Origin of the sequence: Flavobacterium sp. 1355, from assembly GCF_017833415.1 — a bacterium.
Taxonomy (GTDB): domain Bacteria; phylum Bacteroidota; class Bacteroidia; order Flavobacteriales; family Flavobacteriaceae; genus Flavobacterium.
This window is the reverse complement of the sequence record NZ_JAFICC010000009.1, coordinates 115,344-173,014: the sequence shown is the minus strand read 5'-3', so window position 1 is coordinate 173,014 and position 57,671 is coordinate 115,344. Positions and strand designations below refer to the sequence as shown.

Annotated in this window: 48 protein-coding genes and 1 pseudogene (1 of these 49 only partly in view); 21 read left to right on the top strand and 28 right to left on the bottom strand. The window is 34.1% G+C overall.

What is annotated here, in order from left to right:
* From JOD96_RS13325 to gcvP, 5 genes are all read right to left on the bottom strand, one after another.
* Positions 1–623 carry the 5' portion of an MlaE family ABC transporter permease gene (locus JOD96_RS13325; protein ID WP_209564730.1) on the bottom strand. It extends 124 nt beyond the left edge of the window, so only the first 623 of its 747 coding nucleotides appear in the window; it begins with the start codon at positions 621–623; its stop codon lies off the left edge, out of view.
* A gap of 82 nt (positions 624–705) precedes the next feature.
* Positions 706–1,554 carry a glycosyltransferase gene (locus tag JOD96_RS13320; RefSeq protein WP_209564729.1) on the bottom strand — a complete coding sequence of 283 codons (849 nt, stop codon included), beginning with the start codon at positions 1,552–1,554 and terminating at the stop codon, positions 706–708.
* 109 nt (positions 1,555–1,663) lie between these two features.
* Positions 1,664–2,185, bottom strand: a complete 522-nt coding sequence (locus JOD96_RS13315) for a methyltransferase domain-containing protein (RefSeq protein ID WP_209564728.1) — start codon at positions 2,183–2,185, stop codon at positions 1,664–1,666.
* Between the two features lie 333 nt (positions 2,186–2,518).
* Positions 2,519–3,577, bottom strand: coding sequence for a 3-oxoacyl-ACP synthase III family protein (locus JOD96_RS13310; protein ID WP_209564727.1), 1,059 nt, complete (start codon positions 3,575–3,577; stop codon positions 2,519–2,521).
* Positions 3,578–3,882: 305 nt separating this feature from the next.
* Positions 3,883–6,732 (bottom strand): aminomethyl-transferring glycine dehydrogenase, encoded by a 2,850-nt coding sequence (gcvP, locus tag JOD96_RS13305; protein ID WP_209564726.1) that lies wholly within the window; start codon positions 6,730–6,732, stop codon positions 3,883–3,885.
* Between the two features lie 219 nt (positions 6,733–6,951).
* Between gcvP and JOD96_RS13300 the strand changes: the two genes are divergently transcribed.
* Positions 6,952–7,758 carry a hypothetical protein gene (locus JOD96_RS13300; protein WP_209564725.1) on the top strand — a complete coding sequence of 269 codons (807 nt, stop codon included), beginning with the start codon at positions 6,952–6,954 and terminating at the stop codon, positions 7,756–7,758.
* On the opposite strand, the gene JOD96_RS13295 is transcribed toward JOD96_RS13300, so the two are convergent.
* From JOD96_RS13295 to JOD96_RS13270, 6 genes are all read right to left on the bottom strand, one after another.
* Complete coding sequence (locus JOD96_RS13295; RefSeq protein ID WP_209564724.1) at positions 7,750–8,016, bottom strand: DUF3781 domain-containing protein; 267 nt, start codon at positions 8,014–8,016, stop codon at positions 7,750–7,752. The two genes, JOD96_RS13300 and JOD96_RS13295, sit on opposite strands and share 9 nt — an antisense overlap.
* 289 nt (positions 8,017–8,305) lie before the next feature.
* The gene (locus JOD96_RS13290) at positions 8,306–8,755 is read right to left on the bottom strand and encodes an SRPBCC family protein (RefSeq protein ID WP_209564723.1); all 450 of its coding nucleotides are present in this window, start codon (positions 8,753–8,755) and stop codon (positions 8,306–8,308) included.
* 335 nt (positions 8,756–9,090) lie between these two features.
* Positions 9,091–9,477: a hypothetical protein gene (locus JOD96_RS13285; RefSeq protein ID WP_209564722.1), complete on the bottom strand. Its 387-nt coding sequence runs from the start codon at positions 9,475–9,477 to the stop codon at positions 9,091–9,093.
* A gap of 17 nt (positions 9,478–9,494) precedes the next feature.
* Positions 9,495–9,842: a hypothetical protein gene (locus tag JOD96_RS13280; protein WP_209564721.1), complete on the bottom strand. Its 348-nt coding sequence runs from the start codon at positions 9,840–9,842 to the stop codon at positions 9,495–9,497.
* A 2-nt stretch (positions 9,843–9,844) separates the two neighbouring features.
* Positions 9,845–10,177, bottom strand: coding sequence for a hypothetical protein (locus tag JOD96_RS13275; RefSeq protein WP_209564720.1), 333 nt, complete (start codon positions 10,175–10,177; stop codon positions 9,845–9,847).
* Between the two features lie 55 nt (positions 10,178–10,232).
* On the bottom strand, positions 10,233–10,736 hold the full coding sequence (locus JOD96_RS13270; protein ID WP_209564719.1) for a GbsR/MarR family transcriptional regulator: 504 nt from the start codon (positions 10,734–10,736) through the stop codon (positions 10,233–10,235).
* Between the two features lie 349 nt (positions 10,737–11,085).
* Between JOD96_RS13270 and JOD96_RS13265 the strand changes: the two genes are divergently transcribed.
* The 7 genes from JOD96_RS13265 to JOD96_RS13235 all read left to right on the top strand — a co-directional run bounded on the left by JOD96_RS13265 (position 11,086) and on the right by JOD96_RS13235 (position 17,316).
* A complete protein-coding gene (locus JOD96_RS13265; RefSeq protein ID WP_209564718.1) occupies positions 11,086–11,502 on the top strand; it encodes a hypothetical protein in 417 nt (138 codons plus the stop codon).
* Between the two features lie 23 nt (positions 11,503–11,525).
* Positions 11,526–11,999 carry a hypothetical protein gene (locus JOD96_RS13260; protein WP_209564717.1) on the top strand — a complete coding sequence of 158 codons (474 nt, stop codon included), beginning with the start codon at positions 11,526–11,528 and terminating at the stop codon, positions 11,997–11,999.
* A 171-nt stretch (positions 12,000–12,170) separates the two neighbouring features.
* The gene (locus JOD96_RS13255) at positions 12,171–12,602 is read left to right on the top strand and encodes a hypothetical protein (protein WP_209564716.1); all 432 of its coding nucleotides are present in this window, start codon (positions 12,171–12,173) and stop codon (positions 12,600–12,602) included.
* 172 nt (positions 12,603–12,774) lie between these two features.
* Positions 12,775–13,170, top strand: coding sequence for a DUF1842 domain-containing protein (locus tag JOD96_RS13250; RefSeq protein WP_209564715.1), 396 nt, complete (start codon positions 12,775–12,777; stop codon positions 13,168–13,170).
* A gap of 163 nt (positions 13,171–13,333) precedes the next feature.
* The gene (locus JOD96_RS13245; RefSeq protein WP_209564714.1) at positions 13,334–13,807 is read left to right on the top strand and encodes a hypothetical protein; all 474 of its coding nucleotides are present in this window, start codon (positions 13,334–13,336) and stop codon (positions 13,805–13,807) included.
* Positions 13,808–13,818: 11 nt separating this feature from the next.
* The gene (locus JOD96_RS13240; RefSeq protein ID WP_209564713.1) at positions 13,819–15,441 is read left to right on the top strand and encodes a tyrosinase family protein; all 1,623 of its coding nucleotides are present in this window, start codon (positions 13,819–13,821) and stop codon (positions 15,439–15,441) included.
* A gap of 66 nt (positions 15,442–15,507) precedes the next feature.
* On the top strand, positions 15,508–17,316 hold the full coding sequence (locus JOD96_RS13235; protein WP_209564712.1) for a hypothetical protein: 1,809 nt from the start codon (positions 15,508–15,510) through the stop codon (positions 17,314–17,316).
* A 74-nt stretch (positions 17,317–17,390) separates the two neighbouring features.
* On the opposite strand, the gene JOD96_RS13230 is transcribed toward JOD96_RS13235, so the two are convergent.
* From JOD96_RS13230 to JOD96_RS13215, 4 genes and pseudogenes are all read right to left on the bottom strand, one after another.
* On the bottom strand, positions 17,391–18,050 hold the full coding sequence (locus tag JOD96_RS13230) for a vancomycin high temperature exclusion protein (RefSeq protein WP_209564711.1): 660 nt from the start codon (positions 18,048–18,050) through the stop codon (positions 17,391–17,393).
* Between the two features lie 15 nt (positions 18,051–18,065).
* Positions 18,066–18,227 (bottom strand): hypothetical protein, encoded by a 162-nt coding sequence (locus tag JOD96_RS13225; RefSeq protein ID WP_209564710.1) that lies wholly within the window; start codon positions 18,225–18,227, stop codon positions 18,066–18,068.
* A pseudogene (locus JOD96_RS13220) lies at positions 18,224–18,801 on the bottom strand (zeta toxin family protein). The gene JOD96_RS13225 and the pseudogene JOD96_RS13220 overlap by 4 nt, the downstream one beginning before the upstream one ends.
* A gap of 31 nt (positions 18,802–18,832) precedes the next feature.
* A complete protein-coding gene (locus JOD96_RS13215) occupies positions 18,833–20,860 on the bottom strand; it encodes a M3 family metallopeptidase (RefSeq protein WP_209564709.1) in 2,028 nt (675 codons plus the stop codon).
* A gap of 218 nt (positions 20,861–21,078) precedes the next feature.
* Here JOD96_RS13215 and JOD96_RS13210 point away from each other — a divergent pair, with 218 nt between their 5' ends.
* Positions 21,079–21,747 (top strand): hypothetical protein, encoded by a 669-nt coding sequence (locus JOD96_RS13210; RefSeq protein WP_209564708.1) that lies wholly within the window; start codon positions 21,079–21,081, stop codon positions 21,745–21,747.
* Positions 21,748–21,886: 139 nt separating this feature from the next.
* Here JOD96_RS13210 and purE read toward each other — a convergent pair whose 3' ends face one another.
* The 5 genes from purE to JOD96_RS13185 form a co-directional block, all read right to left on the bottom strand.
* A complete protein-coding gene (purE, locus tag JOD96_RS13205; protein WP_209564707.1) occupies positions 21,887–22,372 on the bottom strand; it encodes a 5-(carboxyamino)imidazole ribonucleotide mutase in 486 nt (161 codons plus the stop codon).
* Positions 22,373–22,459: 87 nt separating this feature from the next.
* Positions 22,460–23,614, bottom strand: coding sequence for a 5-(carboxyamino)imidazole ribonucleotide synthase (locus tag JOD96_RS13200; RefSeq protein ID WP_209564706.1), 1,155 nt, complete (start codon positions 23,612–23,614; stop codon positions 22,460–22,462).
* Between the two features lie 221 nt (positions 23,615–23,835).
* Positions 23,836–24,417: a hypothetical protein gene (locus JOD96_RS13195; protein ID WP_245188412.1), complete on the bottom strand. Its 582-nt coding sequence runs from the start codon at positions 24,415–24,417 to the stop codon at positions 23,836–23,838.
* Entirely contained in the window at positions 24,418–26,508 is a 2,091-nt protein-coding gene (locus JOD96_RS13190) for a TonB-dependent receptor (RefSeq protein ID WP_209564705.1), read from the bottom strand. It lies immediately after the preceding gene.
* A 171-nt stretch (positions 26,509–26,679) separates the two neighbouring features.
* Positions 26,680–27,951 (bottom strand): PQQ-dependent sugar dehydrogenase, encoded by a 1,272-nt coding sequence (locus JOD96_RS13185; protein WP_209564704.1) that lies wholly within the window; start codon positions 27,949–27,951, stop codon positions 26,680–26,682.
* A gap of 184 nt (positions 27,952–28,135) precedes the next feature.
* Here JOD96_RS13185 and JOD96_RS22480 point away from each other — a divergent pair, with 184 nt between their 5' ends.
* The 5 genes from JOD96_RS22480 (at position 28,136) to JOD96_RS13165 (ending at position 34,233) form a co-directional block, all read left to right on the top strand.
* On the top strand, positions 28,136–28,666 hold the full coding sequence (locus tag JOD96_RS22480; protein ID WP_245188411.1) for a phosphoribosyltransferase: 531 nt from the start codon (positions 28,136–28,138) through the stop codon (positions 28,664–28,666).
* A 75-nt stretch (positions 28,667–28,741) separates the two neighbouring features.
* Positions 28,742–29,314 (top strand): adenylate kinase, encoded by a 573-nt coding sequence (locus JOD96_RS22475; protein ID WP_245188410.1) that lies wholly within the window; start codon positions 28,742–28,744, stop codon positions 29,312–29,314.
* A gap of 212 nt (positions 29,315–29,526) precedes the next feature.
* Positions 29,527–30,801 carry a hemolysin family protein gene (locus tag JOD96_RS13175; RefSeq protein ID WP_209564703.1) on the top strand — a complete coding sequence of 425 codons (1,275 nt, stop codon included), beginning with the start codon at positions 29,527–29,529 and terminating at the stop codon, positions 30,799–30,801.
* A gap of 108 nt (positions 30,802–30,909) precedes the next feature.
* A complete protein-coding gene (gene obgE, locus JOD96_RS13170) occupies positions 30,910–31,911 on the top strand; it encodes a GTPase ObgE (protein ID WP_209564702.1) in 1,002 nt (333 codons plus the stop codon).
* 177 nt (positions 31,912–32,088) lie between these two features.
* Positions 32,089–34,233 carry a S46 family peptidase gene (locus JOD96_RS13165; protein ID WP_209564701.1) on the top strand — a complete coding sequence of 715 codons (2,145 nt, stop codon included), beginning with the start codon at positions 32,089–32,091 and terminating at the stop codon, positions 34,231–34,233.
* A gap of 217 nt (positions 34,234–34,450) precedes the next feature.
* Here the strand turns inward: JOD96_RS13165 and JOD96_RS13160 are convergent, their stop codons facing one another.
* Positions 34,451–40,963 (bottom strand): carboxypeptidase-like regulatory domain-containing protein, encoded by a 6,513-nt coding sequence (locus JOD96_RS13160; RefSeq protein ID WP_209564700.1) that lies wholly within the window; start codon positions 40,961–40,963, stop codon positions 34,451–34,453.
* Positions 40,964–41,092: 129 nt separating this feature from the next.
* On the opposite strand from JOD96_RS13160, the gene JOD96_RS13155 reads away from it, so the two are divergent.
* From JOD96_RS13155 to JOD96_RS13135, 5 genes are all read left to right on the top strand, one after another.
* Positions 41,093–41,782 (top strand): tetratricopeptide repeat protein, encoded by a 690-nt coding sequence (locus JOD96_RS13155; protein WP_209564699.1) that lies wholly within the window; start codon positions 41,093–41,095, stop codon positions 41,780–41,782.
* Between the two features lie 57 nt (positions 41,783–41,839).
* Positions 41,840–43,195 carry a UDP-N-acetylmuramate--L-alanine ligase gene (locus JOD96_RS13150; protein WP_209564698.1) on the top strand — a complete coding sequence of 452 codons (1,356 nt, stop codon included), beginning with the start codon at positions 41,840–41,842 and terminating at the stop codon, positions 43,193–43,195.
* A 178-nt stretch (positions 43,196–43,373) separates the two neighbouring features.
* Positions 43,374–44,063, top strand: coding sequence for a RadC family protein (gene radC / locus JOD96_RS13145; RefSeq protein ID WP_209564697.1), 690 nt, complete (start codon positions 43,374–43,376; stop codon positions 44,061–44,063).
* Between the two features lie 2 nt (positions 44,064–44,065).
* Positions 44,066–44,752 (top strand): YjjG family noncanonical pyrimidine nucleotidase, encoded by a 687-nt coding sequence (locus tag JOD96_RS13140; RefSeq protein ID WP_209564696.1) that lies wholly within the window; start codon positions 44,066–44,068, stop codon positions 44,750–44,752.
* Between the two features lie 2 nt (positions 44,753–44,754).
* Positions 44,755–45,498: a hypothetical protein gene (locus tag JOD96_RS13135; protein ID WP_209564695.1), complete on the top strand. Its 744-nt coding sequence runs from the start codon at positions 44,755–44,757 to the stop codon at positions 45,496–45,498.
* A 15-nt stretch (positions 45,499–45,513) separates the two neighbouring features.
* On the opposite strand, the gene JOD96_RS13130 is transcribed toward JOD96_RS13135, so the two are convergent.
* Positions 45,514–46,791: a replication-associated recombination protein A gene (locus tag JOD96_RS13130; RefSeq protein WP_209564694.1), complete on the bottom strand. Its 1,278-nt coding sequence runs from the start codon at positions 46,789–46,791 to the stop codon at positions 45,514–45,516.
* Positions 46,792–46,945: 154 nt separating this feature from the next.
* Here JOD96_RS13130 and JOD96_RS13125 point away from each other — a divergent pair, with 154 nt between their 5' ends.
* Positions 46,946–47,707, top strand: a complete 762-nt coding sequence (locus tag JOD96_RS13125; protein ID WP_209564693.1) for a rhomboid family intramembrane serine protease — start codon at positions 46,946–46,948, stop codon at positions 47,705–47,707.
* 82 nt (positions 47,708–47,789) lie between these two features.
* A complete protein-coding gene (locus JOD96_RS13120) occupies positions 47,790–48,281 on the top strand; it encodes a hypothetical protein (RefSeq protein WP_209564692.1) in 492 nt (163 codons plus the stop codon).
* Here JOD96_RS13120 and JOD96_RS13115 read toward each other — a convergent pair whose 3' ends face one another.
* From JOD96_RS13115 to JOD96_RS13090, 6 genes are all read right to left on the bottom strand, one after another.
* Positions 48,282–49,085: a DUF2490 domain-containing protein gene (locus tag JOD96_RS13115; protein ID WP_209564691.1), complete on the bottom strand. Its 804-nt coding sequence runs from the start codon at positions 49,083–49,085 to the stop codon at positions 48,282–48,284.
* Between the two features lie 42 nt (positions 49,086–49,127).
* A complete protein-coding gene (rlmB, locus tag JOD96_RS13110) occupies positions 49,128–49,862 on the bottom strand; it encodes a 23S rRNA (guanosine(2251)-2'-O)-methyltransferase RlmB (protein WP_209564690.1) in 735 nt (244 codons plus the stop codon).
* A 98-nt stretch (positions 49,863–49,960) separates the two neighbouring features.
* A complete protein-coding gene (locus JOD96_RS13105) occupies positions 49,961–51,088 on the bottom strand; it encodes a hypothetical protein (RefSeq protein ID WP_209564689.1) in 1,128 nt (375 codons plus the stop codon).
* A gap of 165 nt (positions 51,089–51,253) precedes the next feature.
* Positions 51,254–52,708: a SusD/RagB family nutrient-binding outer membrane lipoprotein gene (locus JOD96_RS13100; protein ID WP_209564688.1), complete on the bottom strand. Its 1,455-nt coding sequence runs from the start codon at positions 52,706–52,708 to the stop codon at positions 51,254–51,256.
* A gap of 3 nt (positions 52,709–52,711) precedes the next feature.
* Entirely contained in the window at positions 52,712–55,969 is a 3,258-nt protein-coding gene (locus JOD96_RS13095) for a SusC/RagA family TonB-linked outer membrane protein (protein WP_209564687.1), read from the bottom strand.
* Positions 55,970–56,053: 84 nt separating this feature from the next.
* Positions 56,054–57,229: a hypothetical protein gene (locus tag JOD96_RS13090; protein ID WP_245188408.1), complete on the bottom strand. Its 1,176-nt coding sequence runs from the start codon at positions 57,227–57,229 to the stop codon at positions 56,054–56,056.
* Positions 57,230–57,671 lie beyond the last annotated feature (442 nt).

Here is a 57,671-nt window from a genome sequence, read left to right as displayed (position 1 = left end):
AAAGATGGTATTGTTGCCAATAACATAGCGAAAATTAAAGTTTTGATAAAAGCATAAGTAATATGGAAAGGAATAAATTCCATTTGAGCACCCTGAATAAAGTCCTGACTAGTCGAAAATCCACCGTAAGCGCACGCCAGCCAGCCTCCAAAAATACCTAAAAACATACTAATTCCTATAACAAAAGGATACATCAATAAGGCTACTATTTTTGGAAAAACAAGGTAGTTTAAGGAATTAACACCCATAACTTCTAATGCATCAATTTGCTCAGTAACACGCATTGTTCCGATACTTGAGGTGATGTAAGAACCCATTTTTCCTGCCATAATAACAGAGATGAAAGTTGGGGCAAACTCCAAAATTACCGATTGACGTGTAGCAAAACCAATTAAATATTTAGGAATTAAAGGATTGGTTAAATTTAAAGCGGTCTGAATTGCTACAACTCCTCCAATAAAGAAAGAGATAAAGCAGACAATTCCAAGAGAGTCAATAATAAGATCGTCGATTTCTTTTAAAATTAGAGTTCGCATAACAGGCCACTTGGTCTGTTTATTGAAAATTTCCTTCAGCATTAAAAAATATCTTCCTACTTGGGATAAATAACGAATTAACATCATAGTTTTTACAAATATTGGCTAAGGTAAAAAGAAGTTACGAGTTTTGGGTTATGAGTTCAGGTTTTTTCGGTTGTTTTACCAATCAAATTAACTTTTGTTTCATTTTTTGCAAACGATAATTTCTAATAAATTTAGCTTGTTCGGCAGTAACTAACAACGGAGTTTTTGCATTTTTGGCTTTCCAGAAACCTCTGATGTAATCAAAAAATAAAAATGGTTTTTTCTTCATCATGGCCAGTTTTGCAGATGCAATAGCGGTAATCCAAAAACCGTAACCAAGTGTATAAAAAGCTTCTCCCTGTTTATAACGGGCCGTTTTGTTGTAGTTTGCACCAGTTGGTTTAAGGTGTTTTACATGCAGGGAAGTATCTGTAACAATTTTCCAGTTGTAAAATTTGCAAAGTAATTCATCGACAGTATCCCAGCCCATCGCAGGTTTTAAACCTCCGATTTCCTGAAAAGTTGCTGCACGATACGCTTTAAGAGCTCCGCGAATATGATCCTTATCGGTAAGATTTTCTAAAACCCAATCTCCATTTTTTTCGATATAACAAAAACCGCCTGCCATTCCGATTCGCGGATCCGATTGAAAATGGTTGATTATAGTTTCAAAATAATTGGGAGGAAAAATTAAATCACCATCTATCTTAACAATAATATCATAATTAGAGTCCAGTATTTCAAAACCTTTCTGAAATGCCTGAATCACTTTGCTTCCCGGCATATGTATAGCATCAGAGCTTTTGTTCACAACAGAAATATATGGATTATCCTTAGCAAAACTCAAAACAACTTCTTCTGTTTTATCTGTAGAATTATCGTTTACTACGACAATTTTTGAAGGTAGAACGGTTTGTGAAACCAAAGATTGTAAAGTCAGGCCAATTAAATCTTGCTCGTTGTGTGCGGGAATGACGATATAGTACCTCATATAAAAATTTTAGTCCCGAAGCCTCGGGATTAGATTTTAGATTTTAGATTGTTTATTTTATCTAAAATCAAAATCAAAAATCGTTAATCTAAAATTTACAATCTGAAATCTAAACTTTTTCAGCGTAAACGATATAATATCTATTGGTAAAGCTGCGAAGAAGTGGTCTCAAACCAAATTTCTTTACAGGATTGGTCCATTTTTGTCTGTCTATAATTTTCCAGCCTGTTTTTTCTAAAAGCCAGTCTAATTGCCAATCTTCAAACTCGTGATAATGTCTGTCCCACATATCTGTTTTACTACGGTAAGCCGGAGAAAACCACAAACGCATCGGAATTGAAATTACAAGTTTATCAGATTTAATTTCCTTTAAAATCGTAAACGGATTCAATAAATGTTCAAATATTTCGAATGCAGTTACAACGTCTGTTTTTTCATTTTTTAGATTGTCCTGATTTAAATCTAAATCTTCGCCAGTAGTATTTTTTACTGAATATCCCGCTTCTTTCATTATTTTTGAAAACGGATTTTCAACTCCTAAATCTAAAATAGTTTCGGATGTTTTGATATGTTTTTGTAAAAATTCTAAAGTAAGTTTGAATCTTTTATTGGGAAACGTTTTTTCGTACATAGTCATTGCGAGGAACGAAGCAAGCTATCGTTCTTGATTTTATATTAGGTCGCAAATATACAAAGATTACTTCTTTTTTGCGTTTTTTAATTCGAATGAAAAAATGAAAAGTCCGCATTTAAAATGTTGTTTTTAAATACGGACTTGTATAATTTTTATGTGCTTTAATTATGCTCTTGGAAGAGCGTAATAATTTATAGCCAATTTGGCACCAATTTTATAGCTTCATCGAGCGATATTTTTTCAGCAAACTAAGTGCCGCACGATGAGGCTTTTCGAAAACTTAATTTTGTATTCTAATAAGTATAACGCCCCAATGGGAGTGATTATTTCTTAATGTCTGTATACAAAAGCATTAACGTTCATTCCGGCTCCAACTGAAGCAAAAATGATCACATCGCCTTTTTTGATTTCGTGATTTTCGATTTCTCCTTTTAGAATCAAATCGTATAAAGTTGGAACTGTCGCCACGCTGCTGTTTCCTAAATCATGAATACTCATTGGCATAATGTCATGAGGAGCTGTTTTATCATATAATTTGTAGAAACGTTCGATAATTGCTTCATCCATTTTTTCGTTTGCCTGATGAATTAGGATTTTCTTTACTTCATCAATACCAATACCGCTTTTGTCTAAACAGCTTTTCATCGCACATGGAACCTGGCTTAAGGCAAATTCGTAAATTTTGCGGCCATACATTTTAATATACTTAATATCCGGGTCCAAATCTGGATTGTATGATTTTCCGAAGTAAAGGAAATTGGCTTCATCATTGGCAAAAGTGGCACTTTCATAAGATAATAAACCAGATTCGTCTTGTGATCCTTCTAAAATGGAAGCTCCGGCTCCATCAGAGTAAATCATAGAATCGCGATCATGATCATCAACAACTCTCGAAAGTGTTTCTGCACCAATAACTAAAACTCTTTTTGCCATTCCTGATTTAATAAAAGCATTAGCCTGCAAAACACCTTCAATCCAGCCCGGACATCCGAAAAGAATGTCGTAAGCCACACATTTTGGGTTTTTGATGGCTAATTTGTTTTTTACACGAGTCGCTAAACTTGGTAAAATATCTGTCTGATGCGTTCCTGTTTTTACATCGCCAAAATTATGGGCAAAAATAATATAGTCCAGAGATTCCTTATCGATGTTGGCATTCTCTATTGCTTTTTCGGCAGCAAAAAAGGCCAAATCAGATGCGGTGTATTGATCTTCGGCATAACGGCGGTTTTCGATTCCCGTTATACCTTTAAATTTTTTTATGACAACTTCATTCGGGTAAGCAAAAGGAGATCCGTCTTCATTCAAAAAAACATGTTTGTCAAAGTCAGTATTGCTTACTTCTTTAGTAGGAATGTAACTTCCTATTCCAATAATTTTTATTTTCATTATTCCTTAATTATCCGATAAATTTAATGCTAAAGTATAAATAATTTGATGATAACTATCATAAAAAATACTATGCATGCATATAATTATGGAATTAAAATTTTTAAATCATGATTATTGATTATTTTTTAAAGAAATTAGGATTTATCTGAGATTTCAAACGTTTGAGGTTGTAGAGCAAGGTAAATTTTTTTTGTTTCAGGTTTTAAGTTTTAACGTAAGGTGAACCTTGAAACCTCAAACAAAAACAAAAAACCCGACAAATTATAGACCTGTCGGGTTTGATATTAAAAAAAACTTATTTCTTAATTTTCCATGTAAGCTTCGATTGGAGCACAGCTGCAGATTAAATTTCTGTCACCGTATGCATCGTCTACACGACGAACAGATGGCCAGAATTTATTTTCAGCAATGTATTCTAATGGGTAAGCTGCTTTTTCTCTGGTATAAGGGAAATCCCAATTATCTGTTGTTAACATGGCCAATGTATGTGGTGCATTTTTCAATACATTGTTTTTATCATCGGCTGTTGCAGCTTCAATCTCTTTTCTAATTGAAATAAGAGCATCACAAAAACGATCTAATTCTGCTAAATCTTCAGATTCAGTTGGTTCAATCATTAAAGTTCCTGCTACCGGGAAAGATACAGTAGGAGCGTGGAAACCATAGTCCATCAAACGCTTCGCGATATCACCAACTTCAATTCCGTTTTCTTTAAACGAACGACAATCTAAAATCATTTCGTGAGCCGCTCTTCCGCATTCGCCGGTATAAAGAATTGGATAGTGTCCTTCGAAACGGGCTTTCATATAGTTGGCATTCAAAATAGCATGTTCCGTAGCACTTTTTAATCCTTCAGCACCCATCATGGTAATGTAACCGTAAGAAATTAAACAAACTAAAGCAGATCCGTAAGGTGCAGATGAAATAGCGGTAATCGCTTGTTCGCCGCCTACTTTTAAGATTGGGTTTGTTGGTAAAAATGGAACTAGTTTTTCGTTCACACAAATTGGTCCTACACCAGGTCCGCCACCACCGTGAGGAATAGCGAATGTTTTGTGTAAGTTTAAGTGACAAACGTCAGCACCAATGGTAGCAGGGTTTGTTAATCCAACTTGCGCGTTCATATTGGCACCATCCATATATACTAATCCACCATTTTCGTGAATTAATTTAGTGATTTCAATAATTGAAGATTCAAAAACGCCGTGAGTAGAAGGATACGTTACCATTAAACAAGATAAATCGTCTTTATGTTCGATAGCTTTTTCTCTTAAATCTTCTACATCAATATTTCCTTCCGGAGTAGTTTTAGTAACGATGATTTTCATTCCGGCCATCGCTGCAGAAGCAGGATTGGTTCCGTGAGCAGATGAAGGAATCAAACATACATTACGGTGACCTTCATTTCTAGACAAATGGTAAGCACGAATAGCCATTAAACCTGCGTATTCTCCCTGAGCTCCTGAGTTAGGCTGTAATGTTGTTCCGGCAAAACCGGTAATTACATTTAATTGCTCTTCTAATTTTTTAAGCATTGTGATATAACCTTCAGCCTGCTCAACTGGTGCAAAAGGGTGAATGCTGTTCCAGTTTGGCATTGATAAAGGCAGCATTTCTGAAGCTGCGTTTAACTTCATCGTACAAGAACCTAATGAAATCATCGAATGATTCAATGATAAGTCTTTACGCTCTAACTTTTTGATGTAACGCATGATCTGGCTTTCAGAATGATGATTGTTGAATACATCATGCGTTAAGAAAGGAGATGTTCTTTCTAATGAAGCAGGTAATTGACTTGTAGTCGCTAATTCAGAAACGGTAAAAGTTTCTTTTCCTAAAGCTTCGGCAAAAATGGCAATAATTTGATTGATATCACCAATTGAAGTTGTTTCGTTGAATGAGATAGAAATGGTATCGGCATCAACGTAAAAGAAGTTTACTTCGTTTTTCTCCGCTACGGCTTTTACTTTTTGAGCATCTGCTTTTACCAAAATAGTATCAAAGTAAGCTGTGTTGGTTTGGTAAACGCCTAATTTATTTAAAGCCTCAGCAGCAGTAACTGCCGATGCGTGAACTTTGTTTGCAATGTATTTTAATCCTTTTGGTCCGTGGTAAACTGCGTACATTCCGGCCATAACCGCTAATAAAACCTGAGCGGTACAAATATTTGAAGTGGCTTTTTCACGTTTAATGTGCTGCTCACGAGTTCCTAAAGCCATACGTAAAGCACGATTTCCGTTTACATCGATAGAAACTCCGATGATACGACCCGGCATAGATCGTTTGTATTCGTCTTTAGTTGCAAAAAAAGCAGCGTGAGGACCACCATAACCCATTGGTACACCAAAACGCTGTGTAGTACCTACAACAACTGCAGCTCCCATTTCTCCCGGAGAAGTTAAGGCAGCCAATGATAAAATATCGGCAGCAAAAGCTACTTTGATTTCATTTTCTTTTGCTTTAGCAACAAAAGCGCTATAATCGTTTACCTGACCATATTTTCCCGGATATTGTAAAATAGCTCCGAAAAACTCATTCGAAAAATCGAAGGTTTCGTGGTTTCCAACAACTAATTCAATTCCAACCGGAGTTGAACGTGTTTGCAGGATCGATAAAGTTTGAGGTAAAATTTCTTCAGAAACGAAGAATTTGTTTGTATTGTTTTTCTTTTGATCACGTGTACGAACGTCAAAAAGTAATGCCATAGCTTCGGCAGCTGCTGTACCTTCATCAAGTAAAGATGCATTGGCAATTTCCATTCCTGATAATTCAATAACAGTAGTCTGGAAATTTAAAATAGCTTCAAGACGACCTTGAGCAATTTCTGCCTGATAAGGTGTATAAGCCGTATACCATCCCGGATTTTCAAAAATATTTCTTTGAATTGGAGCCGGAACGATAGTAGGGTGGTAACCCAAACCAATATACGATTTGAACACTTTATTTTTCTTTCCTAATTCCTGAATATGGTTTGCAAACTCATATTCTGTCATAGCTGGATCTAAGTTTAAAGGTGCTTTTAAACGAATATCATCCGGAAGGGTTTCATAAACAAGTTGTTCAATCGATTCCACTCCAATAGTCTTTAACATGTGTTGAAGATCTGTTTCTCTTGGGCCAATGTGTCTTAAAGCAAAAGCATCTGTTCTCATTTGTAGCTATCTAGTTTTTTTAGCAATGCAATTTACAAGTGTAATTTTTCAGCTAATTGAGTGTTTACACGACGTTTATTACATTTTATAGTAAATGTGTTGTTTTTTTGTGGCGCAAAATTAAGTATTATTAATAATTTAATAGGTATTTTTAACTTCAATTTTTATGAAATTTATAATCAAAGAGTTGATTTGTTAGTAATTGATTAGATTTAAAGGATGAAATTATTGAAGTCTATATTAGATTTTTACCTCAATAGCAGTATACATGTGGCTTTATCGTGTTATGCACTCGTTCGGGTAACATTTCATGTGTTTCATATTCAGTATGATGAACCTATGGCTTTGTTCGTTTTTTTCGGAACAATTGTGGGGTATAATTTTGTTAAATATGATGCGTTAGTTCGCATACAGAAAAAACCGATTGGATTACAGCTCAAAATTATAGCTGTTTTGAGTTTTCTTTCGGTGATTTTAGTGGGTTATTATTTTTTTCAATTGCAGCGCATTACCCAAATAGTTTCTTTCGGAATTTTTGCCATTACAGCTTTGTATACACTTCCGTTTTTCCCCAACAGAAAAAATGCCAGAAACTGGGCAGGCATAAAAATCTATATTGTGGCACTTTGCTGGGTAGGAGCGACTTTGGTTTTGCCAGTAATAAATGCCGAAATTCCATTTACTGCTAATTTCTTTATCAAATGCATTCAGCGTTTTGTATTGGTTTTTGTGCTCATTCTGGTTTTCGAAATTTTGGATCTGGCCAATGACGATCCGCATTTAAAAACCGTACCGCAGACAATTGGCGTCAGGAAAACCAAAATCTTAGGCTTTATACTATTGATTCCGTTTTGGATTGTGGGTATTTTGAGTTTTACTTTTCACGATCTCATGATCAACCTCATCATGGTAATTATGCTCATGCTGTTTATTGCATTTGCAAATCCCAATAGGTCTAAATATTATACTTCTTTTTGGGTCGAGAGCGTTCCTGTTTTTTGGTGGCTGATGATTGCTTTATTTTAATTTTTTGATCCTGTCAACTGTAATGATTCTATAAGTATTTGAATTTATAGTGATTTTAATGTTGTTTTTAGTATTTAAAACATAAAAGTTTTTTCCAATTTTCTGACACCATTTTTCTTCTGTTGTTTTTAAAATATCCAAAAGCATTTCTTCAATTTCAGATTTTTTAAAGTTAATTTTAAGTTTTTTATTTATTCTGCGGTAAACTAGTTCAGTATAACAAATGTTTTCAATAATCTGATCTTTAATTACAGTCATTTTTTAAGTGTATTTTCTTATTTAATTCTTTAAATATAATTATAAGCATAAAAAAACCGATGTTAAAGCATCGGAATTTAATTTGGGCGTGCCACTCCGGGTCGGGCTATCCACTCCAAGTCCTCGCACTTCCTTCGTCAGGCTGTGGGCTATCCGTTTCTATCCCTCACGCAAACCGTAAAAAAGAAAAGTCATTTTCAAACTCACTATTTAAAAAAATCAAAAATCTGACAAATCTGCTGAATCTGCATGAGAACAAAAAAGTTTTTTTATCATATCAGGGCTTTATTCAAATTTCAGAAACTTCTTTTAAGGTTTTATTTCGTTCTAAAAGAAAGTTTGTAAGATGTTTTTCGAGAAATAAAATATCAAATAATTCACCAAAAATCCCAAACGGAGTTTCATATTGAAGTTTGTCTTTCATGATTGTAAACCCATTTATTTCTTCAAAAATATGTTCGTGTCTAAAATATTTGAATTTACCGCGTTCCATTTCATCCACAAAAAAATCATAAAAATTCATTGCTGTGATTCTGCTTTTGTGAGTCAAATAAAGACCAAAATGTTTGCCGCGCCAGGTTACCGTTTCGTTTAAATTGATTAGACCAGAAGTTACCCCTGCAATTGCTTTTTCTTTTGAAGGACTAGCAGATTTCTGATGAATATCGATATTTCTTGAAGCATCAAAAACAATTTGTTTAGGGGCTTTTATTTTTGTTGTGAGATAAATTGTTGTCATTTTTTAACAATTAAGTCCCGGCGGGACGTTATATTTATAGATTTGTATTTGTTACGTGTAAAACCCCAGCGGGGTGAAATGCTTTAGAATAAGAAAGAAAAAATATAACGTCCCGCTGGAGCTAAATTGAACGAGATATTCTTATATTTTCTATAAATATTATGTTCCGCTGGAGCACTCAGAACAATTTCTCCAAATTTATTTTTGAAATGATTTACTAAAAGGTGTCCTAAAAACTGTTCCGGCTGCGATTATAGTTTTGTCATTTGAATGTTTGTTCCTGTTGAAATTTAAACCTAACAGGTTTTTAAAACCTGTTAGGTTTGGGGATGAAATTATGCTTTAAAAACTAATCTTTCTTGTACTTGAGCTTCTTTTGCTTTTCTTTTTCCTCTAAAAAAGAAATACAAATTAAAGAATAGCATTATGCCAAGATAAATAGAAAATCCTCCAATTTTATAACTCAAATTTTCAATTAATTCTTGATAACTGTCACGATATAACTGCATTTCTAAAATCATCAGCGCAAAACCAATATTTAATAAATAAAAGCCCGTTTCAAAAAGTTTGTTGGTCGCTTCTGCAATTTCTTCCCTGCCTTTAAAAATGTCAAGCATAAAGATTTTACCGTTTTTAAAAAGTGTTTTAGAAACGTAATAAGTCAGAAATAATGCAACTGGTAAATAAATGCTGTAACCGATTAAAATTTTTGTAGTTTCCATAATATTAAAGTTTAGTGTTATTTAATTAGTTTTTGAATGTATTTGGTGAGTATGAAAATATTCAGGTAATGCAAGATTGAAATGATAAATATGATAACTGCCGTTCTGACTCCTATCGTTTCAATAAGTTGTGCTGCAGATGAAATTTTCTGCCAGGAAATCAAAGTCATGGCACAGTACCCAATGTTTAAAAGATAGTAGGCCAGTAATAAAACCCGATTGATTTTTTGACAAATCTCGGTATGGTCCGGAATTAATTCTGCGACATAAATATTGCCGTTTCTGTAGCAGATTTTCCCAACTTTCATAATGATAAAAATCGTAACACTGAGATATACGAAGTATCCAATAATGTTGAGATTCATGATTATTTTTTTTGATAGATTAATAATGATAGATAAACAGCGAGTATAAAAGGAATTGGAAATAAGAGGTAAGTTATTAAGTCATTATAATCAATTAGAGAATTTACCAGCCAAAGTCCAAAGAAGAAAATGACACCTGACATGTAAATCTGTAAATTTCTGTTTCGTGGATTGTCAATCAATAGTTTAACTCCTATAGAAAGTTGAAGAAAGCCTGTAATCATAGTTGATAATGCAGCAAAAAATAAGGCACCCTCTGTGAAAATTGGATATGTGATTGCAATTGCGAATGGAAGTGCTATGGCAAATGTGTTGATGTTTTTAATGGTTTTCATAGTTATTGATTATTTTAAACTTTCAGAAAAAAATGAAAGTTTTGGTTAAATTTTTTTATTTCATGATTTTAAGAACCAGGCGTGCTAACCAGTTTTCTTTAAATTCAGTCATTTTGTCTAATATATTGTCAGCTTTCAAAACAAAATCATACAATTTATTGGTTTGATCGATAAAGTGTTTTTCTTCTGCTGAATCTTTTGTTGAGATTGACGAGACTTCTTTTAAAATTTTAAGAGCAGGTTTGATTTCTCTTTTGCTTCTTTCTCTTGAAATTTTTACAGCCAGTTCGTCTAAATCTTTTTCGGCAGTAAAAAATTCTCTTCTTTCTCCGGCTTTGTATTCTTTATAAACAATTCCCCAATCCATTAAAGCTCGTAAGTTCATGCTGGCATTTCCGCGGGAAATTTGCAATTCGTCCATAATATCTTCCATAGAAACAGCTTCGTTCGAGACCATTAATAAAGCATGAATCTGCGCCATGGTTTTATTAATTCCCCACTGAGAACCTAAAGCTCCCCAGGTCTGAATGAATTTATTTTTTGCTTCCTTGAATTCCATAGTTCAAATGTAAACAAAAGTTTTTAAACTTTCAAAAATAAATGAAAGTTTGTTTTAAAAATAAATTTAGTGAGAATTTTTTTAAATGATTGCCATCATAAATACATCCTTATAGCTTCTTTCTTATGTTTTGTAACAAAGAATTTCCGTCTCATACCATTTTCTTGTCTAAACCTATGTATCTGATATAATTTTGAAATAGAAAAATGAAAGAAAATCAACATCATTTAGATCTATTTAGAAATATTCAGATCTGGAAAACAAATCAAACAAGTGGAGCAGAACCCACTTAAAAAAACGAGGCGAAACCTGAAAAGCCTTAAGAGTAAGGAAAATAAATCAAAAAATTATGTCAATACCTGCAAACCAATGTACGGTTTTTGTCCAAGTTTGGGCAGATATCAATTCACTTAAACAAGGAACTACCAGCGGATGTTATGCTGTTAGTAATAAAAGTCAACAATCTACTGGAGAAGGGACAGCCAATTTAACAACTCAAGTAATTACAGGAAGCAACGTATGTTGGTCGGTTTTACCAATCGATCCACAATTTAATGGTGATTTTACAATTACTCAGGTTGGAGCTCAATCTGGCTGGGCAACTCCGCCAGCTCCGGTTGTGGGATTTCCTAATTTGTTTACAGGACAACTTACAACATCTACTGTTGGTGGCAATGTGAACTCTAATATAGTATTTAGCTTTAACGGAGGAGGAAAATCTATAACAGTTACATTACCTGTTACAATCGTACCAGTTTCTGCATAATAATTAATTTAAAAAATAAGATTATGAATAATAAAACAAATTTAGCTTTTAGTGCAGGTCCTGTAATTCCGGCAAGAGTAATTAACATTGCGGTAGACACAGTATTTTTATATAGCCAAACTTCTGGTCCATATTCAGGAACAGGAATATATATGATGGATAACAATGCAGCAGGTGGTAGTAACGGAGAAGGCGGACTTGAATTGTCTTCACAAGTTACTGCTGGTTTTGGAATCGCATTTAATGCTTTCCCTATTGATGCAGCCGGACAGCAAGGAGATACAGTTGAGATTGTTGGTTTTGAAATCTCTGATGGAATTAATATTTTCGGAAATTGGGGATGGCCTGCACAACAACCAAGTAGTTCGTCATACCAATGGTTAGGTACTGCTATGCTTCAGGGGCAATGTACTTATCAAATTAAAATTGGAGTATCTGTGGGCGGCGCACCTATGCAGTATTACTGGTGGGATCCATTCTTAACATGTACTGCATAATATTTAGCAACAAAACTTTGAAAATTAGTGCTTCCAAATTCTTCGGAGGCACTAATTATTTTATTGATGTATTACTTATGCAGAAGTTTGAAAAACAATACCAATTCATCAAAATGGAAATTAACAGTGTAACTCAATAAATTAAAGATGTTGATTAACAGTAATATAAATATGTCGAAGTCTAAAATACAACCTTCAGGCTGTACTGTTTTTATTCAAATATGGGTAGATGTTAATATGTTGGCAACTAATAATCCTGAAAAAGGGTGTTATGTGATCGATAACAGAAACAAATACTCAGAATTTGAAGGTAGTTGTCAATTACAAACTAATGTAATCTCAGGAAGTAAAGTCTGTTGGAGTATATTACCTGTTGATCCGCAATATAGAGGTATGTTAACTATAAATTCAATTAATGTAGAATTTGCTTATAATGATCCTCCTTTGCCTTATAATGATAGTTTAGATATTTGGACAGGAGTTGTTGCAATTTCCACTTCCCTTTATGGCATCATAAAAAATCTCACTTTTAGTTATCATAACGGTTCTATGAGTCGTTCTGTTACTTTACCAATTGCTGTAAATCCAGTCGTACGAGCATAGACTGATTTTGAGTTAATTTTTTTCTTCATGACATTTTTTTCCTCTTTCATGACAAAGAATTCCCGTCTCATGACATTTTCTTCCTTAAAATTATCAATCTAATCTAGTTTTGATAGAGAAAAATAAAGGCATCTAAAAGCTGCATGAATAGGAAAATATAAAAGCTTACATCATGGAAAATTTATCAGAAGGCACAATTGGGGATTTAGAAATGCCAGGTGCACCAATAGCAACATTTAGTTTAGTAGTAATGCCGTCAAAAAATTCTGTTTCCGGCAGGGTTTTAATTAAGCAGGTGCCCAATAATCCTGATGGTGATATTGATATAAAGGTTGAAGGAAAAATACATGCTACGGGATTTGGTAATTTCACAAAAGTAGTAAGCCTGCACGGACAATACGATCAGTCATTACCTTCTGAAAAATTTGGTGCTTTTCTGGCCGATTTTGATGCACATTTTGTTGTTGATGATGAATGGAACGGAACAGGAGGATTTTCCTTTTACAAAAACCAGATTGAAAATGTACCAGTTGAGGCGATAAAAAAATTAAAAGAGGAATTGGTATAGGGTAGCACTCTTAAACGATTCGGGGGATATTAAATATGTGCAAATATTCCTGGCTCATATCTAATTTTTGTTGAAGATCGCCCCGCCAAGGCGGTCTTTTTAGTATCAGTAAACTTAAAATCTATGCTTCAAACCAAATTAAAAATATTTAACCCCTGTACTTATGAATGATTTAATTGAAACCAGAAGTTCCTGTTGTTCTGTTAAGGAACAAAAACAGATTGAAGAAAAACCAATATCCAAAACCCGAAAAACGCTTAAGGCAATTCCATCAATGCTGTTGAGTGTTTTTATTGCTTTTTTTCCAAAATGCCCGGTTTGCTGGGCTGTTTACATGAGCATGTTTGGCAGTCTTGGTTTGGCGCGTTTGCCCTACATGGGATGGTTGTTGCCTGTATTACTGTTTTTTCTTGCAGTTCATTTATTTATGATTTACAAAAAATCGGTATCTAATAGTTATGTTCCTTTTCTGTTGAGCCTTACGGGAGCTGTTATAATACTTGTTGGAAGATTTTCTTTTAATAATGAAAAATGGCTGCTTGTAACAGGCATGGTCTGTCTTATTTCAGGATCATTATTAAGTCGGTTTCCGGCTCTTAGAATTCACTTTTTTACATCAAAACACGATAACATTTAAAAAATATAATTATGTCTGCTACACAATTAAAAATTAGAAAGTCAATCTCAGTTATGCAAAGAGATTATGAAAATGGAAATAAAAATGAGCTGGAGAATTTAATGCGCGCATGGAAAGGAATAAAAGAACTTCCGGCAGATGATCCTCATTCGTTTTTTAAGCTGGGCGGTTTTCATGGAGAACCTTTCAGAGGTGCAGGATGGGGGAGTGCTGCTTATTGGGGAGGATATTGCAATCACGGCAATGTATTGTTTCCTACCTGGCATCGTATTTATATTTTAAAAGTAGAAGAAGCACTGCAAAGCATAAAAGGATGCGAAAATGTTATGCTGCCTTATTGGGATGAAACAGATGAGGAATCATTGCAAAAAGGGATTCCGTCCTGCTTAACAGATGAGTTTTTTGAACTGGATGGAGAAAAAATTCCAAATCCGCTGCGTTCTTTTGTGTTTCCTAAAAACATTGTAGATAATGTTCAGGGAGATAATAATCTTTATAACAAACCAAAAGGGTATGAAACAGTTCGTTATCCCTTATCTGGTTTGGTGGGATCAGACGAAGACAGAAAAAAAACGAAAGCACATAATGCACAGTTTCCGGATTATAATAAGAATGTAGAAATATTGAATGGCAATGTTTTAAACTGGCTCAACTCTTATATCATCGTTAAAAAGAAAAAAATTGAAACGAATGTAAATCAAAAGTTTAAAGACTGTCTGGAAGCACCAAATTACACAGTGTTTTCAAATACAACTTCTGCTGCCGAATGGAATATAAATTTAGAAGAAGGCAGTCTTCCGGTTGTCTCTCTTGAATCTCCTCATAACAGTATTCATCTTGCTGTAGGCGGGTGCGATTTGCCTACCTACGATCGTTCGCCTATTCCCGGTGCAAATGGGGATATGGGAGAAAATGATACAGCAGGATTGGATCCTATTTTTTACTTTCATCATTGTAATATCGACCGCATATTCTGGCTTTGGCAGAAAAAGCATGGTTTTACAGATCATCTTGAAATTTTTCCGGAATATCCTGGTACAAATACAGTTGATAATCAGGGGCCAACTCCGGGAATGGCGCCTAATTCGTGGCTTGATTTAGAGAGTCCGCTTAATCCGTTTAAGATAACTGAAAAAGGAAAAGAAAGACCGTATAATTCTTTGGACTGTATCAATATCGAAAAACAACTTGGAATAACGTACAGCAAAGGATCACTGGATCAGTTTTCTGAGGCAAAACTTTTAAAAGCAGAAAATGAGGATGCAAAAGTGATTAAAGTATCCAGAATTAATAAAGCTCCCATAAGAGGTTCTTTTATGATTTCTGCTTTTGCAACAATCGATGGAAAAAAACAACATCTGGGTACAGAAGCTGTACTGAGCCGCTGGAATTCTCAATATTGTGCTAACTGTCAGACACATCTAGAAGTAAAAGCGTTTTTTAAACTACCGGTTTTACCAGAAATTTCAAAAGATTCATTAAAAGCATCTTTAAAAAGTGTTGAAATAGAAATACATGGCCGTGATGGAGTTTTAGGAGGAGGTGATGCCGGCAACAATGATGTAAGCCTTAAGAAAGCAACAGTATTAAAAAGCGGAAAACCACCAGTAACTTTCCATGTAGAGATTGTATAACATGCTATTTAAAATCAAAATAATAAATGTTCTTCATTTATAAAAATAAACCCAAAAACAACTATCATGAAAAAATTGAATATAAAAACCGCAGCTATACTTATGGCGGCGCTAATAATCATCTTTTTGGGATGCAAAAAGAAAGATTTGTTAGCTACTGCCGATTCCGAATATCTTCCACAAGATGTAAAACAATCTTGTATTGTTTCTGATACAGAATTTAATTCCTGGTTCAAAACAGGAAAAGTAACCGAAAACGGATTAGTGGAACCTGCAAATAGTGTTGCATTTCCTCATAACAACAATTGCGATTTCTACAAATGGTCGCAACAAATGTTTTTATGGATTACTTCGCCATCTTCGGGCTCGTATGGAAATAAGGGCACAATCTTAGAATCTCCTGTGTTTTATAATGTTTCTCCTCAGGATCCCATTACCGGAAAAAGGACATTAGAAGCACACAAGCCCAATGTTTTGCTAAGTGCAGTTAGTAATATCAATCAGAGCGGTCCGAACAGGCTTCCTGTTTTAATAGACAAGTCGGGAAAAATGTTTGAAATTGAAGCTCAGAAAAGTGATGAAAAAGTAAAAAATGAGCTAAATAATCTGGTTCAGGTTGGCAGCGTAAAAGCAAATGCAAATGGTGTGCATATGTTTTTTGACTTAAAAGGGAAAATTATCAAAAGCCCAAAACCTGTTATTGAAAGCGAAATTAAGCCATCAGATGTTGTTCAGCAATTCAAAGTGGGTAATAAATTTATATTTCTGGATTCTAACGGAAATGAAGTTCAGTCAGAACAAGGACAGGCCGGATCGCACGGAGCTTTAATGGGTGAGAATAAATCATTGGTATATTATATCACAATGGTTAATGATGTTTATGCTTACTTTTTAACCGGTGTAAATGAAGGTAAATTAAACGGAAATCAATTTCCGACTACCGCAAGTGCCAGAGATAGTATTGTTGCTTATGCAAAAACAAAAGGATGGGCTGCTCCGCCAGATCCTAATGCGCTGGCAATTGAGTTAAAAACATCCTGGGTTGAGGTTACCGATTTGCCTAATGTCGAAAGTTATGTTACCATCAAGGCAATAATTCCGACTTATGATAAGTCGAATCCAAATAAATGGGTAGAAAACGGACAGCGAACTGCAAAATTGGCTTTGGTCGGAATGCACATTGTAGGAAGTGTGGCCGGACATCCCGAAATGATCTGGGCGACCTTTGAGCATGAAAAAAACACTCCAAATACGGCATACTCCTATGTAGATAAAAATAATAATGTCAAACAAGTTCCGGCAGATACAGGAAAAGGATGGCTTTTTAATGCCAATGCAAACGATACAACAGGAGCACAGAATATTCAGAATATGACAGTAAGCGGGGATACGATTTTAGTTAAAAATGCTTCTCTGGCCAGCCCGACTGCAAGAAGAATTATGGCTTGGGGGGTTGCATCAAACACAGTTCCGAATGGAGAAGATAAAACTCCTGCGGATTCTAATAGTGAAGTGATCTCTATAAATAATGCCGTTCGCAGTATGTTGGTCGGTAATGATGTGAGAAAAAATTATTTGTTAATAGGAGCCACCTGGACTTTTGGAGGTGCCGGACCAAACGGGAACGTTTATCCGTATGGAGCCGTTAATGATTCAATTCCTCATGGCGATGCAATTGGAACAGGGCAATTGTCAAATAGTACAATGGAAACGTATGTGCAGTCTCCATCATCGGCCTCAACAGAACAAAATGCTATTTCGTGTTTTTCTTGTCATAATGACAATAATGGTATAAAACCAAGTGATTTGAGCCACGTGTTTGAAGACATTATATCTTTGCCGCCAAATACAGAGAACAAGAGAATTTTAAAATAATAATTAGAAAAATTGTTAATGCAAAAAATCCAGCGCTTTATTTTAAGTGCTGGATTTTTTAATTGATGTCAATATTATCGCTTATCTTCTTTAGAATAATTTGATTCTCCATTAATATTGATTTCGTCACCAAAAAAACGAGGTTCACGATTTCTTAAAATATCAAAAAAGGATTTAAAAATAGAACCATATTCTCTGAAACAAACATAATTATATCCCAGGTATTCGCCATTATTTGCAGAGAAACCAACCGATTTTATCCCCAGTTTATTTCCTATATAAATCGCACGGTTTAAATGATATTTCTGAGAAATTAAAGTGGCTCTTTTAATTTTAAAAATATGTTTCGCACGGTACATTGTCGAATAGGTATCAAAGCCAGCATAATCGACAAATATTTTTGTGGTATCAACACCATGCGTATAACAGTAATTTTTCATAACCGTTAATTCGTCATATTCTTCACGTCCATTATCACCAGAAAGTAAAATTTTATTAATTCGTTTCATTTTATATAATAAAATTCCGGCGTCAAGACGGTCTTTTAAATATTTGCTGGGCCTGTTTCCATTAATTCCTGCACCAAAAATAATCCCTACATCATTTTTAGGGAATTTTTTTACCGAATAGTAAATGCGGTTTTTAGTAGAAGATTTTACATAATAATTAACAGCAATAATGGATGCTAATCCAATAATGACAAGGAAAAGGAAGATTTTCAAATATTTTTTCAAGTGTGATTTTAGGTATTAGTCTTTAATGTCAATTGCGTTTATAGTTTGGATTTTTCCATCGGCATAAACCACAATCTTTCCGTTAGTTTTCTTTTTACTTTCAATCATTTTTTTTGAAGAAATTTTTAAACCTTCAACAATTTTATACTTTAACTCCTTAATTTTATCTTTTGTCATAATCTTAGGCTATTTATTTGATGAAATAAGTTTTCGTCTATAATTTGAATCTTTTCGTTAATCTCTTTTTCAGCAATTAACACTGGCAATTTATTTGAATTGTCAAACAACATAACGTTGTCACAATTTTTAAGATAGATTTCAAATAAATTTTTAATTCCTCGAATATATCTTCGCTCAATAACATCTTCAGGAATATTATGCCCACCTTCATTGACTCTTACTTTTACTCTTTGTTTTGCTAATTCGACAGAGCTGAGCCAAAAGAAATTAGTGTTACAAAATAACCCTGACTTTGAGCTTTTTTAACAATAGAAATATAACTTTTTGCTGAAAGAGTTGTCTCAAAGGCAAAATCTACTTCTTTTTGAAATAATTCATCTATACGATTAAGCATTATTCTTCCTGCTTCAAAACTTGCTTTTTCTGGTTGAAAAGGCGATAAACCTTTTGCAATTTCATCTGCATTAACGAACTCCTTACAGTCCAATATTTCAGGCAGAATTGTGTATGAAGCTGTAGTTTTTCCAGCTCCATTACAACCCGAAATTATATATAGATTTTTCTCTTTCAATAGATTTAATAATAAACAAAGATATTAAATATTATAGTAATCCCGCTCTTTTCAACAAAGCTTCAGGTTTTGGTTCCTGACCTCTAAAGCGTTTGTACAAAGTCATCGGATGTTCTGTTCCTCCTTTTGAAAGGACATGATCTTTGAATTTTTTTGCTACTTCTTCATTGAAAATACCTTTTTCCTGGAAATATTCAAAAGCATCTGCATCCAGAACTTCCGCCCATTTATAACTATAATATCCAGAAGAATATCCACCCTGAAAAATATGAGAAAAAGCGGTACTCATAGCATTTTCTTTTACGTCTGGGTATAATTGTGTGTTAGCAAACTGCTCGGTTTCAAAAGCTTTCAAATTTGTAATATTGGTCGGATCTTGCCCGTGCCACGCCATATCCAATAATCCAAAACTTAACTGGCGCATTGTTGCCAATCCTTCCTGAAAACTGGCACTTTCCTTAATTTTCTGTACATATTCAATCGGAATAACTTCTCCTGTTTCGTAATGATGGGCAAACAAAGCCAAAGCTTCCGGTTCATAACACCAGTTTTCCATAATCTGACTTGGTAATTCAACAAAATCCCAGTAAACAGAAGTCCCGGATAAACTAGGATAAGTGGTGTTGGCTAACATTCCGTGTAAACCGTGACCAAATTCATGAAACAGAGTTGTTACTTCATTAAAAGTTAGTAAAGACGGTTTTGTTTCTGTTGGTTTGGTAAAATTACAAACGTTCGAAATATGTGGTCTTTCGTTTACACCATCTTTTATAGATTGTGATTTGAATGAAGTCATCCAGGCACCGTTTCTTTTTCCTTTTCTTGGAAAAAAATCAGCATAGAAAATCGAAACCAGATTGTTTTCAGCATCTCTTACTTCATAGGTTGTAACTTCTTCGTGGTATTTATCGATGTCAAAAACTTCGTTAAACGTTAATCCGTATAATTTTTTGGCAACAGTAAATGCGCCGTCTAAAACTTTTTCTAACTGAAAATAAGGTTTTAGTTTTTCGTCATCTAAGTTGAAAAGCTGTTGCTTTAATTTTTCAGAATAATAAGCGCCGTCCCATTTTTCAAGTTGTTCGATTCCGTCTAATTCTTTCGCGAAAGCGGTTAATTCTGCAAATTCTTTTTGAGCTGCCGGTTTTGCTTTTGCCAATAAATCATTCAGGAAAGTAAAAACTTTATCCGGACTTTGAGCCATTCTTTCTTCCAGAACAAAATGTGCATGTGTTTTATAGCCTAATAAATTGGCTCTTTCATAACGAAGTTTAGCAATTTTCAGTACATTTTCCTGATTGTCGAATTCGTTATTCTGAAATGCTTTTGCACCAAAAGCAATAGCCATTTTTTTGCGCAGTTCGCGATTATCAGCATAAGTCAAAAACGGAATATAACTTGGATGATCCAGAGTAAAAATCCAGCCTTCTTTTTCCTGGCTTTTTGCCAATAACCTGGCAGCTTCAATGGTTCCTTCCGGTAAACCTGCCAAATCACTTTCATTTGTTAAGTGTAATTCAAATGCATTGGTTTCTGCCAAAACATTTTCGCCAAATTGCAAACTCAGCCTCGATAACTCTTTGTCGATTTCTCTAAGTTTGTCTTTTTTGTCTTCTGGTAAATTAGCTCCGTTTCTGGAGAAACTTTTATATTTTTTATCTAAAAGAGTTGTTTGCTCCGGATTCAGATTTAAAGATTCTTTTTGATCATAAACCGCTTTTATTTTGGCAAACAAAGCTGCGTTTAGTGTGATGTCGTTTCCAAATTCAGACAATAGAGGCGAAACCTCCTGAGCGATTTTTTGCATTTCGTCGTTTGTTTCAGCCGAATTCAGATTGAAGAAAACACTCGAAAGACGATCTAAAATATCTCCGGCAAAATCCATCGCCACCACTGTATTTTCAAAAGTTGGTGCTTCGGGGTTGTTTACAATGGCATCGATTTCGGCTTTGGCCAAAATAATTCCTTCCTGAAAAGCCGGAACGTAATCTTCTATTTTAATTTGCGAAAAAGGTGCTGTGTTATGTTTAGTATTGAATTTTGAAAGTAAAACGTTCATTATAATGTGATTATTTTTATTAATTGAAGTCAATGTTTTGAATTTCAAAGATAGCAATTTATAAAAATTTAATCGTCTATATAAAGTTGATTCTTGGCATAAAATCCTCTTAAATTGTGTTATTGTTATGTTATTTATTGCCTTGGGAGATATTAAAAGCGTAAATTGACAAAATAGGCTAGTGTTATAAAATACTAATCGTAATTAAAAAATAAAAGATGAATTATCAAATTGTAATTAAGAATATAGACACGGTGAATGAAGTTGAAGGATATTGGTCTGATGAAGATTTTGTTGCTTTATTAGAAAAATTCAATTATCCGGATGGTGCAACGGCAGATAAAACGAGTTTGCCAGAATTATTAGAAATGGCTATTTCTGATTATGAGCCAAACGAGGCGGCGCAGATTGTTTTAGAATACAGATTGGGTGATGAATTAAGTGCAGGACAAATTGAGCAGATATCGAACAATATGTTAATTGATAAAGTTTGCGAAGAATATCCGGAAATACACATGCAGGGCACTTTATTTCATGTAAATCAATTACTTTTTAAAGCTTACAACGGGAAATTTCCAAATGCAAAAGCCTCTGTTGTTCATTTTTCGATGACACCTGTTGAAGGTGAAGTACAAAAGCTGACTGCAGAAAATATTTTGAAATTATTGAATAACGGTTTGTCTGACAGAAATCTGATAAAAAGATTATTTGAGAATCAAATTTCGCAAAACATTCCATTTCCTGAGGCTGAAAGTATTATTTGGGAATTGAATACTAAAGATGATGTAAATTACAGCTTGGTTACGTCAGAGAATTGGATAAATAAGGAAGATATTAAGGAATCTGAATTTGAATCTGTTTTGGAGGAAGTTGAAGACGAGGCATAAGAAATTATAAATAAATTGTTGTTTCACAAAGACTCGCTAAAAAAAAAACACAGAGATTCACGAAGTTTTTTTCAATATAAATTGTAAAATATCTTAGCGAATCTCTGTGTATTTCTTTGTGTAACTCTGCGGAATAATCTTATTTTTTCAATCCTTCTGCCGCTTTATTAACCGCAGCCTTCAATTCTTCTTTATAAGAGATAATGGTGTCAAGTACTTTTTTATCGTGACTTCCGATGATTTGTGCGGCTAAAATTCCAGCATTTTTTGCTCCGTTCAAGGCAACTGTCGCTACAGGAACTCCGCCCGGCATTTGCAGAATGGACAAAACAGAATCCCAGCCATCAATAGAATTGCTTGATTTTACCGGAACACCGATTACAGGAAGAGGTGACATCGAAGCAACCATTCCAGGTAAGTGTGCAGCACCGCCAGCTCCGGCAATAATTACCGATATTCCACTAGTATGTGCATTTTTACTGAAATCGAATAATTTTTCCGGCGTTCTGTGTGCCGAAACGATATCTACTTCAACTTCAATATTAAATTGTTTTAATATGTCGATGGCATCCTGCATGACTGGCATGTCTGAAATGCTTCCCATTATAATGGCTACTTTGCTCATTTGTTTTTTTTTTGTTTTGAATACTGTTTTTTTGTTTCAAGTTTCAGATCCCAAGTTAGAACTGCGACTGAAAACAGTGACTGATAACTATATACTAATAACCTTAATCGTATTCTTAACTTCCTCTGCAATTCTTCTCGCTTCCTGCATGTTTTCATTTACAATCGTAACGTGGCCCATTTTTCTGAAAGGTCTTGTTTGTTTTTTACCGTAAATATGTGGTGTAACACCGTTCCATCCTAAAATGGTTTCGATGTTTTCATAAACAACATCTCCCGAGAAACCTTCGGCACCAACTAAATTTACCATAATTCCGGCAACTTTACTGTCTGTGTTTCCTAACGGAAGATCAAGAATCGCACGTAAATGATTTTCAAATTGTGAAGTATAACTTGCTTCGATAGAATAATGACCCGAATTGTGCGGACGGGGAGCCACCTCGTTTACCAAAATCTCATCTTCATTGGTTTGGAACATTTCAACTGCTAAAAGTCCAACATGATTGAATTTTTCAGAAACATTCAAGGCAATTGCTCTGGCTTTTTCGGCTATTTTTTCGTCGATTCTTGCAGGACAGATTACATATTCTACCTGATTGGCTTCTGGGTGAAACTCCATTTCTACAACCGGATAAGTTTTTATTTCTCCTGATGGATTTCTTACCACAATAACTGCCAATTCATTTTTGAAGGGAACCATGGTTTCTGCAATACATTCGACATTTGGCAAATCGTCTAAATCAGAAATATGACGAATCACTTTTACGCCATTTCCGTCATAACCAAATTGGGTACACTTCCAGACAAACGGAATTGTGATTTCGTTATCTCCAACAGATTTTGCCAAATGTTCGTGACTGTCAAATCTTAAGTAAGCGGCTGTCGGAATATTACTTTTAGTATAAAAGTCTTTTTGAACACCTTTATTCTGAATCCCTTTTAAAGTTTTTGGAGACGGATAAACTTTTACGCCTTCGTTTTCTAGTTGCGTTAAAGCTTCAAGGTTTACCAATTCAATTTCAAAAGTTAGAACATCGACTTGTTTTCCAAAGTTATAAACTGTTTCATAATCCATTAGATCACCTTTGAAAAATTTGTTGCAGGCTATTTTACTAGGAGCTTCGTCACTAGGGTCTAAAACATAAGTTTGTATGTCAAATTTTCTGGTGTCAGACAAAAGCATTTTGCCCAATTGTCCGCCACCTAATATTCCTAATTTAAAATCAGAAGAAAAATAATTCATTTTGTGTTGTGTTTTTGCAAAGATACCTTTTAATCTTTTTTTAGCCAAAATTTAGTTTTCTGCCATAAATTACACGAATTACATTTTTTAAGTTTTGCCACAAATTAAAATATTAAAAAGATTTTTTGTTTGCCACGAATTACACCATTTGCACAAATTTTTTCTTTAACTCGTTTTTAAAATTAATTAGTAAAAATTGGTGTAATTCGTGGCAGCTAAAACTATTTTATTTTCTTCAAAACTTCTTTAGCAACCGCTTTATAGGCTGCAGAATGGTCGCTATAATCCTTGTCCAGAATAATTTTTAGTTCAGGATGAATCCAGTCGTAATAATTGCCCAAAATATATAAAGTTCTTATAGAATATGCTTTTGTGGCTACTTTGACATCGTTTATTAACCAGTCAAAAGAAGTTTCGATACAGTTCTGTAAATTCTCTTCTGTTAGAAAAATACTATTTTCATCTTTTTTATAATGTGATTTTATTAAAAGCTGAACCACTTTTGCAATAGGACGAATTGCACTTTCGTCTTTTAGGATTTTAAGATTTGAACAGAAAAAATCAAGATGTGACTGTAGCCAGTTTAATTCTTCGTAGCATACAAATTCGAGAATCCAGCAAGCCTTATGATTGTTTTTGTCTGAGGGCAAAAAACAAAGGGAAACTAACTCATCAAAGAGGTGTTTGTTTTCTAAAATTTCCTGCGCGACCTTAAGTCGATTTTCTCTATACGCATTTACATAGTCTAGTTTTGAATGAAGTTCAGAAAACATTCTTTGTGGTTTTGATTTTATATCCAGCATCTAAAATAAATAATTTAATGAAACAGTACCATAATAATTTACAGGAAGCCCCGGATAATAATATCTCGGCACTATATTTCCTGAGGCAATTGCATTTGGTAAAATTAGTGTAGCATACTTTTCATTTGTTACATTGTTTATTCCGAAAGCAAAATGTGTATTCAACTGAGGAAGAATTTCAAAACGATAGCCTGTCTTTAAATTTATAAGTGAATAAGAATCCGAATAAGCGGAATTGGCATCGTTTAGCGGAATTTCATCTACAAATTGATAATCTGCAGAAAAATAAATTCCAGAACGGGTATTGAAAAGTAATCCGGCATTTGCTTTGTTTGCTGTCACTCCCGTCAATTTATTTCCCGAATAATCATTTCCGTTATCAACAAACTCTTTAAATTCATAATTTCCAAAAGAGCCCGAAATGTATGAACTCAAGGTAAAAAATGAATTAATAGGCCAATTGTGGTTTAATGCGATTTCGATTCCTTCATGAAATGTTTTGCCGGCATTTACGCCCACATATTGATCGTCACCAACTCTTTTGGCTACTAATAAATCTTTTATTTCCATTCTGTAAACGCTTAATTGGGTATAAAGATTTTTGTTGAAAAAGTATAGTTTGCCGCCAACTTCAAAATTATAGCCATTCTCAGGTTTTATATCAGGATTAATAGTTCCGGTGCTTGTGAGAGTTTCTTCTGTAGCCGGCAGTGAAAAACCACGGCTGGCAGATACGTATATCGTTTGCTGCTGGTTGGGTTTAAATAGCAAAGATAATTGGGGTGAAAAAATGCCATCGTAACTGTATTCCTGAGTATAATTAAGATCGTAATTTTCTAACTTAAATTGTGTTTTGTTATAATTTATCCCGGCCTGAATCTCAAATTGTCTGGAAAGTAAAGTTCTGATTTGTGAAAAAATATTATAAAAATTCCTTTTCTGACCACTTTCTGTTAGCTGATTTCCCTGCAGACTTCCCTGTCCATTATTTTGCTGATATAGGTTTTCGAAAGTATTACCCTTATAATGGTCTGAAAAATATTCAATTCCGGCTATAAACTCATTTTCAGTTTCCTTAATTTTAAATTTGCCGGTAAACTGAGTTCTTGCTCCGCCAGAAAAAGTATATTGGCGAAGTATATCAAAAGGCCGTGGTTCGTTGCTGTCTTTGTAATTAATAAATACAGAAGTCGAATTATCCAGATTTTCATTGATCTTTAAATCATAAGCCAAGCCGCCCAGTGCCGATTTATATTCCTTATATCCTTTTGAGGCAACCCAGGTCGGCGCACCGGATTTCGGATTGTTATCAAACATGGTTTTATTTATCGAACTCGGAATATAAGATTTCAGATACGTATAGTTTGAAAGATATGTCAGTTTACTCTTTTTCTTTCTAAACAATTCTCCCGCAAGTGTAATTCCCTCTCGGTTATAATTACTGTTTTCTCTCCAGCCATTCGTTTCCATTTTGTGATAACTCAGGTTCAGGCTTCCTGTTTTTTCATCTAAACTATAATTCAGGCTGTTTTTTAACAAACCAAAAGAACCGATAACTGTACTAATGCCTGTGCTTTGTCCATTTATTTTTGAAAGTTGTGGTGAAATTAATATAGCTCCGCCCAATCCCGCTCCGTAAACACTTGAAAGCGGACCTTTGATAATCTCAATCTGGCTGAGGTTTTCCAGATCAATATCGTCAATAACAGTTTCGCTGTTTCCAGAAGTCAGTGGAATGCTGCCGTAGAAAGCCCTGATTTTATTGGTTCCGTAAGGCGTTCTTGCGCCAATACCACGAATCGAAATCCGGCTTGTCGTAAAGTTTGCAGATTGCATATAAACTCCCGGAATGGTATTTATTACAGTGCTGATGTCGGTAGTATTATTTTGTAAAAGTTGTTTTTTGGATAAAAGGCCAATAGAAGCAGGTGTATTTTGAATGTCCTGATTTATATGAAATGAGCTGATTACTACTTCCTGAAGTTTTTCTATTTTAGAAGAATCAATAGTTTTATTCTCTTTATTCTGTGCCTCAATGTTTTGAAAAAGTATCAATAGAAAATAAGGAAGAAAATATTTTTTTAAAGCCATAAAAATGGGAGCATGATTTTTTAACACACAGAAACATAGAATTCGTTGAGGCAAAAAAGGTGTTTCACTTTTTAGATTCTCACAACTGTGTGAGAAATAGGTTTTTCTATTAAAAAACAAAGCCTGTGTTTCTATGTGTTTAAAATTGTTCAGTAGAATTAAATTGAAATTTTATTGAGCACTAACTTTCCAAATTGTATTTCCGCTATCATCATTTACAAGAAGCGATCCGTCATTCATAACTGTAACGGCAACCGGACGGCCATATACTTCTGCTTTTTCTTCATTTGAAACAAAACCGGTCAAAAAGTCTTCGGGTTTTCCCGAAGGCTTACCATTGGCAAAAGGCACAAAAAGAACTTTATAACCTGATATTTTAGATCGGTTCCAGGAGCCGTGCTGACCAATAAATATTCCGTTTTTGTATTTAGCAGGGAATTTATCTTTAGTATAAAAAGCCAATCCCAGAGATGCTGTATGCGGTCCAACCGGAATATCCGGAACAATTGCTTTTTCAACCAGATCTTTGCGTTCTCCCTTCATTCTCGGATCAGGAATACTTCCAAAATAAGAATAAGGCCAGCCGTAGAATCCATCTCTTTTTACGCTTGTCACATAGTCAGGAACCAGTTCGTCTCCCAATTCATCACGTTCGTTAACTGCTGTCCAAAGTTCGCCATTTGCAGGATTCCAATCCATGCCAACAGGATTTCTAAGTCCGGAAGCATAGATTTTTTCACCTGTTCCGTCAGGATTAATTTCTAAAATATCTGCTCTTCGCAGTTCTTTATCAATACCATGTTCAGCATTATTACTTCCTGAACCAACCGAAACATAAATTTTTGATCCGTCTTTGCTTGCCAGCAAATTTCTGGTCCAGTGATTGTTGTAACCTCCCGCAGGAAGCTCCAGTATTTTTGTTCCCTGCGTTTCTAATTTCAGAGGATTGTTTTTATAAGGATAACGATAAAGTCCGTCTGTGTTTGCTATATAAAAATAATCTTTAAGAACCAGCATTCCAAAAGGTTTGTTGAGGTTAGAAATAAATACATTGCGGGTTTCAAATTTTCCATCCTTATCAGCATCTCTAAAAACCGTAATCTGGTTTTTACTAGCTCTTGTTCCGCTTTCAACAACAAAAATATCATTGTTTGGTGCAATATACGTCCAACGAGGATTCACAAGATCCCCTGCAAATTTTGTTACAACAAATCCCTTTGGTGCTATAGGTGTTTTGCCTTCCGGCCAGCCAATAACTTTACTATAGCTGGTTTTAGATTCGGTAGCATAAGGGGGAGGCAGGGTAATGGTGCCAATTGCAGTTTTTACAACATTATCAGGCTGTTTGGACAGGGTTTCTTTTTCTTCTTTTTTTACCTGTCCATTGCAGGATGTAAGTATCATTAATAGCGATGCTAAAAATATTTGAGTGATTGCTCTCATCGTGGTTTGGAGTTAAAAGTTTTATAAACAACAATTTACTGAATTCTAAAAATAATCAAATTATAAAAATGTAAACATTAACTGATATTTAACATTAATAAAAAATTGAAGTTAGTATATAATTTGTTAATCACAGTTTGGTTGTAATTCTGTATCTTTGCGCATTATTTTAAACATAAAAATAATGATACAACTTCACGATAAACAATTTGTTCCGTTTATTTCGGCAAAAGAAATTGATTTTGCTTTAACGAAAATAGTTGCACAAGTAGAAGATGATTTTGGGGATGATACGCCTATTTTTATTGGAGTTTTAAATGGTGCTTTTATGGTTGTTTCTGATTTCCTGAAAAAGTATAAAAAGTCATGCGAGGTTTCATTCATCAAAATGGCTTCTTATGAAGGAACAGAATCGACAAATTCTGTAAAAGAATTAATCGGAATAAATCAGGATCTGACAGGCAGAACGGTAGTTATTATTGAAGATATAATTGATACCGGAAATACAATCGAAGAATTAAAAACAATGTTTAAGGCACAAAATGTAAAACATTTTAAAATTGCCACATTATTTTTTAAACCGGAAGCTTATAAAAAAGACATTAAGATTGATTATATCGGAATCAGAATTCCGAATAAATTTATCGTAGGTTACGGTTTGGATTATGACGGATTAGGAAGAAACCTGACCGAAGTATATAAATTGGCAGAATAATTTAAGAAACACACACAACTATATATTCATTTTAAACTTCTTTGAAATTAGGAAGTAACAACACTCACTCGTATTATGATTAACATTGTTTTATTTGGAAAGCCGGGGGCAGGAAAAGGAACTCAGGCAGAATTCTTAAAAGAAAAATACAAATTAACACATCTTTCAACAGGAGATATTTTTCGTTTTAATTTGAAAAATGATACAGAACTAGGAAAAAAAGCAAGAGTTTTTATGGACAATGGAGAATTAGTTCCTTGTGAAGTAACAACTGCAATGTTAATTGATGAAGTGAAAAAACACCCTGATACTGCAGGATTTTTATTTGACGGTTATCCAAGAACTTTAAATCAGGCAGAAGCCTTAGATAAGTTTTTGCCAACAATCGGTTCAAGCGTTACCGCGACAATTGCGTTAGAAGCAGATGATGAAATTCTTGTAGCACGTTTATTAGAAAGAGGAAAAACAAGCGGAAGACCTGATGATCAGGACGAAGAAAAGATTCGTGTAAGATATCAGGAATATAACGAGAAAACAGCTCCGCTTATTGGATATTATAAAGAACAAAATAAGTTCTATGCCGTAAACGGTATCGGAACTATAGAAGAAATTACAGAGCGATTAACGTCAGTTATAGATAATTTGTAGAAGCTTTTCGAGCTGTCGTTTCATCCCAGTATTGGGATATAAAACTATTTTTCCACACCATAAAACAAGCTTATTCCAAGGTATTGGGAGCGCGGTTTTCTGGCAGGAAAAATTAGTTTTTTTAGATCAGGACATTTAAGGCGTCACAGTTGGAATGCATTGCAGGTTACAAATTACATTTAACGACTATTCAATAACGAATAAATTACAAATTGGAAATACTAATAATATTTTTTCTGATACTATTAAACGGAGTTTTCTCTATGTCTGAAATAGCGCTGATTTCAGCAAGGAAAAACAGATTGGAAACAGCTGCCAAAAAAGGAAACAAAAGTGCCAAAATAGCACTTGACTTAGCGAATTCGCCAAATAAGTTTTTATCAACCGTACAAATCGGAATTACCTTAATAGGAATTTTGACCGGTATTTATTCAGGAGATAAGATTACAATAGATGTTGAAACATTTGTGAATGGATTCGAAGTGCTAAGACCCTATGCACATTCAGTTGCTGTTGGAATTGTCGTTGTTGTTTTAACATTCTTTTCTTTGGTTTTAGGAGAATTACTGCCAAAACGAATTGGATTAAACTATCCCGAATCAATTGCCAAAATGGTGGCAATGCCGATGAAAATAATTTCAATTATTACCGCACCGTTTATTTGGCTATTGACTAGTTCTACAGAGTTTTTATTGAAGATTCTTCAAATAAAACCTACCGCAGACGGGAAAGTTACAGAAGAAGAAATCAAGGCAATAATAAAAGAAGGAACAGAAGTAGGAGAGGTTCAGGAAATAGAGCAGGATATAGTAGAGCGCGTTTTTCATATTGGAGACAGAAAAGTCAGTTCGTTAATGACACACCGAAAGTCGGTAGATATGTTGCCTTTAAATTCGGATAAATCTAAAATTAAAGAATTGGTGTTGCAGGATTTGCATACCGTTTATCCTGTTTACAGTGATAATTATGATGATATCGTCGGAATTGTAACTTTAAAGAACATCTTTGCCAATATAGAAAGCGATCATTTTGATTTGTCTGCAATTATGGTAGACGCTCCTTATTTAATGGAACAGACAACTGCATACAAAGCGCTTGAAAATTTTAAAAAAACCGGAATTCACTACGCTTTGGTTTCAGATGAATATGGTGTTTTTCAGGGTATTATTACCCTAAATGATATATTGGAGGCATTGGTTGGTGACGCATCAGATTTTTATAAAGATGAATTTCAGCTTATAGAAAGGGAAGATGGTTCATGGTTGGTTGACGGGCATTATTCTTTGCATGATTTCTTAACTTATTTTGAGCTTGATGAGCTGACAAATGACTACGAAGTGAATACAGTAAGCGGAATGATTATGACTGAGCTTTCTCATATTCCAAAAGAAGGAGAAAAACTGATCTGGCAGAAATTTGTGCTGGAAGTATTAGATATGGATGGTGTAAAGATTGATAAAGTACTTGTAAAAGCACTAAAAGAGTAAAGAGAATTTTGTTTCAGGTTTTTTTCGTTTCAGGTTTCAAGTTAAGTGCATTGCGCCAACTTGAAACCTGAAACTTTAAACTTTAAACTATACATAAACAAAAAGAAAATGACAGAAGGAAATTTTGTAGATTATGTTAAGATATATGTTTCTTCCGGAAAGGGAGGAAAGGGATCTACACATTTGCATAGAGAAAAATTTATTGAAAAAGGAGGCCCTGACGGAGGTGATGGTGGTCGCGGTGGACATGTATATTTAGTTGGGAATAAAGGACTCTGGACATTATTCCATTTAAAATTTGCGCGTCACATTAAAGCAGGTCACGGTGGAGATGGTGGAGGAGATCGTAGTACTGGAGCTGACGGTGAAGATAAATTTATCGAAGTACCTTTGGGAACCGTTGTAAAAGATAAAGAAACAGGAGAAACTTTATTTGAAATTACAGAAGATGGAGAAAAAAGAATCCTTTCTAAAGGAGGAAAAGGCGGTTTAGGAAACTGGCATTTCAGAAGCTCAACAAATCAAACCCCAAGATATGCGCAGCCAGGTTTGCCGGGCGTAGAAATGGATGTTATTCTGGAACTTAAGGTTTTGGCTGATGTTGGTTTGGTGGGATTTCCAAATGCAGGTAAATCAACTTTATTGTCTGTTTTAACTTCAGCAAAACCCAAAATTGCCGATTATCCTTTTACAACCTTAAAGCCAAATCTGGGTATCGTTGCTTACAGGGATTTTCAATCGTTTGTAATTGCAGATATTCCCGGAATTATTGAAGGAGCTGCCGAAGGAAAAGGTCTGGGGCATTATTTCCTGCGCCATATTGAGCGTAATTCGACCTTATTATTTTTAGTTCCTGTTGACTCTCCCGATATTAAGGGGGAATACGATATTCTGGTTAATGAATTGACAAAATACAATCCGGAAATGCTGGATAAAGAACGTCTTTTGGTAATCTCAAAATGCGATATGCTTGATGACGAACTGAAAGCAGAATTGAAAGCAGAATTAGATGTTTCTTTCAAGGATATTCCTTATATGTTTATTTCATCTGTTGCTCAGCAAGGCTTAACAGATCTGAAAGATAAACTGTGGAAAATGTTGAATGAGTAAAACAATAAAAATCTTTTAAAAAAAGGTGTTCAGGTAACTGAACACCTTTTTTAGTTTTGATAATGTTAAATTCGTAAAAAATCATTAAAAATACATACAGATATATAATTTTAAGAGCTTATGAGATTAGATAATTATGAAAATGAATTATATTCGCAGGACTTAAAACAAAATAACATGAAAAAAATAGTTTTATTCTTGACCATGTGCCTAATGGCTTTTCCTGTAAGAGCCGATGAAGGAATGTGGTTTTTGATGTTTATCGAAAGATTGAACCATAGAGATATGGAAAAAATGGGACTGCAGTTAACAGCTGAAGAAATCTATAGTATTAACCATCATAGTTTAAAAGATGCAATTGTGCAGTTTAACGGAGGTTGTACAGCAGAAATTGTTTCTAAGGAAGGCTTAGTTTTAACCAACCATCATTGTGGATATAATGCTATTGCAGAACTTTCTACAGCAGAACAAAATTATTTGAAAGATGGTTTCTGGGCAAAAGATAAAAGTGCAGAAATGAAACCAAAATCTTTATATGTTCGTTTCTTTGTTCGTATGGATGATGTTTCTAAAAGAATTTTATCTAAGGTAAACGATCAAATGACTGAATCTGAAAGAAACAAAATCATTCAGCAGGAAATTAGTTTAATTGAAAGTGAAAATAGTGAAGGTGGTAAATATACTGTTTCTGTTCGTCCTTTCTTTCAGGGAAATGAATATTACTATTTTGTTTACCAGGATTATACAGACGTTCGTTTAGTAGGAACACCACCAGAAAGCGTAGGCAAATTTGGAGGAGATACAGATAACTGGGAGTGGCCTCGTCAAACAGGAGATTTTTCAATGTTCAGAGTGTATGCTGATAAAAACGGAAATCCTGCAGCTTATTCTAAAGATAATGTTCCTTTACAACCAAAACATTACCTGCCTGTAAGCATTAAAGGAGTACAAGAAAATGATTTTGCCATGATTTTGGGTTATCCGGGAAGAACAAACCGTTGGATGCCAGCCGGAGGAATTGAACAAAACATTAAATATGCTTATCCTGCATGGGTTGAAGGTGCCAAAACCGGAATGGATCAAATGAAAAAGTATATGGATAAAGATGCTACTGTACGTTTACAATATGCTTCTAAATATGCTTCGACAGCCAATTACTGGAAAAACCGCCAGGGAATGATTGATGCCCTGACAAAAGCAGGAACGGTAGATACGAAAACAGCACAGGAAGATAAGTTCTATGACTGGGCAAGCAAGCCGGCTAATAAAGATAAGTACGAAAATGTAATTCCTACTATCAACGATTACTACAGAGAGACAAATGTAAAAGCGCGTCACGATAATTACTTAATGCAGGTAATGCGTACTTCAGCCTATGCAACCGGACCGGCAAATTTAGGAAACGCTTTGATTGCTTACTATAACGAGAATGATGCAAAGAGAGCAGAAATGTTACCTAAGATCAAAACTATGATTGATAACATTTATGGTGATTTTTATGCTCCTCTTGAAAAAGATGTATTAACTGCTCAGTTAAATTTATATGCTTCTAAAGCTGATGAATATGGTTTAGCTCCGCAAATCGCCAAAATGAAATCAGTTAATAAAGGTGATTTTACAGAAGATGTTACAAAAGCGATCGAAGTAAGTTATTTTGCCTCTAAAGAAAAAATAGAAGCATTTATGGCTGATCCAAAGCCATTGGCGATTGTACACGATCCTTTGTATATTATTTCTAATGATTTGATGACTAAATACCGTGCAAAGACAAATGACCAGACAAAAGCTGATGATGGTTTTGCAATTGCATACAGAAAATTAGTAGAAGGTTTAAGAGAATCAAAATTAAATACGATCCAGTACCCAGATGCTAACTCTACTTTGAGGCTGACGTACGGAAAAGTTCGTGCTTTGCCTGCAGACCCTCGTAATGATGCTAAAATCAATAACTATACAACCATGGAAAGTATGGTGAAAAAGTATAAAGCAGGAGATCAGGAATTTGATTTGCCATCTCGTTTGTTAGAATTGAACAAAGCAAAAGATTACGGACAATATGCAGACAAAGCCGGATACATGCCAGTAAACTTCTTAACAGATAATGATATTACCGGAGGAAATTCTGGTTCGCCTGTTCTTAACGGAAAAGGAGAATTGATCGGAATTGCTTTTGACGGAAATATTGAAGCTATGGCAGGTGACGTTATTTTTGATCCTAAATTACAAAGAACGATTAATGTTGATATTCGTTATGTACTTTGGATTATTGATAAATATGCCGGAGCAAAAAATATTATTGATGAATTGACTATTGCTAAATAATTGAGTTGATTTATAAAATTAAAACCCGACAGATTTTTAATCTGTCGGGTTTTTTGTTTTTAAATTTGCTCACTTAACAGAAAGTATTATGAAATTTATTGTCACCCTGAGCGAAGTCGAAGGCTCGTATACTGAAAAGGGCTTCGACTTCGCTCAGCCTGACAAAAGGATAGATTATATGCGCTTGTTGGAATTTGGAATTTATTTTTTGGAATTTTTACTCAACTTTTACACGAATTCCTTTTGTATGACTGGAAAATTCCGGCGCATACATACTTTGGATTGTTGTAATTCCGTTGGAGAATTCGCCACTGTTATTAACGCGGATGTCATATTCTAAAACATAAGTTCCCTTATTGATGTAGTCAAAGAATAAATGTGTTGCCGTATCTTTTGTACTCATATAATAACCCAGGCCATCTTTATATTTATATTCTGAAAGTACATTTACAGGCTCGAAACAGGAAGCACGCATGTCTTTCAGATGTACATATTCGGTATCTTCTTTAGAAGTAATAATTAATCTTACGGTTACCAGATCTCCGATTTGCAGCTTGTTTTTTGAAGTTATTTTTTCTAATTGATCTCCCTTTAAAGTATTCTTCTTAAGATACAATTCTTTTGAAACCGATAAAACGCCCCCTGAATTATTTTTTATTTTATCCAGATCTTCAAAATACTGCCAGTAAACACCACCAAAACCCGGAACTTTTGATTTGTTTTCTATGCTTATTACAGCCATTTCTTTTTTGACTTCATCGGCTTTCCAATTTAGTTTAATATAACCGGTTTCTGCTTCTTTTTCATTTTCGGTTAATTTTTTGGTCATGATTTTCTCATCTCCTAATTTAATAATAGTATTGTCTTTTACAGATAGCCAGTCGGTTCCCTGCATCAATAAAGCATAAATAGCTTCGGTAGTAGACTTGGTTGTTGGCCAGTTTTTGGTTTGCTTGTTTTTTAACAGCCATACTTTCATGGCATCTACAGATTTAGTATCATTGCTTACTTCGGCAAAAGCCTCAATTAATAAAGCCTGAGTTTCTATTGGCGCTTCATACCAATACCAGCCCGATTTGTTGACAATCCAGTACATTCCCCAGTCTTCATTTGAAGATGAAGTTTCCTTTAGGCTTTCTATTATTTTTTTTGCAGTTTCCTTTTCACCATAGCGATTCATTGTTAAAGCTGCAAGTCCTTTTTCGTAGAGAGAATAAGACAGCCAGTCTTTTTTGGCCGATTCCAGATATAATTTAGAAACCTTTTTTAAAGTATCTGAAAGCGGATATTTTTCTAAGTAAAAACTTCTGGCATATAGAGCATGCAAATCGACATTGGCTTGGAGCCAAATTAGTTTGTCTCCTTTTTTTAGATTTTTGGCTCTTGTTTTATAATATTCCAAAAACTTTTGGTCCAAATACGCAATTCCGGTTTTTGCTATTTCATCTATTTTAGAAAGATTATCAGAACTTTTATCCAGTTTAGCCAAATGACCTAAACCTGCCAGAATATGTCTTGTAATATATTCGCTTTCATAACCACCGTCAAACCAGCCAAATCCTCCGGATGCTTTTTGTTTCTGTTTTAATTTATTGAAAGCAGTTTCCTGCGAAGTTTTCATCTTCTCCAGGTCAAATAAAAGTCCTAAGTTTTTCTTTTTTTCATCTTCATCTTTTGCATCATTCAGCCACGGTGTTTCAGCAAGAATTAGTGATTTTAATTCTTCATTTGTCTCCAGTTTAGAATTAAGTTTTCCGTTTTTTCTCCAGTTTTCAAAAACGGTTGCAATTTTTGGATTACCCGAAATGATTGCCGCGGCCAAACTATTAGCATAAAATCGTGCAAAAGTCTGTTCAGCACATTCATGCTCATATTCTATCAAATAGGGAAGGGACTGAATCGCAATCCACGAAGGGTTTGATGTGTATTCAAATGTAAACTGATGATTTTTTAAACTTGTCGAATTATTGTTTTTAAGATTCTCAAAAGTGTATTCTTTTTTAGAATTCTCACGAACCCAAATCGGAATACTTTCTGTAACCAGCATATTGTTTGTTAAAACCGGAATTATATTTTCTTCTCCGTCGGTAAAATTATCTGCTTTCGCAACAATTTTGTATTGTACACCTTGCAGACCTTCTGGAATAGCAATTGTCCATGATGCAGTTGTGTTCCCAAAAGGATTAATAGTGAAATTTTTGATGTTATTTGCATTCAGCATTTCAGCATCAACGGGTTTCATTGTGACGGCATCAAAAAATTGCAGCATCGCGATTCCTGTTTTAGCCTCATCGGTCATATTTGAGATTTTGGTGCTTATTACAATCGTGTCTTTTTCTCTGAAAAAGCGGGGAAAATTTGGCAGCACCATTAATTCTTTTTGAGTAACAACGCTTTTCTCTAAATAACCGGAAACAGCATTTTTATTATGTGCCAATAAACGCAGTTTCCAGGAGGTCAAAGCTTCCGGAGAAGTAAAATTAAAACTTACATTTCCTCTTGAATCTGTTTTTAAGTCAGGAAAAAAGAAAGCAGTTTCAGAGAGATTCTTTCTGGCCTTCACCTGAGTCAAAGCCTCCATAGCTTTTTTGGTTGTAATTATAACTGCACCATTTACACCTTTGCTTCCGTATAATGCCGTTGCTTTGTCTTGTTTTAAAATATCCATAGAAAGAATATCCGATGTTTTTATCATTTTGACTTTCTCTTCTGATACAATTTCTCCGTCGACAACATATAATAATTGTTGGTTACTATTCCCTGTCGCTGTTCCGCGAATAATTATTTTATCCGAAGGTGACGCAGTTATTTCGATTCCGGCTGCCCTTCCGGCCAAAATTGATGCGGTGCTGAGGCCGAGGCTGTCATTTTCACTATTGGTTATATTTCCTGAAATTTTTAATTGTGAAACAGATCCGGTTACAGACATTTTTTTCTGCATGCCATAACCTGTCACAACAACTTCTTCCAGCTGACTGGAATCCTCTTCAAAAATAACATTAACAATTCTTGTATCCGTTACTTTAACAGATTGTGGCTTAAAACCAATAAAAGCGAAGACTAGTACCTCACCTTTTGCTGCTTCAATTTCGTAGTAACCATCAAAGTCACTAGACGCAGATCTTTTGGTGTCTTTGATAAAAACGCTACAGCCGGGAATCGGTTCGCCCTTTTCATCTGTAATTACGCCCGAAACCAGTTTTGCGTCTGTAGGTTTTTTGATTTTTTTGTTAAGCTGTTTTATATATTGGTTTTGCAGATAAACAGAATTTTGGTTGTTAAAATCAAAATCAAACCACATCAGGTTAATTGATTCATTATCAAATTTAATTCCTTTTATATAGGAGTTTAGATTCCTAAAAGCTGTATTTGTATTCTGGAATCCAATTTTAGATTTGTTGTTGGCATAGTTATAAGTATATTTTTCTATTTGTAAACCATTCCAGTTTTGTGAAGTAAACTGATCCAGAGAACTGTCATACATAGAAGCCAAAACTTCGGCTTCTTTTTTAGCATTGTTGCCTGTAAGCTGAAACGACCATTTTTCATCACTTCCGGGTTGTATTTTATTTCTAAAACTTTCTATTTTCCATTCCAGTTTTGGAGTAATGTTTTTAAGCATTACGGTAAGTTCTTCGCGAAAAGGTTGGTTTTCAAAAATGCTTTCAAAACCTAGTTTTACCAATTTTTCGAATCCATTTTTCAGAGGGATTTTTACAATCGTTTCATGATTCTCAAGATGAGAGGTTTCATCAAAAAACATATTATTCTCATAATGTCCCATGACAGAAACATACAGTTCGGGAATTACAGATTTTAATTTTACCTGGACAAAGCCATCTCTTTTAGGATCCTGATTAATTTGTTCTGCGGTAAATAATTTGCCGGTATTAAACTTGTCCTTGCTTTGTATAAGTTTAAAATTCTGAGCAGTTTCAATTGGATTATTAAAACTGTCATTTGCGCTAAAAACAATTTTATAACTGCCCGATTTATAATCGGAGATAAAGTCGAGTGCGATTTTTTTATCTGTTTCTGTGTTTATCTTTTTTGAGTAAACTAAAATTTCTTCCGGTTTATGTAATGGATTAGAATTATCTTCAAAAGGGAATAATTTCTCAAAATCAGCATCAGAAATGGTTTCTATATCTGGTCTGGGCCAAACTCTCTTTTTAAATTTGTTTGGAAACGGCTGAACATAATAAATTTTGAGTTCACCCTTGACGGCTAAAAATTCGCCATTCAGATTAGTGCTGCTCAGCATGATTTCGTTTTTGTTTTTAGTTTCAATTTCATTAGGTAACGAAACGTTGAGTACCAGATCATGATAACCTGCTTTTATAGTGGTTGTGGCTGTATGGGTTTCTCCATTAATATCAGTAACCGAAACTTCAATTTCATAATTAAAAACCGGTAATTGTTCTTTTATAGAATTTGCAGTCGGCTCCGCAATAAAATCAATTGTAAACTTGCCCGATGCGTCTGTTTTGGTTTCGCCAACAGCCAGTTCTTCATTTTCTTCACGTCCGAAATAATTTCTAAAATAACTTACAAAACGTTTTACGGTGTACGTTACTTTTGCATCAGAAACAGAACTGCCGGCAAAAGCTATGGCTGAACCATTTACTTTTATGGGTTTATTAACCTGAAAACTTTCTTTTTTTGCGTCAAAAGCTACTTCAAATTTAGGACGCTTGTATTCTTCGACTCTAAAATCCAGATAAGAATTTTCAAAGGTTACAAAATCCCAAAACGGATGTTCCTCTTTTGTCGAATCATATGTAGCGTCTTCCTCATAATTCATAGGTTTTTCGGCCTCAATTTTAAAAGTGCCTGTTAAACCATCTTTTGGCAGTATAAACTCGCCCCAGAAAGAACCAAATTCATTTGTGGTTACAGTAAAGCTTTTGGTCTCACCGTCAGGACTTTCAATATTAATCTCAAAAGCCATTTTAGGCACTACGCTCGTAATATTGTTGTTTTTTTGAAAGGCAATACCTTTGTAATAAACCGTTTGGCCGGGGCGATATATGGCACGGTCCAAATAAAATTCTACCTTTCCGGAGAGGTCGTTCTTTTTTTCCGTTTCGTAATCCTTGTTATATTGAACGTAGTTTTTAGTAATCAACAGCGTATCAGTTCCTAAAGACAGTTCGATATTTTCGTTGTAATTATCGTTTTTTTTCTTGTAAGAAGCAATGCCATTTTTATTGGTTTTAATATCAAAATTATTTGATTTTAGGGTCACATTTTCTAGTGGTTTTCCTGTTTTTCGGTTCAAAACCTGAAAAGTTTCCCTTGCATCATTTTGTGAAGCTAATATCGAAAAATCAGAAATAGTAATAGTTTCATAGGCAAATGCCTTTTTGTCATCCTTGTCTGACTCACTTTCAAAATAAACCAAATAAGTACCAGTTTGTAAATTAGGCAAAAGTACTTCTGTGGAATAATCGAAATAATCGTTTTTGTGTGTTAAATTGTAAGATACAGAAGCAACTGAGTTTTTGTTTTGAATGATTTTTGTAACTATACTGTCCCTCTCAGCATAACGTTGGTTAAAACCGACCAATTGTTTATTGTTAATTTTAAAAAATGAAACTTTTAGCAGGTCAATGTTTTTGTACTGAATATATGCTCTTGTATTTTCGTTATTATAAGTGTATTTCTGAAGTAGAATATTTAGCGATTTTGCAAGAATACTTTGTTTCAGAACTAATGCTGATTTGTATGGATTAGAGCGATTATTGAGTTCCAAAATACTGTCCAAAATAGAAATAGCCTTAATTTTATAATCCGGATGTAATTGTTTTGATGCCTGTTGTGACAAAAAAGTTGCCTTTTCTAACTGTATTTTCTGAATTATAATTTTGTCTGTTGTGCTTTTTTGAAGTTTGACCAAAGCATTTCTGTAATCGTCATCATTTTGGAATAAATTGTTTTTGCAAAATTCTATGCGCAAAAACTGATGTTCAGCAGATGGATTGTTTATTTCTTGTTTTTGGTATAAAGAAAGTACCAATCGTAAGTATTCATTTTTTATAAAATCTAAATTCAGTTTAATAAACTCAGCAGATTGGCCATAAAGTTCTTTTTGGCACTGCAGAAAACTGTTTTTTTGAATTTCCTGATTGTATATTTTTGGAGTATAGAATGTTATGTTTTCTTTTAAAACATATTCAAATAAATTTTTGGATTTAAATTTATCCGCAGAAGAATAGTCAAAAATAGATTCATAATCTGACAGTGGTGTACTTTTTAAAAGACTTTCGTTTTCAAGTGTAACTTTCATCGCCTTATTGATCTCGTCAGTAAAGTTTTTCTCAGACCAGGTCAAAAAATCATTGCTCACTGTGTCAATATTAGTACGCTGTTTTATTTTATGCTCATTTCGGGTCAGACAATCGTTAAGGCATTTTGCATAAACCAAATTCAGAATAACCTTTGATGGGTTTGAAACACGATTAATTTCTCTTTTTAAATTATTTATAATCTTAGTCTGCGCATTTTCTTCCAGAACCTGGATGTATTTGGATTGATAAAAAAAACACTTTATAATCTGCACATCATCATGGTCTGCGATTGCATTTTTATAAATTTTAGTCACAATTTCAGAAGCAGACTTTGTTTTGCCTTCAGTTTCCAAAGCCACAACTTCATCCCATCTTTTATCTGTTTTTTGCGCAAATAGTGTTGTAGAAAGAAACAAGAGTACAAATAGTATATTTTTCATCGGTTTGTTTTTATACATAGAGTATAATTTTAATAGAAAGGTTGGGAGGAGTTAAAATATTTTTCGTACAAATTAGTAATTTATATCTAAAAGCAAATTATGCATTCTATATTTCGCTATTTTTGAGTTATGAAACAACTAACAGCCCTTTTCTTGTTTTTGCCTTTCCTGCTATGGCCGCAATCTGGTTTGGAGAAAGGAGAGAAATTGTTTCAGGCTAAAAAGTTTGACGAAGCACAACTTTTCTTTGAGGATGTTTTAAAAACAAAACCAGCAGATGCAAAAGCAATAGAATACCTGGGTGATATCGCTGCGCACAAAAAATCCTGGCAAAAGGCGATAAAATATTATAAAAAACTCAAAGAGCTAAAACCTGCGGATGCCAATAATTATTTTAAATACGGAGGAGCTTTGGGAATGCGGGCTTCAGAAGTTAATAAAATCAAAGCTTTGGGAATGGCCGACGAAATCAGGGAATCTTTTGAAAAAGCGATAGAATTAAACCCAAAACATGTCCAGGCCCGCTGGGGTTTGGTTGAATATTACCTTCATCTTCCGGGTATTTTTGGCGGAAGCGAATCCAAAGCCATTTTCTATTCAAATGAATTATTAAAATTATCACAAGTTGACGGTTATTTATCCAGAGGCAAGATTGAAGAATATTTTGACAGATATGCATCGGCTGAAAAATATTATATAAAAGCACACGAAATTGGCAAATCAAAAACTACATTTCAAAAATTATATAATTTATATTTGAACAAATTAAAAGACGCTAAAAAAGCGCATGAACTAAAACAAAAATTTGAGTCATCATAGCCAAATCTTAACTGTTACGGTTAGTAATTTTGGTTTTTTATAAAAATTAGAATTTAAATGAAAACACATTTCATCGCCATTGGCGGAAGTGCTATGCATAATTTAGCCTTAGCATTGCATAATAAAGGATATCAGGTCACAGGAAGTGACGATGCCATTTTTGAGCCATCAAAATCAAGATTAGAAAAAAAAGGAATTCTTCCTGCAGAAATGGGATGGTTTCCCGAAAAAATCACGGCAGATCTTGATGCGATAATTTTAGGAATGCACGCAAAAGCTGATAATCCTGAATTGCTGAAAGCGCAGGAATTAGGTTTAAAAATATATTCGTATCCGGAATTTTTATACGAACAATCTAAAAATAAAACCCGTGTTGTAATTGGAGGTTCACACGGAAAAACAACAATTACCTCAATGATTTTGCATGTAATGCATTATCACAATATTGCGGTCGATTATATGGTTGGAGCACAGCTGGAAGGTTTTGACACTATGGTACACCTTACAGAAGAAAATGATTTTGTGGTTCTGGAAGGAGATGAATATTTGTCATCTCCAATTGACAGACGCCCAAAATTTCATTTGTATCAACCCAATATTGCTTTGATTTCAGGAATTGCATGGGATCATATTAATGTGTTTCCAACGTATGAAAATTATGTAGAGCAGTTTGAAATTTTTATCGAAAAAATTACAAATGGCGGAATCCTGGTTTATAATGAAAATGACCCTGAAGTAAAACGCGTATCAGAAGCCGCAACAAATCCAATTCGTAAGTTAGCCTATCATACGCCGGAATATACGGTTAGTGACGGTGTTACACTATTAAAAACTCCGGAAGGTGATATGCCGATAGAAGTTTTTGGTGCACATAATTTGAATAATCTTGCCGGCGCAAAATGGATTTGCCAAAATATGGGTGTTGATGAGGCTGATTTTTATGAAGCTATTGCAAGTTTTAAAGGAGCGTCCAAACGTTTAGAAAAAATTGCCGAAGGAAAAGGAAAAGTAGCTTACAAAGATTTTGCACATTCGCCAAGTAAAGTAGCAGCAACTACAAAAGCAGTAAAAGAGCAATACCCAAACAGAACTTTAGTTGCCTGTTTAGAACTTCATACATATAGCAGTTTAAATGCAGAATTTTTAAAAGAATATGAAGGAGCCTTAGAATATGCTGATATTGCAGTTGTTTTTTATTCTCCCGATGCTGTAAAAATTAAGCAATTGGAGGAAGTAACTTATGAGCAGATTGCTAAAGCATTCAACAGAAAAGATCTTGTAATTTATACCAATCCTACTGAATTCAAAGAATATTTATTCAACTTGAATTTAGATAATTCAGCACTCTTATTGATGAGTTCAGGGAATTATGGAGGATTAAATTTTGATGAAGTTAAAGGATTGATTAATTAGAGAATTAGTCAATTAGATAATTAGATAATGTGTCAATTACTGCTGTAGTTGGCACTTTTTTTATTTATAATAGTCATTATCTAATTTCTAATCGGCACATTAATTAATTTAAAATAGGTAATATTAATTTGAAAGATTTTTCTTCTTTTTAATATCTTCGCTCCTTGAAATTTATATTATGAAACAATCTCATTTTTCCATTAAAAACTGGTCTGATGATGACAGACCCAGAGAAAAATTAATGCTCAAGGGAAAAGATGCTTTAAGCGATGCCGAATTAATTGCAATTCTTATTGGATCGGGCAGTCGTGATGAGTCTGCTGTAGACTTGAGCAAACGTATTTTGTTCAGTGTTGATACTCTTAATACTCTGGGTAAAATGTCGATTTCGCAATTAATTAATTTTAAAGGAATAGGGGAGGCAAAAGCAATAACCATTATTGCTGCTCTCGAGTTAGGACGCCGTCGCAGAGCCGAAGATGCTGTAGAGTTAACTAAGATTACCTCCAGTAAGAATGTTTTTGAGATCATGCAGCCTATAATTGGCGAACTCGCACATGAAGAGTTTTGGGTGCTTTTTCTTAATAATTCGAACAAGGTTATTTCGAAATCCCAGTTAAGTAAAGGAGGGATTGCAGGTACAATTGTAGATGCACGTATGGTTTTTAAGTTAGCCTTAGAAACGGGTGCTACTAGTCTGATTTTATGTCACAATCATCCTTCAGGAGCCTTGCATCCGAGCGATGCCGATAAAGCAATTACAAAAAAAATAAAGTTGGCAGGGGAAAGCTTAGATGTTAAAGTTTTGGACCATTTGATTATTACTGAAACAAAATATTATAGTTTTGTAGATGAAGGAATTTTTTAATTATGAATACCAACATTACAGATATATTTTTTGATTTAGATCATACGCTGTGGGACTTTGATAAAAATTCACAAATGGCTTTTGACCGTATTTTTAAAAATAATTTCGGAACAATTAAAATTGAGGATTTTATTGCGAAATATATTCCAATAAATCATGAGTGCTGGCGATTGTACCAGAACGATCAAATTACTCATCAGGAATTACGTTACAACAGGCTCAAGCTTTCTTTTGATGCTTTGAATTATTCAATGTCTGATGAAAACATTGATCAGATTGCCAATGATTATATTGAGTTTTTAACAGACAACAATTACCTTTTTGACGGCGCTATTGAGGTTTTAGAATATTTAAAACCAAAATATAAATTGCATATTATTACCAATGGCTTTGCTGCTGTTCAGGAGAAAAAAATAAATAATGCTTTACTTTCGGGTTATTTTAGTACTGTAACAAATTCTGAACTGGCTGGTGTGAAAAAGCCAAATAGTATTATCTTTGATTATGCAGTTAATATTGCTCAGGCCTCTAAACAAAATAGCATTATGATCGGCGATGATCTTGAAGCAGATGTAGATGGAGCATTAAACGCCGGGTTAGACGCTATTTTTTTTAATGTTAGAAATATTGAAGCGCCAAAAAATTACAAACAAATAAATCACTTATCAGAACTTAAAAAATATTTATAATTATGAGAATTAAACTTTTATTGATTGCGCTTTTAGTTTCTTTTGTCGGATTTTCACAAAACATCAATGATTATAAAGCAGTCATTGTTCCATTAAAGTATGACTTTTTGAAAACTGACAATCAGTACAGATTGGCAACAATGACAAAATCAAATTTAATTAAAGCGGGTTTCCAGGCTTTTTATGCAAATGAGGAGATTCCGGCAGATTATGCAGATCGCTGTCAGTTGCTGTATATTGATGTAAAAAGAGATAATGGCTTTTTAGTGACTAAACTCTATGTTGAGTTTAAAGATTGCTACGGAAAAGTGGTTTATACTTCTGAAGTAGGAAAAAGCAAAGAAAAGGATTATGAACTGGCTTACAGAGAAAGTCTTGATTTGGCTTTTTTATCTATAAATAAACTGCATTATAAATATAGTGGAAATGCTGTTTCAACATCTGCAAAAACTGTTCCTTCAACTGTAACTACTGCGGTTGTTGCCACAAATAATGTTGCTTCAACACCCGTAGCAGATACTTCTGATCCAAATTTATTATACGCACAGCCAACAGAAAACGGATTTCAATTGATTGACAAAACACCCAAAGTAGTGATGAAACTTCTTAAGACATCACGTCCGGATTCTTTTATTGCGATAAAAGACGGGATTCAGGGATCTTTAAATGCTAAAGATAACCAGTGGTTTTTTGAATATTATCAAAATGATAAATTGGTGTCTGAAAAAGTTTCAGTTAAATTCTAAAAATACAAATTTGGTTTAATAGCCATATTTATCTTTCCAGCGGTTCTTTAAGAATTCGCGGTTGCTATTCTCTCTTGAATTGCTTCCCGGATTATAAAGAACCGTTTCTTTTATAGCATCAGGAAGAAATTCCTGTTCGGCAAAATTATTGGCATAATCATGCGAATATTTGTAATCTTCACCATAACCCAATTCTTTCATAAGTTTTGTCGGAGCATTACGCAAATGAATTGGAACGGGCAAATCTCCGGTTTGTTTCACTAATTGCTGAGCATTTCCTATTGCCATATACGAGGCATTACTTTTTGGAGAAGTTGCGAGATAAATGGCGCACTGGCTTAATATAATCCTGCTTTCCGGATAACCAATAGTCGAAACTGCCTGAAATGTATTATTTGCCATTATAAAAGCAGTAGGATTAGCGTTTCCGATATCCTCACTTGATAAAATAAGCATTCTACGGGCAATAAACTTTACATCTTCACCTCCCTCAATCATTCTGGCTAACCAATAAACCGCACCATTTGGGTCACTTCCGCGAATCGATTTTATAAAAGCAGAAACAATGTCATAATGCTGTTCTCCTGTTTTGTCATACAAAACAGTATTTTGCTGTACTAATTCTAAAACACGATCATTTGTAATAACAACTTCATCACTTGCAGATGCATTTACAACAAGCTCAAAAATATTCAATAATTTGCGCCCGTCTCCGCCGGAAAGCCTTAATAAAGCCTCTGTTTCTTTTAAAACAATATTTTTTGAAGCCAGTTCGACATCCGTTTTCATAGCACGATGTAATAGTGCTTCAAGGTCATTTTTGGTAAAAGCATTTAAGATATAAACCTGACAGCGGGATAATAATGCCGGGATAACTTCAAAGCTGGGATTTTCTGTTGTAGCGCCGATTAGTGTAATCCAGCCTTTTTCTACAGCCGCTAAAAGGGAATCCTGCTGTGATTTGCTAAACCTGTGAATCTCATCAATAAATAAAATAGGGTTTTTGGCAGTAAATAGCCCACCGCTTTGTTTTGCTTTATCGATAACATCACGAATATCTTTTACACCAGAATTTATGGCGCTCAAAATATAGAAAGGCCTTTTTGATTCTTGTGCAATAATTTGTGCAAGTGTAGTTTTCCCTGTTCCCGGCGGTCCCCAAAAGATCAAAGAAGGAATTATTCCTTTTGAAATTTGTTGCGTCAATGAACCATTTGGGCCAACCAAATGACTTTGACTTATATAGTCTTCTAACTTTTGTGGGCGAATACGCTCTGCTAAAGGTGCTTCCATATTGTAAAATTACTATTTTCAGATTTATTTTAAACAAATTTTGTATCGTATTAACTTTTAGTTTAGTAATTAGTTACGATGGCTGACAAATTATCAGTAAATTATATTTGGATAGTTTTTTGATGTTAATCCTTTTGAATTAATTGTTTTGTTTATGAATGAGAAGGACTTTAAATTTTCAAATTCCGTAGTTGGACTTCCGGCTTTTTTTGTGCTTTTTCTATGGATGATCTATTGGTTTCAAATTCGGTTTAATTTTGATTTCTATCAAAACGGAATCTATCCCAGAGATTTTTCAGGTCTGCAGGGAATTTTATTCAGTCCTTTTATTCATGAAAATTTAGAGCATTTATATAATAACTCAATTCCGCTTTTGGTATTGCTGGCCGCATTACGCTTCTTTTATCCAAAACAAACTTTTCCGGTTATTATTTATGGAATCTTATTTTCGGGTTTAATAACGTGGATTATAGGACGCGAAAGCTATCATATAGGAGCCAGTGGATTGATTTATGTTTTAGTAAGTTTTATTTTCTTTAAAGGGATTCAAACTGGTTATTACAGGTTAGTGGCGCTGTCTTTTTGTGTTGTCCTTCTTTATGGCGGAATGATTTGGTATGTTTTTCCAGAAGTTGATAATGCTATTTCCTGGGAAGGACATCTGGCAGGATTTATAACTGGGTTTGTACTTACTTTGTTTTATAAATCCCCCGATTATGCCCGGCCAATTGTATACGAATGGCAAAGGCCGGATTTTGATCCTCAGGAAGATGCTTTTATGAAACACTTTGATGAAAACGGAAATTTTGTTAACACCGAAAAGGCTGAAGAAGAAAATGAAGAAATTAATTTGAATTATTTCAATTCAGATATGGAGGTTAATTATATAATTCGTAAAACAAATGAAAGTGATTAAACACTATAATTGAGTCTATTGCCGAAGATATTGTAAAATACACTATTTTTGTATTAATGATTTGATTATTAGTATTTTGATTATGAAAAATATAGTTTTATTTTTTTTAATTTTATTTAGCTTTCAAAGTTTTGCTCAGTGTGATATTAAAAGCAAAGTGCAGGCTGATGACTCGATGTTGTATTTTATCAAATCAGCTACCTTTTACAAAACAAAACAAAAATCATTAAAAATCGGGATCGTAACTGATAAGGAAAACTATTTTATTGCTTTGCGGCCAATACCGTTTCCTTTAAAAAAAGATAGTAATATAAAAGAAGATTTAGTTATTGAACTTTCTGATCGAAATAAATATAAACTGCAGCATTTTGATACACGCTATATAAAACATGATTCTGTTATGGAAATTCTTTATCTGATTGATAAAAAAGACATCAGGCCATTTTCAAGTTTTGAGGCTATAAATGCTGATGTAAACATTCCGGGCACTGAATTTATGGAAAATTATACCTTTAAACTTCATAAAAAAGCGATCATGGATCAGTTAAACTGTTTTCTTAAGGAAGAAAAATAGTTATTCATCTTCTTTTGAGGTAGTTGAACTCTCCTTATGAAAGAGTTTATTTTTGACGTTTTCGAACAGATTATTAAATGTAAGTGTCAAAGAAGCAGCATTCACAGTTTGAGTTCCTTTATTTCGAGGAAGAATTTCATTTACATACATGACTTCAAGCTGAATGTCGTCACTAAATAAATATCCTGCACCGATATTAAATCTATTACGATCAAAGAAACTTTCTCCTGTTACTTTTGCTCCGGATTTAAAAAACAACTCATCAGAAATTATTCCATAAACAACTCCTTTACGAAGCACTTTGCTGTTTATTGGCTTTAAATACTTGATTTGCTGCCTGTATCGAAAAACATTTTCATAATCTTTATCCGCATTTCTCAAATGTCTGATTTCTAGTCTGGAACGCGTGCTTAAAGTATAACCAACCTTATGGAAATAATAAATACCCTGTAAGGCAAATCTCCATTCAGGAGATTTAAACTGACCAATTTCGGGAACATCTTTGTTGTCATAATATGCCAAAAAAGCAGAAGTTTTCCACCTCGGGCTTAGATAATGATGTCCCCAAACCCTAAATGACCTTTGCACATTATTTTCAAACATGTTCGAAGATGATTCTGTGCTGCTAAATGAATTTGCTATATCTAATTCTGCAGACCATTTTTCACTTATTGTTTTAGTGAATTGAACTTCGCTCCAGAATTGATTGTATGTGGTATCTTGTCCATAACTAGCAAAAGTTGTTATGAAGAAAAGTAAAAGACTCTTTTTAACCGATATGTTTGAAGGTAAGGATGAATGCATTTGTTTTTAAAATTATTCATTACCGATCTAAACGTATAAAAACTAACTTCTTTGTCGCACAGTTTCATATAAAAACGCGCCACATGCCACTGAAACATTTAAGGAACCAATTGAACCAAACATTGGTAATTTTGCTTTTTCATCAACAATTTTAAGAACAGATGGATTTATTCCACGATCTTCAGAACCCATTATAATTGCAACTGGTTCGTTTAATGATACGTCATAAATATTTTGTTCTGTTTTTTCAGTTGCAGCAACAGTTTTAATTCCCGAACCCTGAAGATAAAATATAGCATCCTTGATGTGTTCAACTTTACAAATAGGCACATTAAAAACGGCACCTGCAGAAGTTTTAACAGTATCACCATTAACAGGAGCAGATCCGGCCTTTTGTACTATAATTCCATTTACTCCCGTACATTCTGCAGTACGAATTATGGCACCAAAATTTCTTGCATCTGAAATTTGATCTAAGATAAGGAATAAAGGTTTAGCACCTGATTCAATAGTAGATTCTACCAGATGTTCCAGATCAATAAAACCAATAGGAGATATTGTTGCTACAGCACCCTGATGATTATTTGGAGTTAATCGATTCAGTTTTTCTACCGGAACGTAAGAGAAATTAATGTTAGCGCGTTTCATGACTTTCATTAAATCCTTCATTAATTCTCCAGAAATTTCTTTTTGGATGAATACTTTATCTACTTCCTTACCTGCCTGAATTGCCTCTATTATGGCTCTTATTCCAAATATTTGATGTTCTTTTTCCATAGGACAAATATAGGTATAATGTTTATATAAAAAAAAACCACCGACAGCTGTCGGTGGTTTAGTTTCTATTAAAAGAATATTTTATCTGTTAAGAGTATTTAGTCGATAACAACAGGAGTTGTTGGTTCTGCTAGGTGTAATACTCCTTCTTTATAAGAGAATGATAATTTTTGACTTGTAGTACCAGCTACTCTGTCGGTAATTTGGATTAAGCCGTAGTAAGTTACATCTTGGAAATCTGGCTCATCATCAGATCCTACATTAACATTTCTTGTAACTTTATAAAGAACTACATCGTTTAAAACTAAATTATTTAATCCTGAAACTTTAGTACCAGCGTTAAATGCAGCTTCAGCTTGTAACAAAGTAGTAGTGTCAAAATTCAATGCATTAGCTTTTACGAATTCAATTCTAACGTCATTTGAAGATCTTACGAAACCAAATGGGCTTGTAAATGTAACCTCAGTATGAGCTGTATCAGCTCCGTCATAATTTAAACCAGTTTGGAAACTAAATTGGCTTGTAGTATCAGAGTTAGATAAAGCACCATCTTTAGCACCATCAAAAACTTGTTCAGCATAAGTGATTTTTGTAGTAATAGCATCAGTTTGAGTTCCAGCTGTTACTGTAAATCTAAATGTTACTACATCATCTGGTTGTACACCAGCACCAATGTAATCTAAACCAGCCACATCAATAGTCTGTTTGCTTGTTGAGAATGTCAGGTCTGGAATTGGAGAATAAGCTCCACCGTTTATAGACCATTCACCTACTACCTTATCAACTACAGTTCCTGTATTTGAAACAGTAGCATAATGTATGTTAACTGGTGTAGGGTCGTTGTACAATACCGCTGTTACTCCACTTGTAGAAGTAGTTGTATTTGTTGCACTACCGTGATCGTCAGCTTTCCAAACAATTCCTTTAGCAACAGTAAGTCTGTAAGGAGCTCTTGTAGATGTTCCATCAGAATAAGTTGTGATAATTGCTAATACAAAAACTCCAGTTTTACCTGTTAATGTTACAGTACCATCAGTTTGAGTTACTGGAAATACATCAAAACTACCTAATGTAGAAGTGTTAAATGTAGCCTTACCATTAGCAATAGTAGCATCAGCAACTTTAGGCCCAAGTTTTATTGGATCAGCTGTTGTAGCAGCAATGTTTTGGTAAATTTCAACTTTAGTTGCAGTTACACCTTCTTTTGTAAAAAGTGCAATAGGCAAGTCAAAGTTCTTATCTAAGCGGCTAATTGTCGCCTGTGGTACCGCATTACCTCCTACTTCTACGAAGTCTGTACCATCTTCTTCTGAAGAACAAGAAGCTAAGACTACTACTAGTGCAAGAGCAGCAATTTTTATATATTTTTTCATATTTTTTATTATTTTTTATTATTTTTTATCCCAGAAAACTTTAGTAATACCAATGTTAGTTCCGCCTGATTTAGCTATTGCAGCTTGTACATTTGTAGCATTGATAGTTTGTTCTTTTACAGGGTAAGGATAGCTTTTAGGAACCTCTTTAAGGTTGTTAAAAGTGATAGCTGGTGCAGCCAATACAGGATAGTCTAATCTTCTGTAAGAAGTCCAGGCTTCAAATCCTCTGTTGAAATAAGAAATCCATGCTTGCTCACCAATTTTTTGTTGCCATGTTGGAGCTGCAGTAGCATAAGCTACATCAGGTCTTCCTAAATAAGCAACAATGTCAGCAGATGCTACACCCCAATCCTGCATAGAAGCAGTGATGGCAGCATTATAGTGAGAAGCAGCACTTCCACTAACAGCAATTCCTCTTGCAGCAGCCTCAGCTAATAAAAACTCAACTTCTGAATAAGTAAATAATACTCCAGGATAAGTTGGTTTTTTAATAGTTTCAGTTAAGTGAGAGAATGAACCATAAGTATTTAAAGCTCCATAAACTCCACCTTTATAAGTACCGTCATCATATAAAGTGAAATATTTAGGTCTTCTTGGGTCACCAAGAGCATTCATCTTATTAACAAAAGTATCAGCTGGTAAAAAGTCATTACGACCTGAAGCAACTAAATCAACATATAATGGGTTTGCATTTGGCTGAGTTTCAGCGTAAGTCATATAAGTACCATCAGCACTTGAAGTCATTAAACCATCAGCCTCAGCAGCTAAAACTTGTGCAGAAGCATAAGTTGCGTCAACGTCATGCATATTAATTGCCATTCTTAAACGTAATGAATTAGCAAATTTTGCCCATTTACCAGTATTTCCACCGTAAATTAAATCTGCATCATCAAAACTTCCTACGTTAGTATCTAATGCATCAGATGCAGCATCTAGTTTTGATAGTAAATCTCTGTAGATTGTTTGAGCATCATCATATTTTGGTAGAGGATTTCCACTAATATCTAATGCTTGAGTATAAGGAATATCTCCAAATGTATCTACCAAAGTATTATAAGCATATGCAGAAAGAATGTCGATAACTGCAATTTTATTGTCAATAATAGCAGCTTCCTCTGCGTTAGCGTCTGCTTTCAGTTGAGTTAACAAATTTTTTGCTTCTTTGAAATCTCTTAGTACATCACGGTAATATACGTTCCAGTGAGTATCTGGAATATTACGTGAAAAGTCATACTGACTCTCTTGTGGATATTGTACTTCTGTCCATTGTTGAGCATATAATCTGAAAACATTTACGTTTACAGAAGTACTTGTAACCTGATCTACTAATGCATGTTCTGCGTTAGTAAATAAATAGGTTGCGTCAGTCATTGTTGGACGTTTTGTGTCCGTATTCAATCCTGTAATGTCATCAGTACATGATGCAAACATGGATAAAATTGGTATTAATATAAGAAGTCTATTTTTCATAGCTTAGAATTTTATTGTTAAGTTGCAACCAATATTTCTAGTGGTTGGTAAAGACCCGATAGATAAACCTGAAGATCCTATGTTAGACCCTAAACCACTTTCTGGGTCAGCATCTGGAAGATCTTTATCGATTATCCATAAGTTTGATCCAATAATAGATATTTTCGCGTCAACTAATTTTATTTTTTGTACTAATGAAGTTGGTAAAGTATAAGTAATGTTTACTTCTCTTAATTTGATAAAACCAGCATCATATACATAATCTTTTCTAGCTCCATTTCCATATGCATTTGTAATAGCTCCACCTGTAACATATGCAGTTCTTGTTGTGTTTGGAGTACCGTCAGGGTAAACACCTGGAAGGATTACACCACCACCAGTAGCAAGTGAATTTCTTTTAGGATATCCTAAGTCATTGTTGCCAACTGTATTTTCAGTTAAACCTGTACCTTGACCATACCATTGATCTGTAGAGAAGATATCTCCTCCTTTTTTCATATCAATCAAGAAGCTTAATGATAAACTTTTGTATGAGAATTTATTACGAAGACCACCAATCCAATCAGGGTTAATATCTCCAATAATGTTGTTTGCACTTGTGTTAAGTAAATAAGTTCCGTTTGCTGGGTTCACAACTCTTTGACCGTCTGCAGCATAAACGTAATCTGTACCTTTTAAAATTCCAAATGGTTTTCCAGCTACAGCATTTAATGTAACACTTCCTGGGTAAGTTCCACCAATTACTAAGTTTTCTAATCCTGGAGCAAGAGCAGTTACCATGTTCTTGTTTTTAGACCAGTTAACTGTAATATCCCAAGCAAAATTATTTGTTTTGATTGGAGTAGCATTAAATTGAACCTCGATACCTTTATTCTCAATAGTCGCAGCATTTATGTACTGGAAGCTATATCCTGTAGCACGAGAATATTCAACTGGAATAGCCTCACCTTCGTTAACGTTTTTGTATAAACTCACGTCAAATCCAACTCTTTTGTTTAAGAACTGCATCTCAAGACCAATCTCTTGTGTCTTAGTTTTGATAGGCTCTAGGTTAGAATTGTTTTTTGTTCCGTTTACAGAGTATTGTTGTTGTCCGTTAAAAGCGTTAATTTTTGTATAAGTATCAACTAAAGCTAATGTTGGTGTTCCAAGTGGGCTTTCAGAATAACCACCTCTTAATTTACCAAATGTTAACCAGCTTGCATTTGCAAGTTTAGTGAAAACCCAGCTACCAGAAATAGAGTTACTAAATAAAGAGTTGTTTCCTTCAGGTAATTGAGAGAAAGCATCTCTTCTTGATGTTGCATCAATAAAGAATTGATCCATATATCCGATAGAAGCAGAAACAAAGTAACTGTTAACTCCAGTTTTAGTTTCTCTTTCGTAAGGGTAAGGGCTTGATGATACAGAGTTATCTAAACTGTAAAGACCTGGATTAATAAGGCCACCTTCAGTTGAAGCAGTAATTTGATTAAAATAATTTCTTCTTATCGTTCCACCCGCAACTCCTGTTAAGTTCCAGTTTTCACCGAAGTTCTTTTTGAAGTTAAGTAACAAATCGTAGTTTTGCTCAGAGAAATTACCGTTATAACGTTGGTATCCTGACATTTCAGTAAAACCATTTACACCAAAAGTTTTTCCTACAGAACCTACAGCTAATCTTTCTTCACGGATTTCAGAATATGTATCAGTAGATATTTTCGCAGTTGCAGATACCCATTCAGCAATTTTATAAGTAAAGTTTGCATAACCTACAAAACGGTTTCTGCTGTCATTTTGATAGTTTTTGTAACGATCAAAATAAGGGTTGTTCCAATATGCAGGGAATCCATCGTCAGCACCAAGTCTGTTCCAAGTAAGGTTTTGACCACCTGAGTTATTGTAAGCTTGTTGTTGTTGTTTAATATCAACGTTAGTTTGCCACCATTGACGGAAACCAGACACTAAGTTGTCGCTATATCCTGTCATGTTTCTACCTATTGTAGATTGGTTTGAGAAGTTAGCAAAAGTACTAAGTGAAAGTCTGTCAGAAAATTGGTGATTTACTTTTACACTGAAATTGTTTTTATTTAATTCACTATTTGGTAAAATACCTGTTTGTTTAGTATTTGAATAGTTGAAAACTAAATTCGTTTTGTCGTTAGCATCTTCAAAAGATATACTGTTTACCAAAGATAAAGAGTTTTTGAAGAAAGAATTAGGGTCGTTTTTAGCAGCTGTCCAAGCTGATTTTTTACCATAATTAGGATTTCCAGGATAATCTGAGAATGAATCCCATTGATAAACATTCAAAGAAGGATCAAAAGCGTTACCAGTAGAAGAGTCATCTCCCATGTAAACAACTCTGTCATTTACACCATCACCATCAAGATCGGCACTAGTGTCAAAAGAACCACCGTATCCAGCTCCGTATTGTTTTTGATATTTAACGAAAGTATCTTTGTCTGGAGAACCAGTTACTACTTCAGAAGAAACAGTAATCCCAAGACCTTTTTTAGCTCTACCTTTTTTAGTAGTAATCATTAAAACCCCGTTACCAGCTAAGTATCCGTATAGTGCAGATGCAGCAGCACCTTTCAATACGTTCACACTTTCAATATCTTCTGGATTAATATCCATACCGTTATTTCCGTAGTCATAACCCTGAGCACCTCTTAATTGTTCTGAAGTACCATCGTTAGTGTTGTTAGCGTTGTTAATTGGCATACCATCAATAACGATAAGCATCTCATTACTTTGGTTGATAGCTTTAACACCACGAGAGATTGCACTCGTAGAACCACCAAAGTTAGTGTTTCTTCTTACGTTAACACCTGCTACTTTACCAGAAAGTTCATTTAAGAAGTTTCCACTTGAAGTACCAGATTTTAGATCTCCTGCTTTTAATTCTTGTGTTGCGTAACCAAGAGATTTTTTCTCTCTTTTAACACCTAAAGCTGTTGTTACTACAACACCTTCAAGTTCTTGTGCATCACCAGCTAATTTTACATTAACAGAAGATGAACTTGCAGCTATTTCTTGGGTTTTCATCCCAATGTAGCTAAATACCAAAACTTGGCTTGTTGATGCTTTGATAGAGTATTTACCATCAAAATCAGTTTGCGTCCCAGATTTCGTTCCTTTTACTAATACACTTACACCTGGCAAAGGCATACCTGCATTATCGGTAACGATACCCGAAACAGCTCTTTCTTGCGCAAAAGTTAGTTGCGCTACTAGTACTAATAAAAGCACTAAGAATCCATTGAACTTTAGTTTCATTTTTAAATATTTTGAATTAGTATCGCAAAACTCTTAATAATTTGTTAACTATCCTAATAAATAAAAATCTTTTTTTGTTAAACATTAAAATTTAACATTATAACATATGTTTATGATAGTGTTATATAATTGTAATTCGTTAATGTTTTGTCCTCCATTTGTAAGAGTAATTTTTAATAAACCATTTTTGGTTTGTATTGTTGTTCCTGCTCCGATTCCTATTAATTTTTTTGTTTTATTTTTTTCAAAAGAGCTCGTCAAGTCTTGATATAGCCCATAATCTATAATAGAATTAATATATAGGTTTTTAGAAACAAAATATCTGTATTCTGTAAGAATTAGAGAGTTGAAATTGGATTGCAGGCTATTTTCCAAAAATCCTCGAATAGAATTCACTCCTCCAAAACGGAATAATTCATTTGAAATGTAATTTTTACTATTTAGATAAAAATTTTGTGAATTTATGTTAAAATAATTTCTCTTGTTAAGTTCGAAATTATAAGAAACGTTAATGTTTATGTAAAATTGCTTGCTTGATCCGGCAGTGTCGGGATTGTTATTAGTGGTTCTTTTTCCGAATCCTGTTGTTAGGTTTAAGTATGTTTTTCTTGGAGATAAATCGTTTGAATTGTCGTTTTTCCAATATTCTGCTGATGTAGTAAGGTAGGAGTTATTGAAATCACTGATCGTTGAATTGTTTGTATTTTGGATGTCACTGGATTCTGTAGATTGATAGCCAAAATAAATTTTTGAATTATAGTTGATATAATATCCCAGATCAATTGCCGTTTTTGTGTTTTGAAATGTACTATCCTGTTTAAATATATTTAATTGTGCTTTTATTCCAAGTGAAGTTTTGAAAATATAAGGAATTTCTAATTTGGTATTGAAAGTCTTTTGTTGATTCCCATCACTTTTCCAATATAAAGAAAATTGCTCTCCTGAATGAAGAATATTTTGAAGTGTAATGTCGAGATAACCGTTTAGATTTACCTTGTTGTTTTCGTCATTCGAAAATCCAATATATCCATCAAAATTGTTTGCTTTTCTTTTTTCAATGTAAACATATATTTTGGTGGAGTCGTTTGTGAATAAAATTTCAGGATATTTTGGTTGAGTAGTAAATTCAAAACTATTGATGTCATTATATAGTTCTTTTATGGTATTTTGATTAAAAGTTTTGTTGATGTATTTTTTATTTAGTTGTTTTAAATGCCCTTTAGGAAAAAAATCATGATTATTGACATTTATATAATTCATGATAATTGAATTTATAACGCGTTTTTTTTCAGATTTAAAACTTAAGTCTGCATATATTATGGAATTCTTTCTTTGGATGTTTTCTAGTTTTAACTTGCTTAGAGCAAAACCTTGTTTCTCTGCTTCAATTATTTTTTGATTTAAATAATTTTCTGTGTTTTCATAAGGTAGAATTAAGGTGTCGTTTTTGGTTTCCGAGGAATTAAAAAAGATATTATTTCTACCTATATATATATGTATATTTTTTATTTTATTTTTTAGGCTTATTATCGATATATAAGTACTGTCGTTTATTTTGTTGGCACTGAGTATGCTATTGTCTAAATATCCTTTTTTTGTCAATCTTTGTGAAGTGTTGTTTATCTCGTTAAATAGTGATTTTATATTCTGGTGTTGTGTAGTATAATTTAGTGAATCTATTGTTTTGTTCTCAATCAAATTG

What these genes read in the sequence shown, in the direction of transcription:
- JOD96_RS13320 (WP_209564729.1), bottom strand. Translation starts at nt 1,554, where the DNA reads ATGAGGTACTATATCGTCATTCCCGCACACAACGAGCAAGATTTAATT.
- JOD96_RS13315 (WP_209564728.1), bottom strand. Translation starts at nt 2,185, where the DNA reads ATGTACGAAAAAACGTTTCCCAATAAAAGATTCAAACTTACTTTAGAA.
- JOD96_RS13310 (WP_209564727.1), bottom strand. Translation starts at nt 3,577, where the DNA reads ATGAAAATAAAAATTATTGGAATAGGAAGTTACATTCCTACTAAAGAA.
- gcvP (WP_209564726.1), bottom strand. Translation starts at nt 6,732, where the DNA reads ATGAGAACAGATGCTTTTGCTTTAAGACACATTGGCCCAAGAGAAACA.
- JOD96_RS13300 (WP_209564725.1), top strand. Translation starts at nt 6,952, where the DNA reads ATGAAATTATTGAAGTCTATATTAGATTTTTACCTCAATAGCAGTATA.
- JOD96_RS13295 (WP_209564724.1), bottom strand. Translation starts at nt 8,016, where the DNA reads ATGACTGTAATTAAAGATCAGATTATTGAAAACATTTGTTATACTGAA.
- JOD96_RS13290 (WP_209564723.1), bottom strand. Translation starts at nt 8,755, where the DNA reads ATGACAACAATTTATCTCACAACAAAAATAAAAGCCCCTAAACAAATT.
- JOD96_RS13285 (WP_209564722.1), bottom strand. Translation starts at nt 9,477, where the DNA reads ATGGAAACTACAAAAATTTTAATCGGTTACAGCATTTATTTACCAGTT.
- JOD96_RS13280 (WP_209564721.1), bottom strand. Translation starts at nt 9,842, where the DNA reads ATGAATCTCAACATTATTGGATACTTCGTATATCTCAGTGTTACGATT.
- JOD96_RS13275 (WP_209564720.1), bottom strand. Translation starts at nt 10,177, where the DNA reads ATGAAAACCATTAAAAACATCAACACATTTGCCATAGCACTTCCATTC.
- JOD96_RS13270 (WP_209564719.1), bottom strand. Translation starts at nt 10,736, where the DNA reads ATGGAATTCAAGGAAGCAAAAAATAAATTCATTCAGACCTGGGGAGCT.
- JOD96_RS13265 (WP_209564718.1), top strand. Translation starts at nt 11,086, where the DNA reads ATGTCAATACCTGCAAACCAATGTACGGTTTTTGTCCAAGTTTGGGCA.
- JOD96_RS13260 (WP_209564717.1), top strand. Translation starts at nt 11,526, where the DNA reads ATGAATAATAAAACAAATTTAGCTTTTAGTGCAGGTCCTGTAATTCCG.
- JOD96_RS13255 (WP_209564716.1), top strand. Translation starts at nt 12,171, where the DNA reads ATGTCGAAGTCTAAAATACAACCTTCAGGCTGTACTGTTTTTATTCAA.
- JOD96_RS13250 (WP_209564715.1), top strand. Translation starts at nt 12,775, where the DNA reads ATGGAAAATTTATCAGAAGGCACAATTGGGGATTTAGAAATGCCAGGT.
- JOD96_RS13245 (WP_209564714.1), top strand. Translation starts at nt 13,334, where the DNA reads ATGAATGATTTAATTGAAACCAGAAGTTCCTGTTGTTCTGTTAAGGAA.
- JOD96_RS13240 (WP_209564713.1), top strand. Translation starts at nt 13,819, where the DNA reads ATGTCTGCTACACAATTAAAAATTAGAAAGTCAATCTCAGTTATGCAA.
- JOD96_RS13235 (WP_209564712.1), top strand. Translation starts at nt 15,508, where the DNA reads ATGAAAAAATTGAATATAAAAACCGCAGCTATACTTATGGCGGCGCTA.
- JOD96_RS13225 (WP_209564710.1), bottom strand. Translation starts at nt 18,227, where the DNA reads ATGACAAAAGATAAAATTAAGGAGTTAAAGTATAAAATTGTTGAAGGT.
- JOD96_RS13215 (WP_209564709.1), bottom strand. Translation starts at nt 20,860, where the DNA reads ATGAACGTTTTACTTTCAAAATTCAATACTAAACATAACACAGCACCT.
- JOD96_RS13210 (WP_209564708.1), top strand. Translation starts at nt 21,079, where the DNA reads ATGAATTATCAAATTGTAATTAAGAATATAGACACGGTGAATGAAGTT.
- purE (WP_209564707.1), bottom strand. Translation starts at nt 22,372, where the DNA reads ATGAGCAAAGTAGCCATTATAATGGGAAGCATTTCAGACATGCCAGTC.
- JOD96_RS13200 (WP_209564706.1), bottom strand. Translation starts at nt 23,614, where the DNA reads ATGAATTATTTTTCTTCTGATTTTAAATTAGGAATATTAGGTGGCGGA.
- JOD96_RS13195 (WP_245188412.1), bottom strand. Translation starts at nt 24,417, where the DNA reads ATGCTGGATATAAAATCAAAACCACAAAGAATGTTTTCTGAACTTCAT.
- JOD96_RS13190 (WP_209564705.1), bottom strand. Translation starts at nt 26,508, where the DNA reads ATGGCTTTAAAAAAATATTTTCTTCCTTATTTTCTATTGATACTTTTT.
- JOD96_RS13185 (WP_209564704.1), bottom strand. Translation starts at nt 27,951, where the DNA reads ATGAGAGCAATCACTCAAATATTTTTAGCATCGCTATTAATGATACTT.
- JOD96_RS22480 (WP_245188411.1), top strand. Translation starts at nt 28,136, where the DNA reads ATGATACAACTTCACGATAAACAATTTGTTCCGTTTATTTCGGCAAAA.
- JOD96_RS22475 (WP_245188410.1), top strand. Translation starts at nt 28,742, where the DNA reads ATGATTAACATTGTTTTATTTGGAAAGCCGGGGGCAGGAAAAGGAACT.
- obgE (WP_209564702.1), top strand. Translation starts at nt 30,910, where the DNA reads ATGACAGAAGGAAATTTTGTAGATTATGTTAAGATATATGTTTCTTCC.
- JOD96_RS13165 (WP_209564701.1), top strand. Translation starts at nt 32,089, where the DNA reads ATGAAAAAAATAGTTTTATTCTTGACCATGTGCCTAATGGCTTTTCCT.
- JOD96_RS13160 (WP_209564700.1), bottom strand. Translation starts at nt 40,963, where the DNA reads ATGAAAAATATACTATTTGTACTCTTGTTTCTTTCTACAACACTATTT.
- JOD96_RS13155 (WP_209564699.1), top strand. Translation starts at nt 41,093, where the DNA reads ATGAAACAACTAACAGCCCTTTTCTTGTTTTTGCCTTTCCTGCTATGG.
- JOD96_RS13150 (WP_209564698.1), top strand. Translation starts at nt 41,840, where the DNA reads ATGAAAACACATTTCATCGCCATTGGCGGAAGTGCTATGCATAATTTA.
- radC (WP_209564697.1), top strand. Translation starts at nt 43,374, where the DNA reads ATGAAACAATCTCATTTTTCCATTAAAAACTGGTCTGATGATGACAGA.
- JOD96_RS13140 (WP_209564696.1), top strand. Translation starts at nt 44,066, where the DNA reads ATGAATACCAACATTACAGATATATTTTTTGATTTAGATCATACGCTG.
- JOD96_RS13135 (WP_209564695.1), top strand. Translation starts at nt 44,755, where the DNA reads ATGAGAATTAAACTTTTATTGATTGCGCTTTTAGTTTCTTTTGTCGGA.
- JOD96_RS13130 (WP_209564694.1), bottom strand. Translation starts at nt 46,791, where the DNA reads ATGGAAGCACCTTTAGCAGAGCGTATTCGCCCACAAAAGTTAGAAGAC.
- JOD96_RS13125 (WP_209564693.1), top strand. Translation starts at nt 46,946, where the DNA reads ATGAATGAGAAGGACTTTAAATTTTCAAATTCCGTAGTTGGACTTCCG.
- JOD96_RS13120 (WP_209564692.1), top strand. Translation starts at nt 47,790, where the DNA reads ATGAAAAATATAGTTTTATTTTTTTTAATTTTATTTAGCTTTCAAAGT.
- JOD96_RS13115 (WP_209564691.1), bottom strand. Translation starts at nt 49,085, where the DNA reads ATGCATTCATCCTTACCTTCAAACATATCGGTTAAAAAGAGTCTTTTA.
- rlmB (WP_209564690.1), bottom strand. Translation starts at nt 49,862, where the DNA reads ATGGAAAAAGAACATCAAATATTTGGAATAAGAGCCATAATAGAGGCA.
- JOD96_RS13100 (WP_209564688.1), bottom strand. Translation starts at nt 52,708, where the DNA reads ATGAAAAATAGACTTCTTATATTAATACCAATTTTATCCATGTTTGCA.
- JOD96_RS13095 (WP_209564687.1), bottom strand. Translation starts at nt 55,969, where the DNA reads ATGAAACTAAAGTTCAATGGATTCTTAGTGCTTTTATTAGTACTAGTA.
- JOD96_RS13090 (WP_245188408.1), bottom strand. Translation starts at nt 57,229, where the DNA reads ATGAATTATATAAATGTCAATAATCATGATTTTTTTCCTAAAGGGCAT.